The sequence below is a fragment of the Streptomyces thermospinosisporus genome (assembly GCF_039526425.1).
GTDB classification, from domain to species: domain Bacteria; phylum Actinomycetota; class Actinomycetes; order Streptomycetales; family Streptomycetaceae; genus Streptomyces; species Streptomyces thermocarboxydovorans.
Genome location: NZ_BAAAIZ010000010.1, coordinates 68238 through 125908, shown reverse-complemented (window position 1 = coordinate 125908; position 57671 = coordinate 68238). Strand labels below are relative to the sequence as shown.

Below are 57671 nucleotides of genomic sequence, written 5' to 3'. Positions count from 1 at the left end.
ACGTCCTTGTCGTCGCTCGGGTCGCGCGGGATCAGCAGCAGCCGCAGCTTCTCGGTGAGCTCCTCGCGCTGCTGCTCCAGCTCCTTGACCTCGGCGGCGAAGTCCGGGTCGTCGGCGGCCAGTTCGCGTGCGGCCTCGATGTCGTCGCCCGTCTGCTTCCAGGAGCGGTACGTGGCGACGATCGGGGTGAGTTCGGCGTAGCGCTTGTTCAGCCTGCGCGCGCCTGCCTGGTCGGCGTGGACCGACGGGTCGGCGAGCTTCTTCTCCAGGTCGGCGTGCTCGGCGACGAGTTCCTCGACGGCCTCGAACATCTTGGGCTCCTGCGGTGACGGGGGTGAAGGGCGGGCGACCAAAAACGCCGGTCCCGGGCGCACCCCCGTGGGGCGCGACCGTGGACCGGCGAATTGGGGCTCGCTACTTCTTGGAGCCGGCGGCCTTGCCGAAGCGGGCCTCGAAGCGGGCCACACGGCCACCGGTGTCGAGGATCTTCTGCTTGCCCGTGTAGAACGGGTGGCACTCGGAGCAGACCTCGGCCCGGATGGTGCCGGACTCGATGGTGCTGCGGGTGGTGAACGACGCGCCGCAGGTGCAGCTGACCTGCGTCTCGACGTACGCGGGGTGGATGTCGCGCTTCAAGGTGTCTCCTAGGTTTCGGGAGGGCGCCGGGTCGCCGCCGCGGGATGCGGGGGCGTGAACCGGAGCCGACGTACCAGTCTGCCAGGACTGGGCCCATCCCCCAAAACCGGGGGCTGCCTCCATCTATTCCGCGGGGTCCGTGCCCCCGCTGCCCAGGCTGTCCGTCGCGGGCGGCGCGGGCGCCGGGGGCCCGTCACGGGGCGCTGACCACATCCTTCGCCTCACCGGTGGCCGACTCCTCGGTGGCCTTTCCGGGGATCGGCTTGTCCCGCTTCAGGGCCTTCCACACCAGATCGGCCTTCTGCTTCTGCAGCAGGACCCGGTTGGGATTGTCCGGGTCGTAGGCGACCGGCATGGTGACCATCTGCATGGTGCCGGAGCTGATGCCCTTCATGCCGTTCGCGAAGGACATCAGGGAGTTGACCGAGCCCAGGCCGGAGTCGGTGGTGACGGTCCTGGTGGCGGTGTCGGCGAGGTCGTAGAGCTTCTTCGGGTTGGTGAACAGGCCGATCTCCCGGACCTGCTCGACCAGCGCCTTGATGAAGGCCTGCTGGAGCTGGATGCGGCCGAGGTCGGAGCCGTCGCCGACGCCGTGGCGGGTGCGGACCAGGCCGAGGGCCTGCTCGCCGTCGAGCCGGTGGGTGCCGGCCGGCAGGTTCAGGTGGCTCTCGGGGTCCTTGATGTCCTTGCTGGTGGTGACCTCGACCCCGCCGAGCTCGTCGATGAGCTTCTGGAAGCCGGCGAAGTCGACCTCCAGGTAGTGGTCCATGCGCAGGTCGGTCAGCTTCTCGACGGTCTTCACGGCGCAGGCGGCGCCGCCGGTGGCGTAGGCGGAGTTGAACATGGCGCTGCGCGCACCGGGGTACTTGTTGCCGTCGGCGTCGGTGCACTCGGGGCGCTCGATCAGGGTGTCGCGCGGGATGGAGACGACGCCGGCCTTCTTGTGGCCCTCGTAGACGTGCACGATCATCGCGGTGTCGGAGCGGGCGGTGCCGTCGTCCGTGCCGCCGCCGAGCCCCTTGTTGCTGCCGGAGCGGGTGTCGGAGCCGAGGACCAGGATGTTCTCCGAGCCGTTGTCGATCTTCTCGGGCCGGTCGGTGCCGAGCGCCTGGTCGATGTCGACGCTGTTGATGTTGCCGTTGAGCTTGAAGTAGACGTAGCCGATGCCGGTGCCGCCCAGCACCACGATGCCGGCGGCGGTCCAGGCCATCACCTTCACGCCCGAGGGCCGCTTGCCGCGCGGCTTGCGGCGGCGCCCCCTCCCCCTGTGGCGGGCGGCCTGCGTGCCGGACTCTCCCGCCGCGGCGGGGCCCGGTGTGCTCTCGGCAGACATGTGCTCCTCAGCTCTCGTCCGGTCGGATACCCCCTGCGCTCGATGCCAGACTTGGCCGGTTCAGGACCTGTACGGCACCTATCGTCGCGCTGTTCGGGTCAGACGGGGAAACCCGGCACAGGGTTGCACGTCGCTCTGTGCCCCTCCGGAGCCCAGCCGAGCGCGCAGCAGGCGCCCTGCGAGCGGCGAGGCCCCCGCTCACCTGCGCTTTCGGCGGCGCACGCAGCGCGACTCGATCCGTCCGCCCCGAATGAGCCATGTGGCGAAGGTCTCGCCACGGACGACGAAGGCGTCGGACGGCGCGCGAGAGTCTCGCCGCGGCAAGCGAGGCCTCGCCACGGACGCCGGGCGCCTCACGCGCGAGCGCGTGAAGCCTCGCCGCAGACACCCGGAGCCTCACGCAGACCCCGCGCTGCGTCGCGCGCACAGCGCTGGCTCCGGCCCGGGCGCCGGGGTCTCCCGCAGGCAGGCGATCTCACCGCCGGCTCCGGGCACCTCACACAGACATCGAAGCCTGGCCACAGACGCCCGGGCGCCTCACGCGAACCTCGATGTCCCGCGCACGTACCACGTCGGCCCCAGCCCGGACGCCGGGGTCTCCCTGAGACAGCGAAGACCCCGCCGCGGACACCAGCACCTCACACGGACCCCGGCGCCTCGCGCGTACAGCGAAGGCCTCACCCGGACAAGCGAGAGGGCCGCCCCTCGCTGGAAGGGCGGCCCTCACTTGCTGAACGGTCAGTCGACCGGGTGGTCAGTCGCCGTTGCCGGGGGTCGGGGTGTTCTTCTGGATCTGCATCAGGAACTCGACGTTCGACTTGGTCTGCTTCATCTTGTCGAGCAGCAGCTCGATCGCCTGCTGCTGGTCGAGCGCGTGCAGCACCCGGCGCAGCTTCCAGACGATGCCCAGCTCCTCGGCACCGAGCAGGATCTCCTCCTTGCGGGTGCCGGACGCGTCGACGTCCACCGCGGGGAAGATGCGCTTGTCGGCGAGCTTCCGGTCGAGCTTGAGCTCCATGTTGCCGGTGCCCTTGAACTCCTCGAAGATCACCTCGTCCATGCGGGACCCGGTGTCGACGAGCGCCGTCGCCAGGATGGTGAGCGAGCCACCGTCCTCGATGTTGCGCGCGGCACCGAAGAAGCGCTTCGGCGGGTACAGGGCGGTGGAGTCCACACCACCGGAGAGGATGCGGCCCGAGGCGGGCGCGGCCAGGTTGTAGGCACGGCCCAGACGGGTGATGGAGTCGAGCAGCACGACCACGTCGTGGCCCAGCTCCACCAGCCGCTTGGCGCGCTCGATGGCCAGCTCGGCGACCGTGGTGTGGTCCTCGGCCGGGCGGTCGAAGGTCGAGGAGATGACCTCGCCCTTGACCGACCGCTGCATGTCGGTGACCTCTTCCGGACGCTCGTCGACCAGGACGACCATCAGGTGGCACTCGGGGTTGTTGTGCGTGATCGCGTTGGCGATCGCCTGCATGATCATGGTCTTGCCGGTCTTCGGCGGGGCCACGATCAGACCGCGCTGGCCCTTGCCGATCGGCGACACGAGGTCGATGATCCGCGTGGTCAGCACGCCCGGGTCGGTCTCCAGGCGGAGCCGGTCCTGCGGGTACAGCGGGGTGAGCTTGTTGAACTCCGGGCGGCCGCGGCCGTGTTCGGGGGCCATGCCGTTGACGGAGTCCAGGCGGACCAGCGCGTTGAACTTCTCGCGCCGCTCGCCTTCCTTGGGCTGGCGCACGGCGCCGGTGATGTGGTCGCCCTTGCGCAGGCCGTTCTTGCGGACCTGGGCGAGGGAGACGTACACGTCGTTCGGACCGGGCAGATAGCCGGAGGTCCGGATGAAGGCGTAGTTGTCGAGGATGTCCAGGATGCCCGCGACGGGGATCAGGACGTCGTCCTCGGAGATCTGCGGCTCGGCGGCGTCGTCGCGGCCACGGCGTCCACGGCGGTCGCGGTAGCGTCCGCGCCGGCCGCGCCGGCCGCCGCCCTCCTCCTCGTAGCCGTCGTCCTGACGGCCGCCGCCCTGCTGGCTCTGCTGACGGCCCTGGCCGCCCTGCTGGTCGTCGCCCTTGTTGCGGCGGTCGCGGTCCCGGCCGCGGTTGCGGTCGCGGTCGCGGCGGCGGCCATCGCCGCCCTCGCCGTCGGACTTGGCGTCGCCCTGGGCCGGCTGCTGGCCCTGCTGACCCTGCTGTCCTTGCTGCTGACCCTGCTGCTGGGCGGGCGTCTCGGCCTTCTGCTCGGTCTTGGCCTCGGCCGTGATCGTCTCGGCGGCGGCCGGGGCGCCCGCCTCGGCGGTGGCCCTGCCGCGGCGGCGCTCGGCGGGGGCCTCGGCCGGGGCCTCGGCGCCGGCGGACTGCTCGGCGGAGGCCTTCGGGGAGGGCTGGCCCGGGATCTCGATCTGCTGCTGGGCCGCCGCCTGTTCGGCGGAAGCGGCCTCGGCCTTGGTGTCCGCCTTCTTCTCGGCGGTCTCACCCGTGCGGGCCTTGGAGGTGGCGCGGCGCTTGGGCTTGGTCTCGGCCGGCGCGTCGGTCTTCGCGGGGGCGCCGCCCGCGGCCTGCGCCTCCTTGATGACCTCGATCAGCTGGCTCTTGCGCATGCGCGCGGTGCCCCTGATGCCGAGGCCGGATGCGACCTGCTGCAGCTCGGCCAGCACCATGCCCTCGAGGCCGGTACCGCGCCGCCGCCGGGAGCCGGCACCGGATGCAGGCGCGGAGGCGTCCGTGGCGGGCGCTGCAGCGGTCTCGTCGACACGTGCGCCCATCAGATCGGTGGTGTCGCTCACGAAGGGTCCTTCCCTGGAGCGGACGTCGGCCTGTCTGGCTCGGCGACCGGTTGTGCTGTCCGGCTTCGGTCCTTGCTGTGTGGACCGTGCCGGGGCGGTGGTCCGCCTAAGCGGCGGAAGAGATATCTGGTGATGGCGCTACCTCGAGCCGTGGCACCCAGTGTCACGTGGCGTGGTCGCACCGGTTCCGGAGCGTGCCCGGCGGGCCGTTCAGTGTCCGCGTACGGCGTCATGCCCACAGGGGAGGCAGTGAACGATGCAGAGAACACAGTGCGGCTTGGGGGGCTCCCGGAAGAATGTCTGTCCCGGACGGGGACACGAGGCACCTCGCCATGGTGGGGTCGGGTGCAGACTTGAGGTTAACACTACCGGATCCAACAAACATTCCCCCTCTCGAATTCCGGCAACCGTGTCAGGTGGCGAGCGGTAGCACGCTCGCTCCCTGCAGGTCCAGGCTGAGCCGGTTGGCCGCCCAGTCGCTGCCGGCCAGTGCTTCGACCTTGTCGGCGGTGTCCGCGTCGGCCAGCGCCATGACCGTGGGTCCGGCGCCGGAGATCACCGCGGGGATGCCGTCCCCCCGCAGTCGCTCGACCAGGGCGGCGCTCTCCGGCATGGCGGGGGCGCGGTACTCCTGGTGGAGGCGGTCCTCGGTGGCGGGCAGCAGCAGCTCGGGGCGCCGGGTGAGGGCCTCGACGAGCAGGGCCGCACGGCCCGCGTTGGCGGCCGCGTCGACGTGCGGCACGGTGCGCGGCAGCAGTCCGCGCGCGGTTTCGGTGAGTACCGGCTTTCCGGGGACGAAAACCACCGGAACGATGGAATCGGCCGGGTCCATCCTGATGGCGCGGGCCGCGCCGCCGTCCATCCAGGACAGGGTGAATCCGCCGAGCAGACAGGCCGCGACGTTGTCGGGGTGGCCCTCGATCTCGGTGGCGAGCTCGAGCAGCGCGGTGTCGTCGAGCCGTGCCTCGGCGCCTATGGTGACGGCGCGGGCGGCGACGATCCCGGCGCAGATGGCGGCCGAGGAGGAGCCGAGGCCCCGGCCGTGCGGGATGCGGTTGGCGCAGACGATCTCCAGGCCGCGCGGCTGGCCTCCGAGCAGGTCGAAGGCGGTGCGCAGGGAGCGTACGAGCAGATGGCTCTCGTCGCGCGGGAGGGTGTCGCTGCCCTCACCGGCGATGTCGATGTGCAGCCCGGAGTCGGCCACCCGGACGACCACGTCGTCGTACAAGCCCAGCGCGAGGCCGAGGGCGTCGAAGCCCGGGCCGAGGTTGGCGCTGGTGGCGGGGACGCGCACCCGGACGGCGGCGGCGCGGAACGCGGGACCGGCCATCTCTCGATGACTCTCCTTGAGCTGCGTGACTGTCGTGACGGTCGAATGGCATGCGAGGGACATTCGATGACGTACCCGGACCCGCTGGGGCCGCGTTTCGGATCCCTGCTGACGACGCGGAGACGACGCGGTGCCGCGGCATATGCGGCGGGCGGGTTCGGTACAGCCTATCGAAGGAAGGTTCAGTGGCGACATAGGGCGCACAGGAGGCGCACGATGCGTGTCGTAAGCCCCCTGTGCACCCTCTGAGGAGAACTTCCCCAGGTAAGCGCCGTCTTACGCCGGATCTGCCGACGCTTGTTCCCCGCCGTGCGGGGAGCCGTACTAGACCAGCCCGAGCCGCTCGGCCGCCGTGGCGGCGTCGACCGGGACGGTGACCGGCTGCGGGGCGCCGGCGACGGCCCAGTCGGGGTCCTTCAGGCCGTTGCCGGTGACGGTGCAGACGATGCGCTGGCCCGGGTCGACCTTGCCCTGCTCGGCGGCCTTCAGCAGACCGGCGACCGAGGCGGCGGAGGCGGGCTCCACGAAGACGCCCTCCTGCGCGGCCAACAGCCGGTAGGCCCGCAGGATCTCACGGTCCGTCACCTCGTCGATCAGACCGCCCGACTCGTCGCGCGCGGCGAGCGCGTACTGCCAGGAGGCGGGGTTGCCGATGCGAATGGCGGTGGCGATGGTCGAGGGGTCCTTGACGATCTCGCCGCGCACGATCGGCGCCGAACCGGAGGCCTGGAAGCCCCACATGCGCGGGGTGCGGGTGGCCGGGCCGTCGGCGGCGTACTCGCGGTACCCCTTCCAGTAGGCGGTGATGTTGCCCGCGTTGCCCACCGGCAGGACGTGGATGTCGGGGGCGTCGCCCAGCATGTCCACGATCTCGAAGGAGGCGGTCTTCTGCCCCTCGATACGCACCGGATTGACCGAATTGACCAGCGCCACGGGGTAGTTCTCGCTCAGCGCGCGGGCCAGCGTGAGGCAGTCGTCGAAGTTGCCGTCGACCTGGAGGATCTTCGCCCCGTGCACCAGGGCCTGGCCCATCTTGCCGAGGGCGATCTTGCCCTGCGGCACCAGCACCGCGGACACCATCTGGGCGCGCACCGCGTACGCGGCGGCGCTCGCCGAGGTGTTGCCGGTGGAGGCGCAGATGACGGCCTTCGCGCCCTCCTCCTTGGCCTTGGAGATGGCCATGGTCATGCCGCGGTCCTTGAAGGACCCGGTCGGGTTCGCGCCCTCGACCTTGAGGTGGACCTCGCAGCCGGTGCGCTCGGAGAGCACCTGCGCGGGCACGAGCGGCGTGCCGCCCTCGCGGAGCGTGACGACCGGCGTGGTGTCGGATACCGGCAGCCGGTCCCGGTACTCCTCGATGATTCCGCGCCACTGGTGGGTCATTGCTGGCTACTCTCCTTCAACCCGCATGATGCTGGCGACACCGCGCACGGTGTCGAGCTTGCGCAGCGCCTCGACGGTGCCGCCGAGGGCCGCGTCGGACGCACGGTGGGTGACGACGACGAGGGAGGCCTCCCCGTCCTTGCCCTGCTGGCGCACCGTGTCGATCGAGACACCGTGCTCCGCGAACACGGTCGCGACCTGGGCGAGCACGCCCGGTTTGTCGGCCACGTCCAGGCTGATGTGGTACCGCGTGACGACCTCGCCCATCGGCGAGACGGGCAGCGCGGCGTAGGCGGACTCGCCCGGTCCGGTCGCCCCGGCGAGCCGGTTGCGGCACACCGCGACGAGGTCGCCGAGCACCGCGGAGGCGGTGGGCGCACCGCCCGCGCCGGGGCCGTAGAACATCAGCTGCCCGGAGGCGTCGGACTCGACGAAGACGGCGTTGTACGCGCCGCGCACCGAGGCCAGCGGGTGGCTGAGCGGGATCATCGCGGGGTGCACGCGCGCGGTGACCGAGGCGCCGTCCTCGGCACGCTCGCAGATGGCGAGCAGCTTGATGGTGCAGCCCATCTCCTTCGCGGACGCGAAGTCGGCGGTGGTCACCTCGGTCATGCCCTCGCGGTAGACGTCGTCGAGCCGCACCCGGGTGTGGAAGGCGATCCCGGCGAGGATGGCGGCCTTGGCGGCGGCGTCGAAGCCCTCGACGTCGGCGGTGGGGTCGGCCTCGGCGTAGCCCAGCGCGGTGGCCTCGTCGAGGGCCTCCTGGTAGCCGGCCCCGGTGGTGTCCATCTTGTCGAGGATGAAGTTCGTCGTGCCGTTGACGATGCCGAGGACGCGGTTGACCTTGTCGCCGGCGAGGGACTCGCGCAGCGGCCGGATCAGCGGGATGGCACCGGCGACGGCGGCCTCGTAGTAGAGGTCCCGGCCGTGCGCCTCGGCCGCGGCGTGCAGCGCGGCACCGTCCTGGGCGAGCAGGGCCTTGTTGGCGGAGACGACGGAGGCGCCGTGCTCGAAGGCGGTGGTGATCAGGGTGCGGGCGGGCTCGATCCCGCCGATGACCTCGACGACGACGTCCAGGTCGCCGCGTTTGACCAGCGCGGTGGCGTCGGTGGTGATCAGCTCCGCGGGGATGCCCTCGCGCACCTTGTCGGGCCGCCGTACGGCCACCCCGGCGAGCTCCACCGGGGCGCCGATGCGGGCGGCGAGGTCGTCGGCGTGCGTCGTCATGATGCGCGCCACCTCTGAGCCGACCACTCCACAGCCCAGCAGCGCCACCTTCAGCGGACGCGTACGCATCATCCGACCTCGTTTCCTGATTACCGTCTCGGTTGCACCAGTCTCACTCACCGGACGGGACTTTCTGCCCTTCGTCCGGATCGTGAGACATGTATTTCATTTTCACAGCCTCGAAGACCGCAGATCTTTTACCAAGATCCTTCATCCCGGCCCTCGCCGACCCTGTTCTCTTTTCCGGCCGCTCTGTCTTCCGGCCGCTACCCGACGTCCAGCCGGAGAAGATCCTCCTCCGTCTCCCGCCGGACGATCACGCGCGCCTCGCCGTCCTTCACCGCGACGACGGGCGGACGCAGCACATGGTTGTAGTTGCTGGCCATCGACCGGCAGTACGCCCCCGTCGCCGGTACGGCGATGAGGTCGCCCGGCGCCAGGTCGGCCGGCAGGAAGGCGTCCCGCACCACGATGTCACCGCTCTCGCAGTGCTTGCCGACCACCCGGCTGAGCATCGGCCCCGCGTCGGAGGTGCGGGAGGCCAGCGCCACGCTGTACTCGGCGTCGTACAGCGCGGTGCGGATGTTGTCCGACATGCCGCCGTCGACCGACACATACGTGCGCAGCCCGTCCAGCGGCTTGATCGTTCCGACCTCGTACAGCGTGAACGCGGTCGGCCCGACGACGGCCCGCCCCGGCTCCACCGAGATCCGGGGGGTGCGCAGCTTCGCGGCCTCACACTCACGGGTGACGATCTCGGTGAGCGCCTTGGCGATCTCGTGCGGCTCACGGGGGTCGTCGTCGCTGGTGTACGCGATGCCGAGCCCGCCGCCGAGGTCGATCTCGGGCAGCTCGACCCCGTGCTCGTCCCGGATGTCCTTCAGCAGCCCCACGACCCGGTGGGCGGCCACCTCGAAGCCGGACATGTCGAAGATCTGCGACCCGATGTGGCTGTGGATCCCGATCAGCTCAAGACCGTCCAGCTGCAGCGCCCGCCGCACCGCCTCGGAGGCCTGCCCGTCCGCCAGCGGAATGCCGAACTTCTGGTCCTCGTGCGCGGTCGCGATGAACTCGTGGGTGTGCGCCTCCACGCCGACCGTGACCCGGATCTGCACCCGCTGCCGCTTGCCCAGCGACTGCGCGATGTGCGCCACCCGCGCGATCTCCAGGAACGAGTCGAGCACGATCCGCCCCACACCGGCACGAATCGCCCGCTCGATCTCCTCCGCTGACTTGTTGTTGCCGTGGAAGGCGATCCGCTCGGCGGGCATCCCGGCCGACAGCGCGGTGGTCAGCTCACCGCCCGAGCAGACGTCGAGATTGAGCCCCTCCTCGTTCAGCCACCGCACCACGGCGCGGGACAGGAACGCCTTCCCGGCGTAGAACACATCGGCGTCGCTGCCGAAGGCGGTGCGCCAGGCCCGCGCCCGGGCCCGGAAGTCGGTCTCGTCGAGGATGTAGGCCGGGGTGCCGAACTCCTCGGCCAGCCGCTTGACGTCGATCCCGCCGACGGTGAGGACACCGCCCTCGTTGCGGGTGACGGTCTGCGCCCACACCTTCGCGTCGAGGGCGTTCAGGTCGGCGGGGGGCGCGAGGTAGTGCCCCTCGGGGAGGACGTCGGCGTGACGGGGCCCGGCGGGGTGTGCGGAACGGCTCATGACGGGTCTTGGGCTTCCTAGAGATGGTCGGGTGCGTCGATGCCGAGCAGGGACAGGCCGCCGGCCAGCACCGTCCCGGCGGCTTCGGCGAGGGCCAGCCGGGCACGGTGGGCGGCCGAGGGTTTCTCCGCACCGAGGGGCAGGACGGTGGGCAGCAGCGGCCGCAGGGCATCGGCGACGGTGACGAGATGCCGGGCGAGTCGGTCGGGCGCACGCCGGTCGGCGGCGGCCCGCAGTATGCGGGGGTGGTCGCCGAGGACGGCGAGCAGCTCCGGTGCCGCCGGCTCCGTCACCGGCCCCGGCTCGGGCCGGAACCCCAGGTCGGCGGCGTTGCGCAGCAGGGCCCGGGTACGGGCGTGCGCGTAGCGGACACGGAAGAGGGGGTTGCCCTCGCGCTGGCTCAGATGCTCGGCGGTGAGCCGGGGACGGTCGTGCGGCGCCGGGTACAGCAGCGCCCAGCGGCCGGCATCCCGGCCGAGGGGGGAGGGGTCGCCGGGGGCGGGGACGGGACGGATGGGGAGGGTGTGGGTGTGGGTGTGGGCGGCAGCGGCAGTGGCCGATTCATTGCCCTCTTCGGTGCTTTCGAGGCGAAGGCCGAGCACGTCTACCCACTCGGGTGACTCGGGCGACTCGGGCGACTCGGGCCGAAGGTCACTGCTTCCGTTCCCGCTCTCGCCCTCGCACTGGACCCGGACGGCAGCGCCCTGGGATCGCAGAATCCGGGCCAGGACGTCGACGTAGGTGAGGGCGCGGACCTCGTCCGGCGCCCTGAGCCGGAAGACCTGCCCCGCGAGGGCGTCGCTGTGCCCGTAGCGGACACCGGCACGCAGGATCTCTTCGACCAGGGTGGCCGGGGCGGTGTCCGGCAGGCTGATGTTGAGGAACCCGGGCCCGGTGACGACGACGTCGGCGACGGCCCCGGTGCGCAGCAGATGCGACCGCAGTACTTCCGCCACCCGCAGCGGCGGCTGTCCGGCAGGCTTGGCCAGCTGGAGGGCGATGCTGGTCGCGTAGTCCCCGCACCCTCCCGGCCCCGGCGGCCCGACCTGAGCACGCTCGGGAACGGCCACCCTCAGTTCCCCCTCGTCGACAGCACAGCGCACCGCGCGCAGCACGGTGCGGGAGAGCTCGACGGGGGTCACGGGACAAGCGTAGGCGAGGAGGGGGGTGGGTATGCGAGCCGGTTTGGGCCGGGTCCCGAGATGTGGACGGTCTCAGCGCCGGAGGATGCGGACTCTCTGGTGTGCCGGGTATGCGACGTAGACGTGACGTAGTCGTATGGGGGACGTTCTTACGCCCCGGAGTGCCCGGCGGCCGTCTCGCTCTCCCCGACGACCTCACCGTCACCCACGACGGGGATGCGCGGCCCCCTCCCGATCCGGGCGGCATCCCGCCCCGGCGCCGGCCGCCCGCTCAGCAGCTGCCGCACGAGACGCACCAGCTCACCGGGCTCGAACGGCTTGGGCAGGAAGGCGTCGACCCCCACATCGAGCCCGTTCTCCACCTCGTGCCGGCTGCAGGCACTGATGATGGCGAGCGGGAGATGGCGGGTGAGCGGATCTTCCCTCAGCCGGGCGGCGGTGCGGAGCCCGTCGAGTCTCGGCATGACCACGTCGAGGGTCACGGCATCGGGCCGTACCCGATGCACCACTTCAAGACACTCGGCACCGTCGGCCGCGGTCACGACCTCGATGCCCTCCAGCTCGAGGTTGACCCTGATCAACTGCCGGATGACCTTGTTGTCGTCCACAACAAGCACCCGGCCCGATGCGCCTGGCACAACTCGAGAGTAGGTCCGCACCGGCCACCGCGTCCGGGTTTTCCCGACTTCCACCCCGCACGAGCGACACGGCGCCCACGAGGTGGACCCGGGCAGGGCTTCTGGTGGGAAACCGGTTCATGAGCACCCCCCGGGAACTGGTAGTGTTCTACCCGTCGCCGCGATCACCGCGACCGACACGCCCCCGTAGCTCAGGGGATAGAGCAACGGCCTCCGGAGCCGTGTGCGCAGGTTCGAATCCTGCCGGGGGCACTCGCCGGTCAGAAAGTTGAAACGAGACCTGACCAGGGTGGATGCCGAATCGAGAGAGCGGGACCCAGTCTCACTGGGTCCCGCTCTCTGTCGTTCCTCATCAGTTATCACGCATGAGGGGCGAGTGAGACCTACTCGAACGATCTTCCGCCTCGCACTCAGCCCTCCGCCAAGCTGACGTCATGCTGTTATGTCTTCCTACGGCGCGCAGAGCCCTCCTTTCCTGGGTCAGGCAGGCCGTTTTATCCGCGAACGGAGGCTTCTGCACCTACTGCGGATCTATCGGCATCAGGGCTGAGGTCATCGACCATGTCGTACCCTTTGAGCAAGGCGGCGCTGACGACATGACGAACCTCGTGCCCTCGTGCCGCTCCTGCAACGCGAGCAAGAGGGACTCAAGAGGGACTTCGAGCGCATGGATGTGGCCCTGCGCAACCTCACTCCCTCGCAACGGGAAGAGGTCCTGACAGCGCTGGAAACCTTGATCGCCACGCACCGCGACTGATCAAAGATCCAATTGCTCAGGGAGATGCATCCCGCCCCAAGGCTCTTTCTCTTTCGACGCCGGGGTCTTCCCGGACGTAGCGGAGGATGGTGGCGCGGGTGTCACCGATCGTGTGGTCGCTGGCCGGGCCGTCGAGCATCTGCCACGCGCTGGAAGAGTCCTGGGAACTTCCAGGCCCGGCCCTGTCCGCCTCGCAGCCCAGCACGACGACATCACCACCCTTCGACACAGCTTGACGCCACCCCGGCGGCTCAGTCCGCAACTTCCTCGATAGCGTGGAGTTGAGACCCGTGATGAGGAGGGCACGTGCGATTCGCGCTGGACGCACTGTTCACAGACGTGCCCGCGGAGCAGGTTGATGAAGCTCGTGACTTCTACAAGTCGAGGGCGGCGGGCCGTGGCCCCAGTTCGCTGGAGGAGCTGAAGGAAGCCCGAGCGAAGAGGTCTGCTCCTCCTGCCGCCGATCCGCCTGCCCTCGAAGAGACGATCGAAGCCGCGGCAGCGCGCGTCCCTGTCAGGATCTTCACTCCTGTCGACGGACCGCCGCGGGGCGTCTACCTGGACATACACGGCGGCGGCTTCTATATGGACTCCGCAGCGCGAGGAGACAAACGCAACCGCGAGCTCGCAGACGCCCTGCAGCTCGCCGTTGTCAGCGTCGACTACCGGCTGGCCCCTGAGCACCCCTGGCCCGCGGCACCCGACGACTGTGAAGCAGCGGCGCTCTGGCTCGTCGAAGAAGCCGATGCCCGCTTCGGAACGTCCCGACTCGCGATCGGCGGGAGCTCCGCGGGAGCCACACTCGCCCTGGCGACCCTGCTCCGGCTGAGAGACAAAGGTGCCGTTGGCCGATTCACCGGCGCTGCACTCCAGTTCGGCACCTACGACTTGAGCGCACGAACCCCGGCCGGTCGCCGCATCGCCGACGAATACTTCATCCAGGCGTACGTCGGCCATGTGGAAGACCGCACTATTCCCGATATCTCTCCCATCTACGGCGTTCTTCGCGGGCTTCCCCCAATGCTGCTGATCGTCGGAAGCACAGACGTGTTACTGGAAGACAACCTGGCACTGGCAGGTCGGTTGGCAGCAGCCGGCAATGACGTTGAGCTCCGGGTCTACCCCGACTCACCCCACGGCTTCACGGGCCACCCCACGGCAATGGCCAGGACGGCGCTCAGCGGCGCCGAGTCCTGGCTGCGCGACCGGATTACCCAATCGTAGAACTGGCCGCGATCCTCGAAGGATCCCAGTCCCAGAGGTCGATTACGTGACACGGCCTCGCGCATCCCGCCGACGTGGGCGGGGCTGTGGCATCAGGGCACCGTCTGCTCGGCGAGCTACGCGGCTCTGGATCTCCGGGTCGTCCCAACCGTCGTAGACCGGACGGGACTTGCCTGCAGGGGCCACCGGTCTCAGGCCAGGCGCCAGGCCTGGCGGTGGCGGGCGATGTGGTAGACCTGCTCGACCTGTTCGGGGGTCAGCACTCCCGACAGCGGGGCCAGTGAGGCGACTTGCCGTTCCTGGTACACCCGGACGCCGAGCTGGGTCGCGACCACCTTCAGGTCGGTGACGCCGGCGAAGACCAGGACCGGCTCCACCGGTACCGGAAAGGCGCAGTAGTGCCCGAGCACCCGGCTCACCCGGTCGGCCTCGGCGCGGCTCTTGCGTGCGTAGGGCCGCGGTTTTCCGTGATCGACCTTCACGGCGTCGTTGCCGACCCAAACGGACCTCTTGGGGTGGTACTTGGTGTTGATGCTGAAGACTCCGCCGGGTCCGATCAGCAGGTGATCGATGTCCACGTCGTTGGCCAGCGGTATGGAGTGCAGGACGCGCCAGCCGTGACGGGCTAATCGGTCCAGTTCTGCTCCGACGCGTTTCTCCCCCGTCAGCCCCTTCTCCCAGGATTCCCACTCGGTCGGCCGGCGCAGGAGCCGGGCGAGGGTTCGCTTGAGCCATCCCGCGCCCGACTGGACGAGCCGGTCCCGGAGGGCGGCTCCAGGAGGGTTGTCGGCCAGGTCGTCGTCCGGGGTCAGTGGGGGCAGCTCGGGGGGCGCTTCGGACTCCGGTGTTCCGGGGACACGGGGATACCGCGGGCGGGCCGTGTCGTGGCTGTTCGACCAGTGGGGGGTCAGAGCGGCGATCACGTCGTCGCTGTGTTCGGCCCGCAGGATTGTGATCTTTCCCGTCGTGAGGTCCGCCCAGCCGACGGCGGTGCCGCCGGGGAGGCTCGCGTACAAGCGGTCGTGCCCGTACCGCCTCCAGCGTGTGACCTTGAGCTCCATGAGACCCCCTCGGCTCCGCATCGGTCAGGTCGCATGGCACCAGCAGGAGGGAGGCGGCCACAAGACCGACCGCAAGCGGGCCAGAAGACCGGCCGCAAGACCGGGGTGCAAAACCGGGGTGCGTGCGGACCGGATGCCTGTGCAGGGCAGCAGCAGGCCTGTGCTGAGCCCTCCGCTTTGCAAGGCGGTTGACCGGTCGGCGGACCATCGACTTCTCGGCGTGCAGTGGGTGTGAGCTGGGTCTCGTCCGGGGCGGCCGGTGGGGCGAGTTGAGGGCTGCGCGGCGTGACCAGTTCCACAGGGGTGGGTGTCGGGGTGGTAACTCGGGTGCCTGGCAGGCGGGTTGGCGGGTTGACCGGTTCGGAAGCGAACCGACAGTGCGGGGCAAAACGGACATGTATGTCATTCAACTGTGGCCGGTTCCGGGTTCGTGCACTTCACTCTTAACGGTCCTCAAGTACGACAGTTCGGACCAACGAAAGCATCTGTACTCATGCCCCACTCTTCCGGCATACGCGAAGTCCCCATGAACCCGCACTCGGTGACGGCTGCCGAGGTCGTGCCCGGTGATCTGGTCGCCCTGTCGGGCGGCGACGTGGCGGCGGACCGGTGGTACGTCGTGACGCACACGCTGCCCGAGGGTCCTGAGGTGATCCGGGTCACGCTGCGGCCGCCGCTCGGTGGGCCGGAGCGGGAGGAACTGCTGCGCCGTGAGCAGCAGGTGAGCGTCGCCGGGCGGCGGGTGGATCCCTCCGCGGTGCCGGAGGTGACGTCGCCCACACTCGACGACGTCGAGTTCCGGGACGGGGACAGGGTGACGTCCCTGCGCGCCGTGGACCCGTCGGCGCGGGAGGTGACGTATGTGCGGCGCTGGGGGACCTGGCTGCGGGAGGACGAGAAGGCCGGTGACGGCGAGAGCAGCGGCTTCTCCGACGCCGAGGTGCGGCGGTGGGCCGCCGAGGCCGACGAGGCCGGGCTTGTCGTACGGCATGAGCCGCGGCCGCTGAGCGAGGCGCGGGCCGCCGGGGCCCGCCGGGTCGTGGTGACCGGGCTCGGTGCGATGACGCCGCTCGGTGCCGGGACCAGCGAGCTGTGGCAGGGGCTGCTCGAAGGGCGGCACGGCATACGGGAGCTGGAGGACGAGGAGTTCGAGGGGCTGCCGGTGCGGGTCGCCGGGACCGTTCCGGTGGATCCGGCGCGGCTGCTGCCGCGGGCGGTGGCCCGGCGGATGAACCGGGCCGCCCAGTTCGCGGTGCTGGCCGCGCGGGAGGCCTGGGCGGACGCCGGGTTCGCCGAGGGCGGCACCCGGGAGAGCGGGCTGGATCCGGAACGGGTCGGGGTGAGCCTCGGCGCCATTCTCGGGGACGCGTCCGTGCTGGTGGGCGGGGACCGGAAGCTGCGGGACAAGGGCCCGCGGAGTGTGTCGCCGCTCACCACGCCGATGACCGTGCCGTCGCAGGCCGCGTCGCAGGTGTCGCTGGATCTGCACATCACGGGTGAGGCGCGGACCGTGACCAGCGCGTGTGCTTCCGGTACGGAGGCGATCGGGCAGGCGGTGGACCGGATCCGGTTCGGGCGGGTGGACGTCGTCCTGGCGGGCGGTGCCGAGGCCGTGGTGACGCCGGCGATCATGGCGTCGTTCGCGGCGATGCGGGCCCTGGCCGGGGGTGATCCCGCCGAGGGCTCGCCGTCGCGGCCCTTCGACCGGGACCGGAACGGCTTCGTCAACGGCGAGGGCGCGGGGGTGCTGGTGCTGGAGTCCGAGGAGCACGCGCGGGCGCGCGGGGCGCGGATCTACTGCGAGGCGGCCGGCTGGGGGCTGTCCGCCGACGCCCACCATGTGGCGGCGCCCGACCCGTCCGGCGAGGGCATCGCGCTGGCGCTGCGGCGGGCCGTACGGGACGCGGGGGGCCACCTCGGGGACGTGGTCCATGTGAACGCGCACGCCACGGCCACGGTCGACGGCGACCTCGCGGAGGCGCGGGCGCTGCGGAACGTCCTGGGCGCCCGGAACGTGCCGGTCAGCGCGCTCAAGGGGCACCTGGGGCATCTGCAGGGCGCGGCGGGCGGTGTCGAGGCGGTCGCCGCGGCGCTCACGCTGCACCACGGTGTGATGCCGCCCACGGTGGGCTGCGCCGAGCTCGACGAGGAGATCGAGCTGGACGTGGTGCGAGGCGCCCCGCGCGTGCTGCCCGCGGAGGGTGACCTGGTGCTGAGCAATTCGTTCGGCTTCGGCGGTCACAACGCGGTGCTGGCGCTGCGGCGGGCGGCCTGAGACGAGTTCCTGGAAACGTGGTTCTGGCGCTGCGGCGCGCGGCCTGGGACGAGCTCCGGGATCTGCTCACCGCCGGCATCGGGTCCGGGTTCGGGTGCGGGGCCGGGACTCTCACTGGGGCGTCCGCAGTGGATCCGCGGTGCCTGTAGGGGGGCGGGCGCCCGCGAGGGCGCCTACAGGGGCATCGGGTCCACGTCGCAGTTCGCCGGTCTGCTGTCCCGGGCCGCCGCCAGGGCGGGGTGGTCCGGGCCGAGGACGCGTGCGTAGCGGGCGAGGGTGTCCGTGTGCAGGGTGTCCGCCTCCTCGTCGCGGCCCAGCATGCGCAGGCCGAGGCTGAGGTTGACGGCGGTCGCCAGCGTCGCCGGGTGGTCCTCGCCGAGGCGGGTGCGGGCCCGCTCCAGCGTGCGGGTGCTCAGCTCGACCGAGGCCCGGACCTCCCCCAGCTCGTAGAGGTCGGCGGCGAGGTTGCTGGCGCAGGCGAGGACGTTGGGGTGTTCCGGGCCGAGCTTGTCCCGCAGCTGGTCGAGGATCTGCTCGTTGAGCCGGCGGGCGTCCTCGACGCGGCCGAGCAGCCGCAGGGCGACCGCGTGGTTGATGCGGGCGCCGAGGGTGTGCGGGTGACCGGGGCCGTAGAGGCGGGCGTAGCCTTCGCAGCCCTCCTCGCTCAGTTCCAGCGCGTGCCGGAAGTCGCCGCTGTAGCGGACGTCGATGGCGTGGGTGAGCAGGGCGGCGAGGGTCTCCGGGTAGTTGTCGCCGTAGCGGATGCGGTACTGCTTCAGGGCGCGGCCGGAGAGTTCCATGGCCCGGGCGTGGCGGCCCATGCGGCGCTCGGCCTGGGCCAGGCCGAGCTGGCTGCCGATGGTGCTGGGGTTGGTCGCGCCGAAGTGGTACTCGTAGCGGCGCGAGACGTCCTGCTGCACGTTGTAGGCCTCGGTGTACTGGCCGGCCTGCCGCAGGTCCATGGCGATCCCGGCGAGGGTGTGCAGGGTGGACAGCGCGTTCTCGCCCAGTTCCTCGACCTTGCGGCGGTGGGTGTCCTGGTCCAGTTCCAGGGCCTGCCGGAAGTCGCCGGTGAGCCGCAGGTTGAGGGCGACGCGGTGGGCGAAGATCAGGGTGGAGACGTCGTTGGGGCCGAAGATGCGCCGGCTCGCCTCGAAGGTCTCGCCGTCGAGTTCGGAGGCGCCGGTGAAGTCGCCCCGCATGCGCAGGTCCCAGGCGAGCATCGAGGTGATCTCGAGGGTGTTCTCGTCCTCGGTGCCCAGGGTCTCGGTCATGGCGGCGCGGGTGCGCTGGTCGAGTTCGTACGCCCGGTGGTGGTGGCCCAGGGCGCGCAGGTTGTCGCCGTAGAGCTTGGCGGCGCGCAGGGCGTGCTCGTTGTTCTCGCCGTCGGCGTCCCGCCAGGTCTCGTAGGCCTCGCGGGCGAGGTCGCCGGAGCCCTCGTAGTCACCCCAGTAGAACATGTACTCGATCTCGTTGAGGACGAGTTGGCGGACCCAGCGGTCGCCCGAGGTGACGGCTCTGCTGCTGAGGACGTGCGGGAGCAGTTCGCCGTAGCGCTGCCACTGTTCCGGGGACGAGGGGTCGGTGGGGTCGCCGTGCGCCAGGAGGCGGTGGGCGGCGGCGCGCATCCGGACCTTCAGCTCGTCCGGCATCTGGTTGATCAGGACGCGCTGGACCAGCCGGTGCAGCTGGATGGTGTTGGTGCTGTGGTTGATGCGGGCGAGGGCGTAGCGGTTGATGTCGCGGACGGCGCGGCCGAGGCGTATGGGGTCGCTGAGCGCGTAGGCCAGTTCGGGCGGGACGGGGGCGTCGCGGACGCCGGTCAGCAGCGGGCGGGAGATCGGTTCGGGGGCGAAGAAGGCGCAGACCTGGAGCAGTTGGAGGGCGGCGGGGTGGTCGCGCTGGAGCCGTTCCAGGGACAGGTTCCAGGCGGCGGCGACGGAGAGCGGGTAGTCGGGGGGCGGGTCGCCTGCCATGAGTTCCATGGCGTGCTGCTCGAACAGCCGGAGATACTCGTCGGCCGGCATTCCGGTCTCGGCGAGCCAGGTGGCGGCCTGCTCGACGCCGAGGGGGAGGTCGCCGAGGGTCTCGGCGATCCGGTCGGCGGAGGCGTCGTCGAGGTCGGGCAGGCGCAGCTGGAGCAGTGCGCGGCTCTCCTCCCGGGTGAAGACGTCGACCTCCAGCGGGCGTGCGGCGCTGGCCCACTGGCCGTTGCGGGAGGTGACCAGGATGCGGCCCGGTCCGTCGGCCGGGAAGAAGTCCCGTACGACGTCGGGGGTTTCGGCGTTGTCGAAGACCAGCAGCCAGTTCTTGTCCGGCTCTCCGATGCGCAGTGCCTCGATGACGGCGGGGACGGCGGTGGCGGCCTCGCCGCTGCTGATGTCGAGTTCGAGGCGTCCGGCGAGTTCGACCAGGGACTGGCGGATCTGCTGGGGCTGCTCGGCGGGGATCCACCAGACGATCTGGTACTCGTGCATGTGCCGGTAGACGTACTCGACGGCGAGCTGTGTCTTGCCGACGCCGCCCATGCCCTGGAGGGCCTCGGGGATGACGGCCGTGGTGCCTTCCTGGAGCCGCTGGTGGAGTTCCTCCAGCAGCCTTCTGCGGCCGGTGAAGGCCCGGTTGCGGGGCGGTACGTTCCCCCAGACCGGCGGTGGCTTGCGCGCTTTCTCCCTGTGCGCAGCGGGTAAGGGCTGCGGGTCGCCCACGGACACGTTCCCTCCCATCCGGGGTGTGTGCACGACACGCTCACCCACGGGTGCGGGGGTGAGGTGCGGACGATCACGTTGTTCCGGTTGTTCCCGGACCTCGGGGGGCCGAACACCTGGCGGGGCGGCACCGTGCCACAGCCGCGCCCGCAGACCGGATGCGGCGAGTGCGTAGCGCCCGCCGAGTGCGGTGAGGGCGGGCAGCACGGGAACCAGCCAGGGCCGCACCCGCTCCACCGGCAGATGGGCGGCCCGGCCGGGGTCCCTGACGACGGCCCGCACCTGACGCAGATCGGCGGCCAGCGGCTCGGGCACCGCCCCGGCGAAGTGGCCGAGCACCGTCTCGATGGCCCGTGCGGTCTCGTCCCGGGTGCCCTCGGCGAGGAGTTCACCGCGCACGCCGTCCACGAATTCCAGCTCGATCCGCGCGGGGTCCGGCAGCGCGGGGGCCGGCGCGACGTACCGCAGCAGGCCGCTGTGCAGCAGTTCCGCGAGGTGCCAGGTGCGGGCCTCGGGGAGCAGGGTGCGGCGTACGAGCTCCAGGATCCGCAGGTTGAGCGGTACGGCGGCGCACAGCTGGGCGAGGTGACGGGTGGTCGGGCTGAGCCGTGCGCGGGCGCGCCGCACCAGCTCCGTCGCGGGCGGGGGGCGGGGCGGGGTGTGCTGCCGTCGCGAGTCGGTGAGGACGTCGGTGAGGACCGTCGGAGCGGTCGGGCCGGTGGGGTGGCTCGGGGCAGTCGGGGCGGTCGGGGCGGTCGGGGCGTCGAGGGAGGCGGTGACGATCCGTGCCTCGTACGCCTCCGGCTCCGCGTGGGCGACGAAACGGCCCCACCGGTGCAGCGCCTGCCCCGTCAGCTCCAGCACCGGGACGGGCAGGGCGCGCGGGTCGGCGAAGTCCACGTCGCCCTGCCACACGAGGGCGAAGTCGTCGGGGCGCCAGGACCAGCGGCCGTTGGCGGCGAAGGGGCCCGGGCTGGTCAGCGCGGCCTTGTGCGGAGGGACGGGGCCCCGGGACCACAGGTGTTCGGGGAGGACGTTCACCACGGCGACGGAGGCACGTTTCGCCCAGCGGGCGAGCCGGTGCCGGGCGGTCCCGTCGGCCCAGCGGTCGCCGTGCAGATCGGTGAGGACGAGGACGACATGCCGGCCGGGGGCGTCGGGCAGCCGGGGCGCCCCGTCGCCGCCCACCGTCCGTCCGGTGCGCTCGCCGAGGTCGGCCGGGGCGGACCGGCCGGTGCGCTGTCCGGCCTCCGCGTCCGCCGCCCGGTCGTCCCGGCCGGTGCGCCGCGCGGGCGGCCAGCGGTACACCCGTACGTCGCGGAACGCCCGGGAGCGGGCGAGCGCTCCGGCGAACCGCTCGGCCGTGCCGGACCACAGGGCCATCGAGCGCCCGGCGTCGACCACCAGCGACACGATCGCACGCCGCTCACCGCCCGTCCGTCCCCGCACGAGCCGCGCGGCCGGCCCGTTGTCCCCCGCGCCCCGCCCGCGGCGGCGCATCGGGCGCAGGGCCTGTGCCCAGGACACGGCGTCATCGGGGCCAGGACCGGCGGTCGTCGGGCGGACCGGGATGCCGTGGGCCGCCCGCGGCTGCGGGCCGTCACCCGCGCCGGACGGTGGGGGACCGTCGGCGGGGCCGTTGGCAGGGCGGGGCTCCGGGCCAGGGGAGGTCATACCGGGTCCGCTGAGTCGAGAGGGCGCCACAAGGCGTGCAGCAGGCGGTTCAGGGAGGCCTCGTCGGGGCCGGACGGGGCGGTGCGCAGGTACTCGGAGTCGAGGAGCTGGTCGGTGGCCAGGGCGCCGCCGGCCAGGGAGCGGCCGAGGAAGTCACGGATGAGGGTGAGGCGCTCCGCGCCGTCGCCGGTGGCGAAGCGGGCGGCCAGGGAGCCGGCGAGGCGTTCGGCACTCGGGGCCGGCATCTCCAGGCACAGGCAGTGCCTCAGGAGGTCGGCGGGCAGGGCGCGTTCCCCGCCGCAGGTGATGACGACGAAGGGGAAGGCGCGGCATCGGATCCTGCCGTGATGCACGGTGTACGTGCCGTCCGGGTCGTCGGTGTGCACCACCACGTCCGGCTCCCGGGACCGTATCCGGGACAGCTCGGGGATGCGGAACTCTCCGTCGGCAATGATGCCCGTCAGCCCGTCGAGCAGGTCGAGGTCGGCCTTGTCCAGGTCGTCGATGAGCAGCACCCGGGGTGCCTCGCGCGGGATCAGCGCCGTGCCCAGGGGCCCGAGCTGGAAGAAGTCGCCGAGGCCGCCGGCCGTGTCGGTGTCCGTGCCCCGGGAGGCGCCGCGTATCGCGGCGTCCTGTAAGCGGCCGACGGCGTCGTAGTCGTAGAGGCCGTCGGCCAGGGTGGTGCTGCCGGTGATCCGCCAGTGCAGGACCCGGCCGAGTCCCAGCTCGCGGCTGACGCGGTACGCCAGGCTGGACCTGCCGCTGCCCAGCGGCCCGGTGACGATCAGCGGCCGGCGCAGGAACAGCGCGGCGTTGACCATGTCGGCCTCCTGGACGGAGACCCGCCGCATCGTCATGTCGCCCGCCCCGAGGCGCCGGAGCGTGGCGGCCTCGTCCCGCGGCGGTGGTCCGGGGACGACCGGGCCTCCGTCGAAGTCGCGCCAGGGGGGCGGCGGGGGGAGCCGGTCGGTGACGGGCGCCGCCGGGGCCGGCCCGGCCGAGCCCCGGTAGAGCCACCAGGAGTGGCTCGCGTGCTGCGGCTCGGGGGCCGTGGCGCGCCGCGCCGTGCGCCCGGACTCGCCGTTGCCCTCCACAGCCACCCCCTTCGTCTGCCCGTCGTCCTGCCCGGCCCGTCGTCACCTGTCGTCCTGCCCGGCCCGTGCGTCATGTCCCGGTGCGGGTGTCCCCGTACGTCTCGGCTGCCTTGCCCGACAGGACCGGTTCCGGGAACTCGGGGAGCCGGTTCGGGTCGTCCCACAGCACGGCGAGGCCGGGCCGGGGGCCGTCCGCGCTCCCCTCATGGTCCTGGGTCTCCGGCAGGGACCGCAACCGCACCATCCGGTCGAGGAGTTGACCACAGGGGCCGTCCAGCGTGGCCTCCACGGCGGTGCGGACCCGTTCGCCGAGCGGTCCGTTGTGGTTCCACACCAGCACGGGCAGTCCGGCGTGCAGGGCGACGTAGAGCTCCTCACGGCCCCGGGGCCGGTCCGGCGGTGCGCCCAGGGTCATCAGGACGACGTCCGGGCTCTGTTTCAGGCGCGGGTAGTTCTCCCGCACGTCGCCGACGCAGCGGTAGGCGTGCGGGGCCGCGGTGCCGGCGGCGAGCGCGTCCCAGCGTTCGTTCCAGACGCGGTGCAGCTGCAGCGCCTCGGTCCGCTCCAGGCTGCGGACGACGACCGGGTAGTCCTGCCAGAACGGGGGGCCGCCGGGGTCGCCGTCCCACAGCGGCTCGTCGCCGAACGCCAGGTTCCGGCACCACTGCTCGACCGGTTCGTTCAGCAGCGACAGCGGCAGGACGAACTCCAGCACGATGCCGCCGCGGTGCCGGCACAGGCGGGCCTCCTCGCGGTCCACAAGGGCGGCGACATGGCGGCGCAGCCGGTCACGGGGCACGGAGGAGTCGTCCCGCCGGCGCGGCTCCCAGGTGTCGCCGGTGCTGGTCCAGCAGGTGACGTCGACCCGGTCCGGTGTGCTGACCGAGGGGCAGAGCCGGATCAGTACGTAGGCCGCGTGCTCGCCGCCGGCCGCCGTCAGCGGGCCGTCGTCCGCGCCGGCGCGCTCGAGCATGCGGCGGGCGAGGGCCGGGTCGCCGGTGGCGTCCCGGACCTGGCGTGCGACCCAGTCGCGGACCGGTTCGCCGCGCTCCGGGGACAGCACGGACGCCAGTGCGGTCAGGAACCGCACGGCCGGCGGTACGCCGTCGGCGGGCCAGTTGGTGTGCGCGAGCAGCTGGTGGGCCTCCCAGGCGGTGTTGACGCCGGGCGGCAGCGGCCCGAAGTGCGGTCCGGCGGCGGCCCGGTAGACCTCGTCCAGCTCGGGCACCGTGGTGCGGTCGAGGCCGGCGAGCAGGCCGCGCAGCGCCTGTTCGGCGGCCTCCTCGAAGACGGGCAGGGCCACGGTGTGGGCGAGCGAGGCGGCGTGCCGGGACGGCAGGTCGTAGTCGGCCAGGTACTGCACGGCCTCGGTGAGGGCACGCCAGCCGCGGGGCACGGCGGCGAAGGCCCGCACCATGGCGATGACATGGATCTTCTTCTCGGGCGACTCGGGCACGGACACCCGTTCCCGCAGCCGCTCCATGGCCTCGATGACGCAGAGCCGCCGGTTGCCGATCTCGTCGAGCACCGACACCTTCATCAACGCGTCCGCCAGGCGTGCGGCCGATTCCGGATCGTGCACCGCCCCCGGCACGGCGTCAGGCGTCGTCACGCAGCCGGTGCGGCCAGGTCTGTCCGGCCTGTCGGATGAAACGCTGCACGTCGCTGGTATCCCCCTCCATGACCCGGACGGCCGCGACCAGGGCCGCCGGCCCCTCCTCGAACTCGTCGCAGCGGCGGACGAGATGGAGGAGCTGAAGCCGCGGACGACTCTGCCGTGGAACCCCCCGGGCGATCCGGCCGGGCAGGAGGGACAGCAATGCCGCTCCCCCGTCCGACGCTATCGACTCCATTGCCAGCAAGTTTTCCACCAAAGGCCACAACTCGCCCTGCGCTGAGGGTTGTTGGCCGTAGTTGTATCCAGAAGGAAAATTCCCGGACAGCAGTTCACCAAAACGGGTCGCCTCCAACACGTCGAACGGGACCATCCGCGCGCCCCCGGCCGGATCCGGGGATGCGGGAAGCGCGGGGGCGATCACACCGACCGCCTGCGCGCGTTCCGCGTCCCAGACGCCGGCCCCCGTGAACTGCCCTTCCGGCCAGGTGCCTTTGCGCACTTCCAGCCGCCGGGCCCCGGCCTGCCATGCGCCGGTGACCCGCGCGTGGAGGCTCAGCCCCGAGCCCGCCCCGTCGTGCCCGAACGCCGTCACTGCCACTCCGTCGCGCTGTCCGCAGCGCCCGAGCGGAGCGGGTACGGCATCGGCGGGGCGCTCCAAGTGCAGTACGGCGAGGGGGTGCAGGGGACTGATCTCCTCGGCCCTCGCGGGCACCCGCCGCACCTCACCGCTCCCCCGGAACTCCGCCAGCACGAACCCGGCGGCCGGGACGCGATCGAGAACGGCGGCGCAGGTCAGCAGCGTGCGTTCGGCGACCAGGACCGCGGCCAGGGCGTATGGGCTGCCCGTCGGACCGAGGAGGCGCGCCTGCCAGGAGGGGGCGGCAGCGGGGCCGGAGACGTCGCCGGGAGGCGCTGCCACGCAACTCCTCCCCTGTATGCGCGAGTTGGGCACAACCGTGTGCGGCAGGGTAGGGCAGGCGCCGGGGCGGCGCCAGACCGGCAAGGAAGGAGAGCGAGGGCGGCGCAGGTCCGTCAGGGGCGGGGAGCGAGGGCGGCGCAGGTCCGTCAGGGGCGGGGAGCGAGGGCGGCGCAGGTCCGTCAGGGGCGGGGAGCGAGGGCGGCGCAGGTCTGTCAGAGGGCAGGTCCGTCAGGGGCGGGGAGCGAGGGCGGCGCAGGTCTGTCAGAGGGCAGGTCCGTCAGGGGCGGGGAGCGAGGGCGGCGCAGGTCTGTCAGAGGCCGGAAGGCGGCTCGCCGGCGACCGCCGGGATCCGGCCGATCCAGTCGCTCAGGGTGCGGATGGCGGGCGGAGCTCCCTCGCCGTCGCGGGCGAGGGTGCGGTGGACGGAGCGGACCAGCTCGGGGCGGCGCAGCACCGCGTGTGCGGCGGCCGGCGCGCCGGTTGCCGCGAAGGCGAGGCCGAGGCCCGCCCAGGCCGACGGGGAGTGGGGGTCGCGGGCGAGGACGCGGGCGTACCCGTGCTCGGCGCGCTCGGCGTCCCCCTCGCACAGCGCGATGTCCGGAGCGGTCAGCTCGGGGTCGCGTCCGGCGGCGTAGCTCTCGCCGTGGGCGTGCGCGGCGACGGCGCCGGGTCCGGTGAGGGCGGCGCGCCGGAGTTCGCCCCTGGGGTCGGGCGGCCCGTAGCGGGGGTCGGTGCGCACCTCGGAGGGGACCTCGGGGAGGGTGTGCGGGTCGGTGCCGTCCCGCCAGGCGCGGGCCAGCAGGCGTACGCCCTCGGCGTCCGGGACGGTGTGCCGGGCCCGCCAGACCGCCTGCAGGTCGGCGGTCTCCTGCCGGGCGAGGGCCTCCGCGTCCGCGGGGACCGGTTCCTCCGCCCAGGCGGCGGCCTGCTCGGTCATGGCGGCCACGAACCGCCGCCCCAGAGGGGTCAGCGGGGCACGGGACTCGAGGGTGCGCAGGGCCTGGGTGATGGCCTCGCGCCACAGGGCGAACTCGAAGTGAGCCAGGCGGGCGGCCGTGCCGTCGAGCGCATGGCGTTCGACGCGCCAGAAGTCGGCGACGCCCGCGAAGGAGTAGGCGCCGTGCAGCAGTCCGGAGGCGGGCCGGGGGTCACCGCGCCACGGCGCGTACAGCAGTTCCTGACGCCCGGAGTCCGGCGCCGCGTCTCCGTCCCCGCTCCCGTTCCTGTCCCCGTCCCCCGGGGCCTCCTCGCAGAGCGGCAGTTGGTGCAGCAGGCCGTTGAGCACCGAGTGGCGTGCCTCGTGCACCAGCGTCGCGGCGAGGTCGCCGGTGTCCTGGTGCAGCGACATCAGCGCGCTGCCGAAGGCCTCGTTGTAGGAGGCGCTGGTCGGGCGGTACCGGGGGGCCTCGGGGAGCGGCACCAGGACGCGCAGGGCGGTGGCCCGCAGCGCCGCGGCGTGCGGGTGCCGGCGGCGGAGGGCGGCGTCGGCGTCCTGGAGCATCGTCCGCCAGCGGCCTGCCTCGGCCGGGGTGAGCGGCGTGACCGGCTGAGGGGCGGTGCGGAAGTCGCGGTAGGGGTCGCTGTCGTCGAGGACCAGGGTGCCGTCGGCGGCACGGTGCAGCGGCTGCCAGCCGGCCTCCGCGAGCGCGAGGTCGGCGGGGAGGGGGAAGGTCCGGTCCGCCACCGTCAGCCGGGCGGGTCCGGACGCGGGGATCCGCAGGACGGCCACCGGGTGCCCTCCGGGGCCGTCGGCCGGGTGTGCGGGCAGGTTCATCCGGCCCAGGGTCGGCAGGGATACGGCGTCGCCGAACACGGGCAGGTCGATGTCGGTGGGGCAGCCGGCGCGCAGGGCCGCCGCCGCGGCGAGGGCGTGAAGATAGCCGAGCTCCTGCCAGAGGGCAGGGGCGTCTGCGTCGGCGTCGTTGCCGTCCTTGCCGTCCTTGCCGTCCTTGCCGTCCTTGCCGTCGTTGCCGTCCTTGCCGTCCTTGCCGTCCTTGCCGGCGTTGGCGGCGTTGGCGGCGTTGCCGTCCTTGTCGGCGTTGGCGGCGTTGCCGTCCTTGCCGGCGTTGCGGGCATTGCCGGCGTTGCGGGCATTGCCGGCGTTGGCGGCCTTCGGGACGCGCAGGCGGTCGAGCACCCGGACCGCCCATATCCCGAGGCCGGGGTGGTCGAGGAGGTCGGCCACCACGTCCGGGTGGTCCCGCTCGACCCGCATCAGGAGGTCCAGCGGTGTGGTGAGGGGGGAGAGCGGCGGGGCCTTGTCTGCGCCTGCGGCCCGGGCGGCCTCGACGACGGCGCGCAGCATCAGCATGCGGCGGCCGCGTTCCACCGCCCGCATCCGTCCGGCGGTCGCCGGGGACATGCGGCCGGCGGCGAGGTCGTCCAGATCCGACAGCGGGACGCGATGCCGCGTCGTGGCGGTCATCGGCGGCGGCCTCAGTGCCGGTCGGGGGCGCAGTCGACGGCGAGATAGGGACTGCCGGCGCCGCCGCTCGCGCTCTGCGCGGCGGTCCTCTCGCCCAGATGCCGTACGAGGGAGGACAGGGCGTCCGTGACCGAGTCGTCGCGGAGGGCCATCACCTCCCGCAGACCGCAGCGGCTGAGATCGATGACATCGGTCTCGATCTCGGTCGCGGACGTCGTCACTGACTGCTCCTTAGCGCTTCGTGCTCCCCGGGTGTCCGCACCCTGATGCTCCCCCTGATACCAGAGTGCCGGGGGCGACAACGTACCGTAATCGATGCCCACTTCGTGGAGGCGGGGCCGATCTCGTGCCGTGTCACGCCGACCGTTTCCCGGAAGCGGTCTTCTTCGTCGCCGACGTCTTCTTGGCCGTCGGCTTCTTCGCGGTGCTCTTCGTGCCGCTGCCCTTTGCGGATGCGCTCTTTGCGGCGGTCTTCTTGGTGCTCGTCGACTTGCGGGAGGAGGACGCCGTCTTCTTGGCCGGGGTCTTCTTGGCGGTGGACTTCTTGGGGGAGGTGCGGGAGGTCTTGCGCTGCGGGAGGGGCTTGACCTCGGCCTCCTCCGCGGATTCGCCGCGGGACTCGCGGGCCGCGCGGACGCTGTTCTCCAGGGCGGCCATCAGGTCCAGGACCTTGCCGCCGCGCTCGGGCTCGGGCAGCTCCGGCGGGGTCTCGCCGGCGGCCTTGGCGGCGATGACCTCCTCCAGGGCCTCGCGGTACTCGTCGTGCAGGTCCTCCAGGTCGACCTCGCCGAGGGTCTCCATCAGGGCGTCCGCGAGGTCGAGCTCCTTGTCGCGGACGGTCACGTCGGTGTCGGGGGCGACGCCCTCGGGTGCGCGCACCTCGTCCGGCCAGAGCAGTCCGTGCATCGCGATGGCGTCGCCGACCACCCGCAGCATGCCCAGCCGCTCGCGGCCGCGCAGCGCGAACTTCGCGATGGCAACTTTGTTGCTGCGCTTGAGGGCCTCGCGCAGCAGGGTGTACGGCTTGGCGGCCGGTGCTCCGCTCGCCGCCAGGTAGTACGCGGAGTCCATCTGCAGCGGGTCGATCCGGTCGCTGGGCACGAAGGCGACGATCTCGATGGTCCTGGCGGTCGGGATCGGCAGATGGGCCAGGTCCTCGTCGGTGATCGGGATGATCGTGCCGTCCGCGTCCTCGTAGCCCTTGCCGATCTCCTGGTTGCTGACCTCGCGGTTTTCCAGTTCGCAGAATTTGCGGTACCGGATCCGGCCGCCGTCCTCGATGTGGATCTGGCGGAAGGAGATCGAGTGGCTCTCGGTGGCGTTCACCAGCTTGATCGGGATGCTGACCAGGCCGAACGAGATCGCGCCGTTCCAGATGGACCTCACGTGCGACACCTTCCCGACCGTTTGTCATGTTTTGCGTGAGATTCTCATCGTATGGCGCCTATCACTGAGGTGGAGGGGCGGCGGCTCCCGCTCAGCAATCTGGAGAAGGTGCTGTATCCCGCCACCGGGTTCACCAAGGCGGAGGTACTGCACTACTACGCGACCGTGGCGGAGGTGCTGCTGCCGCATCTGCGGGACCGCGCGGTGTCGTTCCTGCGCTATCCGGACGGGCCCGGTGGGCAGGTGTTCTTCACCAAGAACGTGCCGCCGGGTACGCCCGACTGGGTCACCACCGCCGAGGTGCCCAGGTCGGAGGGGCCGTCGCGGATGGTCCTGGTGCAGGACCTGCCGAGCCTGATGTGGGCGGCGAACCTGGTGACCGAGTTCCACACCCATCAGTGGCTGGTCCAGAACCCCGGGGAGGCGGACCGGATCGTCTTCGACCTGGACCCCGGGCCGCCCGCGACGATCGTCCACTGCTGCGAGGTCGCGCTGTGGCTGCGGGACCGGCTCGCCGCGGACGGGATCGAGGCGTACGCGAAGACCTCCGGCTCGAAGGGGCTGCATCTGCTGGCGGCGGTGCGGGGCGCCTCGCCCGAGCGGGTGTCGGACTACGCAAAGGGGCTGGCGGTGGAGGCGGAGAAGGCGATGCCCCGGCTGGTGCTGCACCGGATGACGCGCAGCCTGCGGCCGGGGAAGGTCTTCGTCGACTGGAGCCAGAACGCCGCCCGGAAGACCACGGCCGCCCCGTACACCCTGCGCGCCCGGGCGGAACCGCTGGTGTCGGCACCGGTGACCTGGGAGGAGGTCGAGGAGTGCCGGTCACCGGACGGGCTGTCGTTCACCGCGCCCGACCTGGGGCCGCGCCTGACGGACTACGGCGATCTGCTGGCGCCGCTGCTGGATCCGGACCACGCGGGGACGCTGCCGTGAACGAGGGCACCCACGCCCAGTGCCCAGCCCGCGCCCGGTGCCTCCTCACACCCGCGTCCACGTGTTCCGGTCGCGGGCCATCGCGTACAGGGCCTCCACATCGGCCGGCTTGAGGACGCCGCCCTGCCGGGCCAGCCCCGGCACATCCGCGTCCGTCAGCACCCGCACCTCGCGCGGCGCCGCCGCGACGTCCACCCTGGAGGCACCCGCCAGGACCAGCACCGGGCGCACCTCGGCGGTCAGGGCGTGGCAGGCGCGGTCGGCGCAGGCTCGGACGAGCCGGAGCAGCGGTTCCGGCCTGCGGTGGCCCAGCGTGACGTGGGGGTCGGTGACCGTCACCCGCTGCTTGTGGGCGTAGCGGCTGTGGACGGCGTACAGGCCGCCGGGGCCGATCAGCAGGTGGTGGATGCGGTCGCCGCCGGGCAGCGGGACGGAGTGCAGGGTGCGCCAGCCGGCGCCGTCCATGCGGTCCAGTGCCTCGCCCACCGTCTGCTCCGCGGTGAGCCCCCTGCGGCGCGGGTCGGGGCGCAGCAGCCGGGCGGGGTCCGGATCGCGGTCGAGGGCGATCAGCAGGGCCTCGCCGGGGCGGTTGGGTGCGAGGTCGTCGTCGGGGTGCAGGGACAGTCGCGCCAGCTCGACGGGGGTGGGGACGGGGGGCGGGCCGACGGAGACGGGGCCGGTGAGGTAGGGGCCCAGCGCCTGCAGCACGTCCTCCTCGTGGTCCTGGCGGAGCAGGTTGACGCGGGCCGCCTCGCGGTCGTACCAGGCGAGGCTCCTGCCGTCCGGGTGGCGGACGTAGAACCGTTCGCGGCCGGCCTGCCGGGTCGGTATGACGCGCAGTCCATTCATGCACCATCACCCCAGTCCATGGGAACAGGCGGGGTGCTGCAGGGGCAAGAACCCGGCTACCTTGGGTAGGAGTTGGGGATCGTGGGGAGGCGCCCGTTGCGAACCCGCCGAGAGCGACCCGACGTACCGGCTCCGGACCGTCCGTGGGACGAGATCGTGCCCGGTCTGTGGATGGGTGGACACGAGTTCACAGGCCGTTCCGGACGGCTGCAGCTCGCGGTGGTCCGGCGTGAGTTCGATCTGGTGCAGACACTGCTGCGGCTGCCGGGGTACGGGCCGGACCAGGGAGTCGAGCACCAGGTGTGGCCGATCCCGGACGGGCCGCTGGACGGTACGCAGCTGGCCGGGGTGATCCGGCTGGCGGAGGCGGTGTGCGAGGCGCTGGAGCGCGGCCGTACGGTCCTGGTGCGCTGCTACCACGGGTACAACCGTTCGGGTCTGGTTGTGGCGCATGCGCTGATGCGCGGGGGCGAGTCCGCGGACGCCGCGATCCGCCTGATCCGCGCCCGCCGCTCGCCGTGGGCCCTGCACAACGACCTGTTCGTCGACTATCTGCGCACGGGCCTGCCCACGGTGCGGCAGCTGGAGGAGCTGGCCGAATAGGCACCGCCGGTCCGGATCTCCTCGGCGGCGTCACCCTGGACGCGGGGGCGGCGGCCGCGCGAATAGGGTGTGCGCAGCCGAAAGCGGTTCAAGAACGTCTCATCAGGAGTCCCGTGCCCGTCAGCCGCCGCATGCGCGCCCTTCGCCGTGCCGCCGTCGTCGCGACGGTGCTGGCGGCGGCCGTGGGCTGCGGCGACAGCGGCGGGCTGCGGGCGGCGGGCGAGACACCGACCGCGATCAGTCCGGCGCGGCTGTGGCCCGAGCTGACGCCGGCGTCGAGCCCGGCGTACGAGCTGGGCGAGGTGGACACCGAGGTGGTCAAGGGCGTCGCCGTGCCCGGTGACGACATCCGCAAGGTGGATCCGGTCGCGGTGGTGCGGGCCGAGATCGCCGCGCACCCGGAGGAGTACGAGGGCGCGAAGGCGCCGTACCGGGACACTGCCGGGGCGATGGGCAAGTGCGGTGAGGGCGAGAGTGGACGCCGGCGCCCCGGGTGCCCGGTGCTGAAGCCCTACTACCGGGACCTGACGGGTGACGGGCGGGCCGATCTCACGCTGGGCGTGCGGCTGATGCCGGAGGATCTGACCGGCGTGCGCGTCTACACGGTGCACAAGCACCGGCTGGTGCAGGTCATGGCGTACGACGACGCCCTGAGCGGGGTCGAGCTGGCCGGGCGTTCGGTGATCATCCGCTCGCCGTCGGAGGTCGCCGGGTACGAGTACCGGCTGCAGTGGACCTGGGACCCGCGGCAGCGGGCGATGCTGCTGACGCACGACGAGATGCTCCCGACCGGCCGCAAGCGGCCCTCGCAGCAGCACTCGCCGGGCGCCGGCCCCACGTCCGGGCCCGCGCCCTCGCGGTCGCCGTCCGCGCAGTCGTCGCAGTCCGCGCAGTCGTCGCAGTCCGCGCAGTCGTCGCAGTCCGCGCAGTCGTCGCCGGCGGGCGTCCCGTGAGGCTCGGGCTGCCCCGCTGGACCGGGCCGCTCGCGGTGCGGGCCGCCGTGTTCATCACCGTGATGTGCTGTGCGCTCGCCGCGCTGCTCGGTGTGCTGGTGCACGTCCAGGTGACCGATCAGACCGTCGGCCAGGCGCGGGACACCGCGCTGCGGCGGCTGACCGAGGCGACCCGCGCCTACGAGGCGGGGGACGCGCCGCGCGGCGGAGCCGCGGTGGACCCGCCGGGACTGCCGGCCGAGCTGCGCGAGCTGGCCGTCTCCGGCCGGCGCGGCACGATGCTGGCACGCCACCAGGGCCGGCCGACGATGTGGGCGGCCGGACCGGTGGACGGCAGGAGGGCGCTGGCCGTGCGGGTCGACTACGCGCAGGGCGAGCGGACCATCGACGGACTCGACCAGGCGATCGTGGCCTCCTCGGCGCTGGCGATCGGGGCCACGCTGCTCGTCGGCGCCTTCGCGGTGACCCGGGTGACCCGGCGGCTGCACGCCACCGCGCGGGTGGCCCGGCGGATCAGCGCGGGCGACCTCGACGCGCGGGTGAACGACCCGCGCGCCCGGGACCGGACGCGCCCGCAGGACGAGGTGGCCGCGGTGGCCGCGGCGCTGGACTCCATGGCGGCCTCGCTGCAGGGGAAGCTGCTCGCCGAGCAGCGGTTCACCGCGGACGTGGCGCACGAGCTGCGCACGCCGCTGACCGGGCTGCACGCGGCGGCCGAGCTGCTGCCTCCGGGGCGGCCGACCGAGCTGGTGCGCGACCGGGTGGCGGCGCTGCGCACGCTCACCGAGGACCTGCTGGAGATCTCCCGGCTGGACGCCCGGCGCGAGCGGCTGGATCTGGACACCGTGCAGCTCGGGGCGCTGGCCCGGCGCGTGGTGCGCGCCTCGGGGACCGACACGGAGGTCGAGGTCGTACGGGACGCCACCGTGGAGACCGACCGGCGCCGGCTGGAGCGGGTGCTGGGCAATCTGGTGGCCAACGCCCACCGGCACGGGCGGACGCCGGTGACACTCACGGTGGACGGGCCGGTGGTCACCGTGCGGGACCACGGGGACGGCTTCCCGGAGTACCTGCTGGCGCACGGGCCTCAGCGGTTCCGCACGGAGAGCGGGAAGAAGGGGCACGGGCTCGGGCTGACCATCGCACTGGGCCAGGCGGAGGTGCTCGGCGCCCGGCTGGACTTCGCGAACGCGCCCGACGGCGGTGCCGTGACCACGCTGACACTCCCTCAGAGCGGGGACGCAACCGCCAACGGTGTGGTCTGACGGGTTCTCCGATGGCGCAGTAAGGCGGGCGGTACCGCTGCAGGCGCTCCTAGTGTGACGACATGTGGCGACAAGTCACCTTCGACACGTTCGTCCCTCATATGGAGGTACTGCCATGTCCCTGCGCTCTCCCCGTCGACTGCCCATAGCGCTCGCCGCCGGCGCGCTGGCCGTCGCGGCCGCCATCACCCCCGCCGTCGCCAGTGACGGCGGAGACGACGGTGGTGGCGGCAACGCCAACAGCAACAGCAGCAGCAACAACAACCACTGGAGCCAGCAGCAGAGCGGCGACACCGGCGGCAACCAGCAGAGCGGGAACCAGCAGGGGGGCAATCAGCAGCAAGGGGGCAATCAGCAGGGCGGCCAGCAGCAGTCCGGCCAACAGCAGGGCGGGAACCAACAGCAGGGCGGCTACCAGCAAGGCTCGAACCACCAGCAGGGCGCCGGCAACCAGCAGACCGGCCAGCAGCAGGGTGGCTACCAGCAAGGCGGTAACCAGCAGAGCGGCCAGCAGCAGGGCAGCACACAGCAACAGGGCGGCTACCAGCAGGGCTCGAACCAGCAGCAGTCCGGCAACCAGCAGGGCTCGCACCACCAGCAGTCCGGCAACCAGCAAGGCTCCAACCACCAGCAGTCCGGCAACCAGCAAGGCTCCAACCACCAGAGCGGCGGGGGCGGCTGGGGCCAGCAGAGCGGCGGCAACGGCAACGTCCAGAACGGCGGCGGTGGCGGCGACTGGAGCAACCAGTCCAACCAGTCCGGCGCTGGCGGCAACGGCGACTGGGGCAACCAGTCCAACCAGTCCGGCGGCGGTGGCGGCAACGGCGACTGGGGCAACCAGTCGAACCAGTCCGGCGGCCACCACGACGACCAGGGCGAGTTCAAGGGCCGCGTCACCGCGGACCGGCTGGCGCTGCGCACCGCCCCGACCCGGGGTTCGCAGGTCATCCGCTACGTCCACCGGGGCGAGGTGGTCTCCATCTTCTGCAAGGCCCCCGGCGACCGGGTGGACGGCAACCCGCTGTGGTACCTGCTCACCGACGGCACCTGGGCCTGGGGTGCGGCCCGCTACATCGAGAACATCGGGCCGGCGCCACGCTGGTGCTGACCGGCAAAGCTCGCAACTCACGGCACTTGGGTAGGTTCCGGACATGAGCAAGGCCGGAATCACCCTGGCGGCGGCGGAGACGTCCGCGCCCCCCGTCCGTCTCCCCCGGCGCCGTGGCATCGAACTGGCCCTGATCCTCCTGGCCGTCCTGCTGTCGGTCTACGGCTACTGCGCCGTCGGACTCGCCAGGAACGGCTCCGTCCCGCCCGGCGCCGCCGGCTACGGCGCCGGGCTCGGCGTGCTCGCGCTGGTCGCCCATCTGGCGGTGCGGTTCCGCGCCCCGTGGGCCGACCCGCTGCTGCTGCCCATCGCCGTGCTGCTCAACGGACTGGGCCTGGTGCTGATCTACCGGCTGGACCTGGAGACGCCGCACGACCGGGCGGCCCCCACCCAGCTGGTGTGGTCCACGCTGGGCGTGGCGCTGTTCATCGTGGTGATCCTGGTGCTGCGCGACCACCGGGTGCTGCAGCGCTGCACCCGGCTGTGCGTGGCCGCCGCGCTGATCCTGCTCACCGTGCCGATCCTCTTCCCGGCGGTGAACGGGGCCCGCATCTGGATCAGGGTGGCCGGCTTCTCCATCCAGCCGGGCGAGTTCGCGAAGGTGCTGCTCGCGGTGTTCTTCGCCGCGTACCTGGCCGACAACCGCAAGGCGCTGACGTACTCCGGCCGCCGCGTCTGGCGGCTGCAGCTGCCCACCGGCCGGGTGCTGGGCCCGATTCTCGCCGTCTGGCTGGTGAGCGTGGGCGTGCTCGCGCTGGAGCGGGACCTCGGCACCTCGCTGCTGTTCTTCGGCCTGTTCGTGGTGCTGCTGTACGTCGCCACCGGCAAAGCGGGCTGGATCGCCGTCGGTCTGCTGCTGGCCTCGCTGGGGGCGGTGGCGGTGGGCCGGCTCGAGCCGCATGTGCACGGCCGGATCGAGACCTGGCTGCACCCGTTCTCCTCCATCGAGGCCGGCGAGGGACCGAACCAGCTAGCCCAGTCGCTGTTCGCCTTCGCGGAGGGCGGGCTGCTCGGCACCGGCCTGGGCCTCGGGCACTCGGTGCTCATCGGATTCGCCGTCAAGTCGGACTTCATCCTGGCCACCGCCGGTGAGGAGCTCGGTCTGGCCGGGCTGTCCGCGATCTTCCTGCTCTACGGGCTGCTGGTGGACCGCGGCTACCGGACGGGCCTGGCGCTGCGGGATCCGTTCGGGCAGCTGCTGGCGGTGGGGCTCTCCTCGATCGTGGCGCTGCAGGTGTTCGTGATCGCGGGCGGGGTGACCGGGCTGATCCCGCTGACCGGGATGGCGATGCCGTTCCTGGCGCAGGGCGGCTCTTCGGTGGTCACCAACTGGGCGATCGTGGCCCTGCTGGTCCGGCTGAGCCATTCCGCGCGCCGCCGGGCGGACGGAGGTGGGCGCCGGTGACCCGGTACATCCGGCACGCGGCCGCGTTCTGCGCCCTGCTGCTGGTGGCGCTGCTGGTGAACGCCGCGCGGGTGCAGCTCCTGCTGGCCGAGACCTACCGGGACAACCCGGCCAACCGCCGCGACACCATCGCCCGCTACCACCAGCCGCGCGGCGACATCCTGGTCGCCGGCCGCCCGGTCACCGGCTCCCGGGACACCGCGGAGCATCTGCGCTACGAACGGACCTACCGCGACGGGCCGTTGTACGCGCCGGTGACCGGCTTCGCCTCGCAGGAGTACGGCACGACGCTGCTGGAGCACACCGAGGACGCCCTGCTGTCCGGCACGGACCCGGTGCTGGCGCCGCTGCCGCTGTGGAACGAGTTCACCCGCTCCCGCAACGCGGGCGGCGACGTGGAGACCACGATCCACCCGGCGGCGCAGCGGGCGGCGTACGAGGGGCTGCGCTCCCGCAAGGGCGCGGTGGCCGCGGTGGAGCCCGCCACGGGGCGGATCCTGGCCCTGGTGTCCCTGCCCTCCTACGACCCGGAACTGCTGTCGGGCAACGGGGAGACGGCGCGGACCGCCTGGCAGCGGCTGAACGCCGACCCGGACAAGCCGCTGCTGAACCGGGCGGTGCGGCAGACGTATCCGCCGGGCTCGACGTTCAAGGTGATCACCGCGGCGGCGGCGCTGGAGGCGGGGGTGGCCGGCGACCTGGACGAGCCGACCGACTCGCCCGACCCGTATGTGCTGCCGGGGACCACGACCCGGCTGACCAACGGGGCGCGGGGCTGCGAGGACGCCTCGCTGCGGGAGGCCTTCACCCTCTCCTGCAACACGGTTTTCGCCAAGCTGGGGGTGAGGACGGGGCTGAAGGACATGGCGTCGACGGCGCACGCCTTCGGCTTCAACGACGAGGATCTGCGCATCCCGTTCCCGGTGGCCCGCAGCACCTTCGACACCACGGTGGACCGGGCGCAGCTGGCGCTGGCCTCGATCGGGCAGTACAACACGCGGGCGACACCGCTGCAGATGGCGATGGTGGCGGCGGCGGTGGCGAGCGGCGGGCAGGTGCGCGAGCCGTATCTGGTGGAGCGCACCACCCGGGCGAGCGGCGGCACGGTCTCCTCGGGCGGCTCCCGCCCCGTCCGGCGGGCGATGCAGCCGGGCACGGCGATGCGGCTGCAGCAGCTGATGCGGGGCGTGGTGGAGAAGGGCACCGGGGAACGGGCCGCGATCCCCGGCGCCGTGGTCGGCGGCAAGACCGGCACCGCCCAGCACGGCCTGGGCAACTCCGGTACGCCGTACGCCTGGTTCGTGGGCTGGGCGCAGGACCGCAGCGACATCCAGCCGAGGGTGGCGGTGGCGGTGGTGGTCGAGGACGCGGCGGCCAACCGCCGGGAGATCAGCGGCGGCGGCACGGCGGCCCCGATCGCCCGGTCCGTGATGGAGGCGGTGCTCGAGCCCTGAGACGTACCGGGCCGCGGCACGCCAGGAGCGACCCAGGAGCGGGCGCTGCCCTAGCTGCTGCCCGCCTCGATCGCCGCCTCGACCTCCGCGACCCGCTCCCGTTCCTCCGCCGCGAAGCGCTCCGCGTCCAGCTTCTCGGCGATCTCCTCGTCCTGGCGCATCAGCTGGTCCAGGCTTGCGTCGCCCATCTCCAGCACGCCCATGTCGACATACGCCTGCTGCAGGCGTCTGCCCCACAGGCCGATGTCCCGGACGCAGGGCACGATGCGGCTGAACAGCAGTCTGCGGAACAGGGCGAGGAACTCCGAGCGCTCGCTGTACTCCTCCGCCTCGGCCTTCGGCACGCCGAAGTTCTCCAGCACCTCGACGCCGCGCAGCCGGTCCCGCATCAGGTAGCAGCCCTCGATGACGAACTCCTCGCGCTCGCGCAGTTCGGCGTCGGTGAGCTGCTTGTAGTAGTCGCGCAGGGCCATCCGGCCGAAGGCGACATGGCGGGCCTCGTCCTGCATCACGTAGGCGAGGATCTGCTGCGGCAGCGGCTTGTCGGTGGTGTCCCGGATCATGCCGAAGGCGGCCAGCGCCAGGCCCTCGATCAGCACCTGCATGCCGAGGTAGGGCATGTCCCAGCGGGAGTCCCGCAGGGTGTCGCCGAGCAGGGACTGGAGGTTGTCGTTGATCGGGTAGAGCAGCCCGATCTTCTCGTGCAGGAAGCGGCCGTAGATCTCGGCGTGCCGGGCCTCGTCCATCACCTGGGTCGCCGAGTAGAACTTGGCGTCCAGGTCCGGCACCGACTCCACGATCCGGGCGGCGCAGACCATGGCGCCCTGCTCTCCGTGCAGGAACTGGCTGAACTGCCAGGAGGCGTAGTGCCGGCGCAGCTCGCCCCGGTCCCGGTCGCTGAGCTTGTCCCAGTGTCTGGTGCCGTACAGGCTCATGGACTCGTCGGGGGTGCCGAGCGGGTCGTACGGATCGACCTCCAGGTCCCAGTCGATCCGCTTCTGGCCGTCCCACTGCTTGTCCTTGCCCTTCTGGTAGAGGGCGAGCAGCCGTTCCCGGCCGTCGTCGTACTCCCAGCTGAAGCGGGCCGCGCCGGTGGCGGGCACCTGCCAGTGGGAATCACCCGGTTCGGTGGCGTAGCGGTCGAAGGTGGGCATGTCTCGCAGGCTCACACGGAGTAGACGCGGGGTCAACAAGTACTGCGCGAGGGATTGACGGGCTTGCTGACGGGCAGTCTCATAAGACCGAGTCAGACAGGACGGGTGAGTCACGCCGGGCACCCGCCGATCCGGTACGACGAGGTGGGACAGTCATGACGACCCTCACGGACGCCGACGCGCTCGACGGCATGCGCGACGCACTCGGACTGCTCAAGGACCGGGAGCAGGTGGCCCAGCGGCTGCTGGAGGCGTCCGCCCGGCACTCCTTCGACCCGGACAAGGAGCTGGACTGGGACGCGCCCTTCGAGGAGGGCAAGTGGTTCTGGCCGCCGGAGCTGGTCTCGCTGTACGGCACGCCGCTGTGGAAGCGGATGAGCGAGGAGCAGCGCATCCTGCTCTCCCAGCACGAGGCGGCGGCGCTGGCCTCGCTCGGCATCTGGTTCGAGCTGATCCTGATGCAGCTGCTGGTGCGGCACATCTACGACAAGGCGGCCACCAGCGCGCATGTGCGGTACGCGCTCACCGAGATCGAGGACGAGTGCCGGCACTCGAAGATGTTCGCCCGGGTGATCAGCCGCGGTGACACGCCCTGGTACCCGGTGAGCCGGATCCACCACAACCTGGGCCGCCTGTTCAAGACGATCTCCACCACGCCCGGTTCCTTCACCGCCACGCTGCTCGGCGAGGAGGTGCTGGACTGGATGCAGCGGCTCACCTTCCCCGACGAGCGGGTCCAGCCGCTGATCAGGGGCGTCACCCGCATCCATGTGGTGGAGGAGTCCCGCCACGTCCGCTACGCCCGCGAGGAGCTGCGCCGGCAGATGGTGACCGCCCCCAGGTGGTCCCAGGAGTTCACCCGGCTCACCTCCGGCGAGTTCGCCCGCGTCTTCTCCGTCGCCTTCGTCAACCCCGAGGTCTACACGAACGTGGGCCTGGACAAGCGCGAGGCCATGGCGCAGGTCAAGGCGAGCGCCCACCGCCGCGAGGTGATGCAGACGGGCGCGAAGCGCCTGACGGACTTCCTGGACGACATCGGCGTACTGCGCGGAGTGGGCCGGCGGCTGTGGAAGTCGTCGGGCCTGCTGGCCTAGGGACCTTCCGTCCGCCGGTCAGCTGGTCCGCCGGTCTGCCGGCCTGCCGGGCCCGGGCGCGCACGGGACTCCCGGGCTCAGGCGCGCACGGGACTCCCGGGCCCGGGCGCGCACGGGACTCCCGGGCTCAGGCGCGCACGGGACTCCCGGGCCCGGGCGCGCACGGGACTCCCGGGCTCAGGCGCGTACGGGTAGCCCGGGCGCGGGAGGCCACCGCACGGCCCCCGCCAGGCGCGACCGGACCGGCCTGCGGCGATTACCCTGCAACCCATGACCGCCGCCCCCGCCTACCGGCGACTCAGCGTCGAGGAGCGCCGCAGCCAGCTGCTGACCGCCGCGCTGGACCTCTTCGCGCACCACCCACCGGAGGAGATCTCCCTCGACGACGTGGCCGAGGCGGCCGGAGTGTCCCGCCCCCTGGTCTACCGCTACTTCCCCGGCGGAAAGCAGCAGCTCTACGAGGCCGCGCTGCGCTCCGCCGCCGACGAGCTGCAGCACTGCTTCGACGAGCCGCACGAGGGCCCCCTGCTCCCCCGCCTCTCCCGCGCCCTCGACCGCTATCTCGCCTTCGTCGACGAGCACGACACCGGCTTCAGCGCCCTGCTGCAGGGCGGCAGCGTCGTCGAGACCTCCCGGACGACGGCGATCGTCGACGGGGTGCGCCGGGCCGCCGCCGACAACATCCTCAGCCACCTGGAGGTGCCCGACCCCGGCCCCCGGCTGCGCATGACCATCCGCATGTGGATCACCGCGGTGGAGGCGGCCTCGCTGATCTGGCTGGACGAGGGCAAGCAGCCGCCCGCGGACGAGCTGCGGGACTGGCTGGTGGAGCAGTTCGTGGCCGCGCTGGAAGTCACGGCCCGGCGCGACGCCCAGACGGAGGCCCTGTTCCGGGTGCTGGCCGCGGACCTCTGAGCGCGGGGCGGGACACTGGTGGCGTGAAGAGCGAAGACACCCCCTTCGAGGGCGGGCCCATGGACGGCCGTGTCCTGCCCGTCCTGCTGGGCATCACCGGGCACCCGCCCAAGACGTACCGCATTCCCGTGCCGGCGCCGGACGGCGGACCGCCCACGGTGCTGGTGTATGTGCGGACGCCGCGCGGGGGCGGCGGGCGGACGGGCCTGAGCCGGGGGTGGAAGTACGTCTACGCCCCGGAGGGCGCCCCGTCCCGCCGCCCGAGGTGGCCGTGGTCGCGGCCCTCGGCACCGCGGGAGGCCGCTGATCCAGACGCCACGCCGAAGGGCAAGCCGGACGACGCGGACGGGTGACCCGGTTGCGCCGAACCGCGCACACTCGGCGAGCGGGGTACGACAAGCCGTCTGATGCTCGCGATGCGGAGCGGAGGGGCCGTCCCGCATCGGAGGTGACGTCGTGTCAGGAGTGCTTCTGCGTCTGGTGTGTTCGGCAGCGGTGGCGGCCGGGACCGTGCTCGCGCCGATGCCGGCGGCGGCCGCCCCGGCGCCTCCGGCGTCCGGAGAGCGCAGCGCGGCACGGCTGCTGACGGAGCTTCAGCGGCTGTACCGGGAGGCGGAGAAGGCCACCGAGGCGTACAACGCCACCGAGGAACGGCTGAGGAAGCAGCGCGCCCTGGCCAAGCGGCTTCAGGGCGCCCTGGCCCGCACCCGGCACTCCCTGCACGACAGCCGCAGCACCGCCGGACGGCTGGCCCGGCAGCAGTACCAGAGCCGCAGCGACCTCTCCCCCTATCTGCGGCTGCTGCTCGCCCGGGACGCGCGGGGAGTCCTCGACCAGGGGCAGGTGATCGGGCAGCTGGCCCGGCAGCGGGCGCGGACGGTGGGCCGGCTGACCGGCGATGCGCAGAAGGCCACCGAGCTGGCGCGCAAGGCCCGCAAGGCGCTCGACGCGCAGCGCGCCCTCGCCGAGCGGCGCCGCAAGGAGCGCGACGAGGTGCGCGGGCGGCTGCGCGAGGTGGAGGAGCTGATCGCCTCGCTCAGCCCCGAGGAGGTGGCCGCGCTGGACGAGCTGGAGCGCGCCGAGGCGGACGCGGAGCAGCAGAGGCTGGTCACCTCCGGCGTCCTGCCCGCCATGGGTGCGGTCTCGGCGCCCACCGCGGCCGGTGCACGGGCGGTGAACTACGCCGTGCGGCAGGTGGGCAAGCCGTACGAGTGGGGGGCGCAGGGCCCGGCGGCCTACGACTGCTCCGGGCTGACCTCGGGGGCCTGGGACGCGGCCGGTACACCCGTTCCCCGGACCAGCCAGGAGCAGTGGGCCCGGCTGAAGCGGATCCCGCTGAAGCAGCTGCGCCCCGGCGACCTGGTGGTGTACTTCCCGGACGCCACCCATGTCGCGCTCTACCTCGGCGACGGCAAGGTGATCCAGGCGCCCCGGCCGGGCGCGCGGATCAAGGTCTCCCCCGTCGCCGGCCCCGGCCCCGTCCTGGGCGCCGTACGCCCCGACCCGTCCGGGAAGCCCCTGCGGCACTACGAGCCGCCGGAGCTTCCCGAGGGGGCCACGCTCGGTCCGGACACGGGCCCGTCTTACGCGCCGGCGGCCTCCGCGACCTCCTTGAGGTAGGCCTCGGTCTTCTCCGGCTCGTAGAAGAAGTTCTCGAAGTCCGACGGGTCGTTGAAGGCGGTGGCGAAGCGGTCGGCGACCGGCTGGAGCTGGCCGGCGGCACCGATCAGGTTCAGCACGTGCTCCGGCGGCGGGGCCAGCATGGCGTTGGTCCACTTGGTGACGTGGCGGGCCGTCTCCCAGTAGCGGTCGAAGGTCCGCTGCATCCACTCCTCGTCGAACGGCTTGTCGCCGTGCTCGAGGATCGACGCCAGGTAGGCGGCGGCGCACTTGGACGCCGAGTTGGAGCCCTGGCCGGTGATCGGGTCGTTGGCGACGACCACGTCGGCGACGCCCAGGACCAGGCCGCCGCTGGGGAGCCGGCCGATGGGCTTGCGCACGGTCGGCGCGTAACGGCCGGCCAGGGTGCCGTTCGCGTCGGTCAGTTCGACCTTGGTGGCCCGCGCGTACTCCCAGGGGAGGTACTTCTCCATGAGTTCCAGGGTCAGGGAGAGGTGCTCCGAGGGGTCCTTGACGTCCTTGAAGACGTCCAGCGGGCCGCCGGGTATGCCCTCCCAGAACAGGATGTCGGCGCGGCCCGAGGTGGTGAACGTCGGCATGATGAACATCTCACCGACGCCGGGCACCAGGTTGCAGCGGACCGCCTCGGTGTCCGGGTGCTCCGGGCGCGGGCCCAGGCCGTGCACATAGGCGACGGCGAGGGCGCGCTGCGGCTCGCTGTAGGGGGAGCGCTCCGGGTCGCGGGCGAACATCTGCACCAGCTCGCCCTTGCCCGCCGCAACCAGCACCAGGTCGTAGGTGCGGGAGAAGTAGTCGAGGTCGCCGACCGCCGCGCCGTGGATGACGAGCTGGCCGCCGCGCTGGGCGAAGGTCTCCATCCAGCCGGCCATCTTCACCCGCTGGTCGACCGACTGCGCGTAGCCGTCGGCGAGCCTGCCGAGCCAGTCGATCGCCCGCTGGGTCGGACCGGGCTCCCACGAGCCGGGTGCCGCCACCGAGACGCCGAGACCCTGGATCTTCGGGGCCTGGGACTCCCAGAAGTTCAGCTGCAGGTCACGCTCGTGCTGGAGGGCGGTGTGGAACATGCACTGCGTCGACATCACCCTGCCGGTACGGATCTCGTCCGCGGTCCGGTTGGACATCAGGGTGACCTCGTATCCGTGGGACTGGAGGCCGAGGGCGAGCTGGAGTCCGGACTGCCCGGCTCCGACGACGAGTATCTTCCGCATAAGTTGGGATGCCTCCTACTCGGGGGTTTCGTCGAGCGCGTGGCCCACGAGGGACAGAAGGGTCTCGATGACCGAGATCCGGCGGCGCGCGTCCATGATCATGACAGGTATGTGCGCGGGGATCGTGAGCGCCTCCCGCACGTCCTCCGGTTCGTACAGCTCGCTGCCGTCGAAGTGGTTCACCGCGACGACATACGGCAGTCCGCAGCTCTCGAAGTAGTCGAGCGCCGGGAAGCAGTCCTTCAGACGCCGGGTGTCGGCCATGACGACGGCGCCTATCGCACCGCGCACGATGTCGTCCCACATGAACCAGAAGCGCTGCTGGCCCGGGGTGCCGAAAAGGTACAGCACCAGGTCGTCGTCGAGCGTGATGCGGCCGAAGTCCATGGCCACGGTGGTGGTGCGCTTGTCCGGCGTGCCGGTGAGGTCGTCGGTCTCCTCGCTCGCCTCGGTCATCAGCGCCTCGGTCTGCAGCGGCGTGATCTCCGAGACCGAACTGACCAGCGTGGTCTTGCCGACGCCGAAACCGCCCGCCACCACGATCTTGGTCGCGATGGGTGCGCGGGTGCGGTCCCCCTGCCAGGGCTGCATCGGCTCCTCGGGCGCGGTGACGAGCGGGGAGTCGGAGACGCCTCGCGTGGCGTCGGAGACGTCAGAGACGGCGGAGTCCACTGAGCACCCTTTCCAGCAGAGCGCGGTCCGGACGGCCCGTGCCGTGGCCCGTACCGGTGCCGTACACACGGATCTTTCCCTGGTCCGCGAGGTCGCTGAGCAGCACGCGGACCACGCCGAGCGGCATCTTCAGCAGCGCGGCGATCTCGGCCACCGTACGCATCCGGCGGCACAGTTCGACGATGGCCCGCATCTCCGGCATGATCGCCGCCAGCGAACCGCTCGTCAGTTCCCGCCGCTCGTCGGCGGCGTCCAGGGCGGCCGTGCCGCCGCCGGCCGTCGCCGCGGCGGTGGCGCCCACGAAAGTCTCGACGAGCAGCACGTGCCCGAAGCGGGTGCGGCCGCCGGTGAGCGAGTACGGGCGCACCCGGGCGGGTTTGCGGTCGGCACCCCGCATGGGGAGGTGCTTCCTGGACGTGCTGCTCATCGGGGACTCCCGGTGGACTCGTTCTCCAGGGACTTGCGCAGTTCGCTGCGGAGTTCGGGGGTGAGCACATGGCCGGCCCGGCCGACGAACAGGGCCATGTGGTACGCCACGACGCTCATGTCGCACTCCGCGGAACCGTGCACACCGAGCAGTGAGCCGTCGCTGATCGACATCACGAACAGGCTGCCCTCGTCCATGGCGACCATGGTGTGCTTCACGGGCCCGTAGTCCATCAGCCGGGCGGCGCCCACGGTGAGGCTGCCGATGCCGGAGACGACGGTGGCCAGGTCGGCGGCGGAGCCGCGGGGGCCGGTGCGCTGCCGGGTGCGGGCCTCGCGGGCCTCGGCGACGTGCGCGGAGTCGGAGGAGAGGAGCAGCAGGCCGTCCGAGGAGACCACCGCGACGGAGAGGATGCCGGGCACCTCCTCGACCAGGTTGCTCAGCAGCCAGTGCAGATTGCGGGCCTCACTGCTCAGTCCGAAGGTACTGGGCGCAGTCAACTGCTTGCCTCCTCGACGGTGCCCCCCGTTGCTTCCTCGGATGTGCCAGAAGTGGATGTGGTCTGGTCCGGCCGCAGATGACGTCCGGTGTTCTCCGCGATCTCCGCCTCGACGTCCCGGCGTCCGGCCTCCGCGCCGCGCCGGAAGCCGCCGAGCCGCCGGCGCAGCGCCTCCGCGTCCACACCGCCGGTGCGCGGCCGCGGCACGGAGACGGGCGCGGTGATCTTCGGCGTCCGCTTGGGCAGGCCCTTGGCGGTCACGGCCTCCTCCTCGCCGGAGCCGTCGGGCACCCGGGCGTGCTCGTCCTCGGGGCCGTCGGAGACGGGCCGCTTGGGCAGCCCGGAGCGCGTCGCCTGGTCGGATGCGCCGGTGCCGGGCACCGGGCGCGTCGGGAGTTCCGCGCGCGCCGGCTGCTCGTCCCCGCTGCGCTCGGACAGCGGCTGGGCGGGCTCGTCGGGCCGGGCCTGCTGCTCGGTACGCGGAGTGTCGCCGGGAGCGCTCCAGGCACCGGTGGCGGACGCGGTGCCGTCGCCGGGCGTCCGCTCGCCGGAGGGCTCGGCGGACGCACCGGGGAGGGTCCAGTCGCCGGTGCCGGTGCGGGTGGCGGCGGCAGGGGCGGCCTCCTCGGCGGTCGCTGCACGCTCCTCTTCCTGCGCTTCCGGCTGCTCGGGCGCATCGGCGGGCCGGTCCGTCAGGGGCAGCAGCAGCTCCATGGTGGTCTCGGCGGGCTGCACGGGCGCATCCGCCGAGGGCTCCGCGGCGCGTTCGCCCGCCTCGCTCCGGGCGGCGCTCTGCGCGCGCTCACCGCCGGCGCGTCCGCCGTGCTCGCCGGCCGCGTCGGAACGGGGCTCGGTGTCGATGTCCCCGCGGTCCTCGCCGTCGGCGTTCCGGCCGTGCTCCGCGGAGCGGTCGTCGTCGCCGGGCTTCCCGAGCCGGTCCCGGTCCGCATCCGTGGGCCGGAGTAGTTCGAACTCCCCACCGGGCTGCGGGGACTCGGCGCTCCGGGCGGACCCGGTAGCGGACTTCTCGACGTCCTCCGCAGGCTTCGCCGCTTCGTCGTCCTCCACGGACGACGCCTCCTGGGCCTCCGCGGACCGGCCGTCTCCGGGCTCCGCGCCGGACTCCGCGCCGGGCTTCCCGGTCACTCCGGTGTCCGAGGGCCCCTCGTCCGTCTTCCCGCCCGTCGCCTGCTGCGCCGCCGGCTCCGCGGTCCCCGCCGCCGGCTCCGTGGCGTCCTCGGCCTCCTGCTGCCGCTCCTCCGCCTCCCGGCGGCGCACCGCCTTCTCGGCCAGGGCGACCATGCGGTCGCCCTGCTCGGTGCGGCCGTGCAGGACGTTGGAGTTGGCCTCGGCGCCGGCGCCGGGGAGGTGGACGCCGTGGTGGGCGCCCTTGACGGGGGCGGAGCTGGGGACCGCCGCCTTGTCGTCGGCCAGCAACGCCTTGGGGAGGACCACGACCGCGGCCACGCCGCCCTGCTTCTGCGCCCGCAGCTGGACCCGCACCCCGTGGCGCTGGGCGAGCCGGGCCACCACGTACAGGCCGAGGCCGAGGCCGTCCTCGCCCTCCGCGTCGTAGCCGGCCTCCGGGTCGAAGTCGGAAAGGCGGGCGTTGAGCCGCTCCAGCCGCTCGGCGGTCATGCCGATGCCCTCGTCCTGGACGGAGAGCATGACCTCGCCGTTCTCCAGCAGCCAGCCGGAGACCTCGACGGGCAGGTCCGGCGGGGAGAAGGAGGTGGCGTTCTCGAGGAGTTCGGCGAGCAGGTGGGACAGGTCGTCCGCGGCGAACCCGACGATGTGCGCATGCGGCGGCAGGGCCGCGATCCGGACCCGCTCGTAGCGTTCGATCTCGCTCACGGCGGCCCGTGCCACGTCCACCAGCGGGACCGGGCCCGCCGTCTGCTGGCCGTGCTCGGCGCCGGCGAGGACCAGCAGGTTCTCGCTGTGGCGGCGCATCACCGTGGCGAAGTGGTCGAGCTTGAACAGGGTGGAGAGGCGGTCCGGGTCCTGCTCGCGCTCCTCCAGGCCCTCGATGACGCTCAGCTGACGCTCCACCAGGCCGAGGGTGCGCAGCGCCAGGTTGACGAAGGTGCCGCCGATGGCCGCACGGTGCCGCTCCAGCCTGGCGGTGGCGTCGGCGAGTTCGGCCCGCAGCTCCTCTCGGGCGTCGGCCATCTTCTGCCGCTGGCCCACCAGGTGCTTGCGGTCGGCCTCCAGCGTGGCGATCCGCTCGGCGAGCTGGGCGGCGTGCGCGTGCAGCGCGTTCACGGAGCGGACGACCTGCGCGAACTCGTCGTTGCGGCCGGTGAAGGCGACCGGCTCCTGGCTGGCCGGGTCCTCGGCCTCGGCGAGGCGCGCGGTGCCGCGCCGCAGCACCGACAGCGGGCGGGTCAGGGTGCGGGCCATGGCCGTGGCGATGCCGACGGCCAGCAGCATCAGCGCGCCGAGGATCGCCACGCGGATCTCCAGCGCGGTGACGTCGTCGTCCCTGAGCTGCGCGAGTTCCCTGCTGCGCTGCTCGTACAGCGCGGACTCCACGCCGCGCATCATGTCGATGCGCGCGGTGAGGGCGGCGCGCAGCTTCTTGGGGTCGGTGCCGAGTTCGGACTCGGAGAGCGCCGGCTGGTCGGTGAGCCGGGCCAGGTACTTCTCGGCGGAGTTGACCTCGGGCCCGGTCACGGTGGAGTCGTAGGAGGTGCGCGCGGACTTGGGCGCGGTCTCCCGGAAGTCGGCGAGTGCGGCGTCCGAGCGCAGCCGGGCCTGGACGGCGGCGGCGGTGAGCGCGTCGCGGCGCTTGGTGTCGGCGGAGCCGGCGCCGGTGGACGTGGTGGGCAGTCCGGTGACCGGGTCGATCACGGTCGTGGTGCTGCGCGGCACGCTGAGCGCGGCCAGCAGCAGGCCGCGGGCGGCGGCGGCCTGCTGGACGGCGGAGTCCAGCTCGGCGAGCGCGTGGGCGCCGGAGCCGGCGCGGGGCGGGGTCTTCTCCGCGAGCCGCTCCGCGAGCCGGTGCAGTTCGTTGATCGCGGTCGAGTAGGCCTGGTGGGCCTCGAGCGCGCTGCTCTTGCCGGTCAGCGCGGCCCGCCGGACGGCGGCGATGGCGTCGAGGTCGTCGCGCAGTTCGTCGGTGGTGTCGCTGTCCGCGCGCAGTTCGTCGACCTGCCGGTCGACGCGGGCGCTGTGCTGTTCGGACGGCGCCTTGGACCGGGGGCGGCCGGCGGCGATGAAGGAGGTGACCTCGTCCCGCTCGTCGGCGAGGGAGTGGGCGAGGGTGAGGGCGTTCTGGGTCTGCTCGGAGAGCGTCACCAGCTCCTGGGCGTCGCCGAGTTGCCCGGAGGCGGTGAGCAGCGAGGGGGTGCCCGCACCGGCGATCGCGGCGGCCACCACGGCCACGGCGACGATGAGCCGGTTACGTACATGTGTGGGGCGGCCCCTGCCGACGGTGGGCTTCTGCTCCGTGCCCCCGGTGGGGGTCGTCTGCTTGCCTGTGCCACGAGGCCGCGTCTTCTGCACCGGTGCTCGCATTCCTGACTCGTGTACCCGTGGGCCCGGGTGACGCTCCGTCAACGGGCGCGGACGCCTGCCCCGAGCCGTCGACCGTGTTCGGGCCGCGAGGCGCCCCATCGCTCCCCGACCCTTGCAGTGCCAGTGGGCAGTGGATGCGCATCACCTGACCCGCCACTCGAAGGAGTGAACATCGGACGTGAGTTGGGGGGCAAGTTCCGCTGTCCGATGCAGCGGCCTTGCGCGGAACGCCGGTTGGACGTCCGGGCCGGGCGGTGGCAGGATTCGCCGTCACACCTTCCCGGAGCACAGCATTCCGCCCCAAAGTGGGCGGCTGACCTGCACGAGAGCGAGGATTCGGCGGACGTTGCCAGCCTCTTGCGACCCTTGTGAAGGGGTCGTGCAGACTGGCCGGATGCGTACGGAGCTTGTTTCGGAACCCGGTGACCCGGATCGCCCCAACGAGGACTTCGCGAGCGTCGGACTTCCGGCCTCGGGACAGGGCGGTGCGCTCGTCGTCCTGGACGGGGTGACGCCGCCGAGGACCGGGACGGGCTGTCTGCATTCGGTCCCCTGGTTCACGGCCCGGCTGGGCGGGGCACTGACGGAACTGACCGTTTCGCTCCCGGATGTTCCCCTGACCGAGGTGCTGGCCGAAGCCATTTCCAGGACGGCCGAGAGCCACGCCGGCAGTTGTGACCTTTCTCACCCTCGTACGCCCCAGGCCACGGTCGTGCTGGCCCGCTGGTCACCGGCCTCGGTGGACTATCTCGTCCTGTCCGACTCGGTGCTGCTGGCCGAGTCGCCGGCGGGCGCGGTCACCCCGCTGCTCGACGAGCGGCTGTCCCTGCTGCCCCGCTCGGCGCTGGCCACGGACGCCCTGGTGGACGCCACGGTGCGTAACAAGGAGGGCGGCTTCTTCACGGCCGCGGCGGACCCGTCGGTGGCGGCGCGCGCGGTCACCGGTTCGCTGCCGCGCGGGCAGGTACGTGCCCTGCTCGCCCTGACGGACGGCGCCGCCCGCTGGGTGGAGCGCTTTGCGCAGGGCGACTGGTCCGACTGCCTGGCCCTGGTCCGCAAGGAGGGCCCACAGGCCCTGGTGGACCGGGTGCGCGACCTGGAACGGAACGGGGCCGAGGGCACCGTCCCCGGCCGCGGCAAGCGCCACGACGACGCGACGGCGGTGTTCGTGGAGCTGTGAGGCGGCCGGGCTTCGGCTACTTCTCCATGCTCCGGTTCAGCTCCCCCAGCAGCCGCGCCAGCTCGGCCACCTCCTGCGGGTCCCAGTCCGCCAGCCGTCCGGCGTAGCGCGCGCGGCGCGCCTCGCGGACCCTGCGGACCCGGTCCTGACCCTCCTGGGTGAGCGCGACCAGCCAGGCGCGGCCGTCGGCCGGATCGGGCTCGCGGGCGACGAGCCCCAGCTCCTCCAGTGCGCGCAGCTGACGCGACATGGTGGCCTTGCCGACGCCGATGTAGGCGGCGAGCTCGGTGGCCCGCTGCCGGCCGCATTCATCCAACCGGACGAGCAGCCCGTACGCGGAGGACTCCAGATCCGGGTGGACCTCCCTGGCCATCTCCCCCTGGTTGGCCCGGGCGCGCCGCAACAGGACGGTCAACTCCCGTTCCAGCGCGAGGAACCCGGGCTGGTCCGCGCCGCTTCCGGGCGCCGGGGACGCGGCGCGCCCCGCGCTGCCGTTTCCGTCTTCCTGCACGTCAGCCCCTGCCTAGGTTTCCCGCTCGTGAAAGTTTTCGCCAAGTGGCGACATCGATGCTGCCCGGTAAGTATTTCGCAGGCGTAGACCAACGGCAGCGCCCGGACCCCCTTCCCGCTGCACGGTCTGCGTGCGCAGCTTTCCCTTCACCAGGCGCGGACGCGGCATGCCCGCCGCACGGGCGGCGGCTGACACGTGTCAGCGCCTGGCTCCCCCCACCGACGGAGGTGCTTCATGCCCGAACGCATATCCGGACTGCCCGGGTTACGGGCGTTCACGGCCGTGGTCGCGGCCCTGCTCGCCGTCCTCTCCCTGCCCCACCTGGCCGCCGCGGCCGAGTCCCCGCCCGCCGTCCCGCCCCGCGGCTCCGCCTACATGGGCATGGGCGTGGTGCCCCACGACGGCCGGGGCGGCCTGCCCGTCGAGCGCGCGGCGCAGGCCGAGGGCGTGGACGTCTCCAGCCACCAGGGCAATGTGGCCTGGCCGACCCTGTGGAGCAGCGGCGTCCGCTGGGCCTACGCCAAGGCCACGGAGGGGACGTACTACCGGAATCCCTACTACTCGCAGCAGTACGGCGGTTCGTACGACGCCGGGATGATCCGCGGCGCGTACCACTTCGCCACGCCCGACACCTCCAGCGGCGCCACCCAGGCGAACTACTTCGTCGACCACGGCGGCGGCTGGTCCGCCGACAGCCGTACCCTGCCGGGCGCGCTGGACATGGAGTGGAACCCGTACGGGGACGACTGCTACGGCAAGTCGACCAGCTCGATGGTGAGCTGGATCCGTGACTTCATGAACCAGTACCGGGCCCGCACCGGCCGCAACCCGGTGCTCTACACCTCGACCAGCTGGTGGAAGCAGTGCACCGGCAACTACTCCGGCTTCGCCTCCACCACTCCGCTGTGGATCGCCCGGTACGCCTCCACCGCGGGCGAGCTGCCGGCGGGCTGGAGCCACTACACGATGTGGCAGTACACCTCGACCGGTCCCACGGTCGGCGACCACGACCGCTTCAACGGCAGCCTCGACCAGCTGCGGAGGCTGGCCCTGGGCACCTGAGCGGCGGCGGCACGGCACACCCGCCCCCGTCGTCCGGCCGGCGGATGCACGGCACAGCAAGGTGAAGGCCCGGGCCTCCCTCACGGGACCCGGGCCTCCCCTCATCCGGTCACCTCCGTCACGCGGCGACCGGAACCTCGGGCGCCGTGCCGTTGGTGGCCGGCGACAGCGCCAGTTCGAGGACCTGGCGGACGTCGGTGACGGTGCGGACGTCGAGCTTGTCCAGCACCTCCTCGGGCACGTCGTCCAGGTCGGGCTCGTTGCGCTTGGGGATGATCACGGTCTTGATGCCCGCCCGGTGGGCGGCGAGCAGCTTCTGCTTCACCCCGCCGATGGGCAGCACTCGCCCGGTCAGCGAGACCTCGCCGGTCATCGCCACGTCGGTGCGGACCAGCCGGCCCGACAGCAGCGAGGCGAGGGCCGTTGTCATGGTGATGCCGGCGCTGGGGCCGTCCTTGGGGACCGCGCCCGCCGGGAAGTGGATGTGCACGCCCCGGTCCTTCAGGTCGCCGACCGGCAGCTCCAGCTCGGCGCCGTGGCTGCGCAGGAAGCTCAGCGCGATCTGCGCGGACTCCTTCATCACGTCGCCCAGCTGCCCGGTCAGCGTCACCCCGGCCGCGCCCGTCTCCGGGTCGGCCAGCGACGCCTCCACGTAGAGCACGTCGCCGCCGGCGCCGGTCACCGCGAGCCCGGTGGCGACACCGGGGACAGAGGTGCGGCGCTCGGCCGGGTCCTGGGCGGACTCGGGCACGTGGTGCGGGCGGCCGATCAGCGGACGCAGGTCGGCCTCGGTGATGGTGAACGGCAGCTCCCGCTCGCCCAGCTCGACCTGGGCGGCCACCTTGCGCAGCAGCCGTGCGATGGAGCGCTCCAGGTTGCGCACGCCGGCCTCGCGCGTGTACTCACCGGCGAGCCTGCGCAGCGCGCCGTCCTCGATGGTGACCTCGTCCTGGGCGAGTCCCGCGCGCTCCAGCTGCCGCGGGAGCAGGTGCTCGCGGGCGATGACGATCTTCTCGTCCTCGGTGTAGCCGTCCAGGCGGACGATCTCCATGCGGTCGGCCAGCGCCTCCGGGATGGCCTCCAGGACGTTGGCGGTGGCCAGGAAGACCACGTCGGACAGGTCGAGCTCGACCTCCAGGTAGTGGTCGCGGAAGGTGTGGTTCTGCGCCGGGTCGAGCACCTCGAGCAGGGCGGCGGCCGGGTCGCCCCGGAAGTCCGAGCCCACCTTGTCGATCTCGTCGAGCAGCACCACCGGGTTCATCGACCCGGCCTCCTTGATGGCCCGCACGATCCGGCCGGGCATCGCGCCCACGTAGGTGCGCCGGTGTCCGCGGATCTCGGCCTCGTCGCGGACGCCGCCGAGGGCGACGCGCACGAACTTGCGGCCCATCGCGTGGGCGACGGACTCGCCGAGCGAGGTCTTGCCGACGCCGGGCGGCCCGACCAGGGCGAGCACGGCCCCGCCGCGCCGCCCGCCGACCACACCGAGGCCCCGCTCGCCACGCCGCTTGCGCACCGCCAGGTACTCGATGATCCGTTCCTTGACGTCCTCCAGGCCGGAGTGCTCGGCGTCCAGCACCTCCTGGGCGGCCCGGATGTCGTAGGAGTCCTCGGTGCGCTCGTTCCACGGCATCTCGAGGACGGTGTCGAGCCAGGTGCGGATCCAGGAGCCCTCGGGGGACTGGTCGGAGGCGCGCTCCAGCTTGTCGACCTCCTTGAGCGCGGCCTCGCGCACCTTCTCCGGCAGGTCGGCGGCCTCGACGCGGGCACGGTAGTCGTCGGACTCGTCGCCCTCCGCCTCGCCGTTGAGCTCGCGCAGCTCCTTGCGCACGGCTTCCAGCTGGCGGCGCAGCAGGAACTCGCGCTGCTGCTTGTCGACGCCCTCCTGGACGTCCTTGGCGATGGACTCGGCCACGTCCTGCTCGGCGAGGTGGTCGCGCAGCTGCTGAGTGGCCAGCTTCAGCCGGGCCACCGGGTCGGTGGTCTCCAGCAGCGCCACCTTCTGCTCGGTGGTCAGGAACGGCGAGTAGCCGGAGTTGTCGGCGAGCGTGGAGACGTCGTCGATCGCCTGGACCCGGTCGACCACCTGCCAGGCGCCGCGCTTGCGCAGCCAGGAGGTGGCGAGGGCCTTGTACTCCTTGACCAGCTCGGTGACCTGGCCGGGCAGCGGGTCGGGCACGTGCTCCTCGATCGGGGTGCCCTCCACCCACAGCGCCGCCCCGGGCCCGGTGGTGCCCGCGCCGATCCTGATACGGGTCCGGGCGCGGATGAGGGCGCCGGGGTCGCCGTCGGCGAGCCTGCCGACCTGCTCGACGGTGCCCAGGACGCCGGTGCCGGCGTAGGTGCCGTCGATGCGGGGGACCAGGAGCACCTTCGGTTTGCCCGGCTCGTTCCGGGCTGCGGCCTGCGCAGCCTCCACAGCCGCGCGCACCTCGGAGTCGCTCAGGTCCAGCGGGACCACCATCCCGGGCAGCACGACCTCGTCGTCGAGCGGCAGCACGGGCAGGGCGAGCGGTGTGGACTCAGCAGCCATGATCGTCCCTTCGGCAGTCAAGTTGAGCTACACCGGCTCAATGCTCGTGAGCCCCAGAATGTTCCCCAAGGTTTGTTCGCTCACAGCGATCATCCGGGCGAGGAGGTGATCCCCCGTACGGGCGATCACCCGTACGGGGGAAACGGTCGCCCCGGGCGGCATGCGGGGCCTGCCAAGATGAACGGATGTCCACCCCGTACGACATTCCCGATGCGCCCGAAGTCCTGGACCGCCGCGAGGGGCCGTACGGCGAGGTCGTGCTGCGCAGGCACGGCGGCCTGCTGCAGATCATCGCCAACGGCTGCTTCCTGATGGACACCTCCGACGGCCGCTCGGAGCGGCGGCTGGTCGACGCGGCCCTGGCCGAGCTGGACGCCGCCGACCGGCGCGCCGGGGAGGAGCCGCGCCCGGCTCCGCACGTCCTGATCGGCGGGCTGGGCGTCGGCTTCTCGCTCGCACACGCCGCCGCGGACCGCCGCTGGGGACGGATCACCGTGGTGGAGCGGGAACCGGCGGTCATCGACTGGCACCGCACCGGCCCGCTCGGCACGCTCTCCGCCGAGGCGCTCGCCGACCCGCGCACCGAGATCGTCGAGGCGGACCTGATCACCTACGTCCATGAGACATACGCCACGTTCGACGCCCTGTGTCTCGACATCGACAACGGCCCCGACTGGACGGTCACCGAGGACAACGAGGGGCTCTACTCGCCGGCCGGACTGGCGGCCTGCGCACGGGCGTTGAGGCCGCGGGGCGTGCTCGCCGTGTGGTCGGCGCAGCCCTCCGCGGATTTCGAAGAAACCTTGTGGAATGCCGGGTTCCGTCAGGTGCGTACCGAAGAGATCCCCGTTGCCCGGGGCGTTCCGGACGTCGTGCACCTCGGCGTACGCCCTGGATAGCTAAGGCGCCGCGACTCCCCGTACGCTGCTGCACTGACGCAGATCATTCAAGCGTCAAGCGCAGTCCTGCGCTGATCACGGATCACCCCACGGATTCCGGAAAGCACACCTCAGGGGCGGGCGATGGAGCAGACACACACCTCCCACAACGGCACGGCGGCGACCACACCCGGCGCGCAGCGGCGGATCCTGGTGGTCGAGGACGACGCGACGATCGTGGACGCCATCGCGACCCGCCTGCGCGCCGAGGGATTCCTGGTGCAGACGGCGGGCGACGGCCCGTCCGCGGTGGACACCGCGGAGGCATGGCAGCCCGACCTGCTGATCCTCGACGTCATGCTGCCGGGCTTCGACGGCCTGGAAGTCTGCCGGCGGGTGCAGGCGCAGCGGCCGGTGCCGGTGCTGATGCTCACCGCGCGCGACGACGAGACCGACATGCTGGTGGGCCTCGGCGTCGGCGCCGACGACTACATGACGAAGCCGTTCTCCATGCGCGAGCTGGCGGCGCGCGTGCACGTACTGCTGCGCCGCATGGAGCGGGCCGCGCTGGCGGCCACCACGCCGCGCAGCGGCATCCTGCGCCTCGGCGAGCTGGAGATCGACCACGCACAGCGCCGGGTGCGCGTGCGCAGCGAGGACGTCCACCTGACGCCCACCGAGTTCGACCTCCTGGTCTGCCTGGCCAACACCCCGCGCGCGGTGCTCTCCCGCGAGCAGCTGCTGGCCGAGGTGTGGGACTGGGCGGACGCCTCCGGCACCCGGACCGTCGACAGCCACATCAAGGCGCTGCGCCGGAAGATCGGCGCCGAGCGCATCCGCACCGTGCACGGCGTGGGCTACGCCCTGGAGACGCCGACGCCATGAGCGACGGGCCGGCCGCGCGCAGAGGTGGCGGGGCGCCCAGATCCCGGGCCGGGGTCAGCCCGTTCTCGATCAAGACCAAGCTGGCCGCCCTGGTGGTCGTCTCGGTGCTGATCACCACCGGTCTGTCCATGATCGCGGTGCACACCAAGACCGAGCTGCGGTTCATCATGGTCTTCTCCATGATCGCCACGCTGCTGATCACCCAGTTCGTGGCGCACTCGCTCACCGCGCCGCTGGACGACATGAACGCGGTGGCCCGCTCGATCTCGCAGGGCGACTACACCCGCCGCGTCCAGGTGAACCGCAAGGACGAGCTGGGCGACCTGGCGCAGACGATCAACGTCATGGCCGACGAGCTGGAGGCCCAGGACCGGCGCCGCAAGGAACTCGTGGCCAATGTCTCGCACGAGCTGCGCACCCCGATCGCGGGCCTGCGCGCGGTGCTGGAGAACATCGTCGACGGGGTCACCGAGGCCGACCCGGAGACCATGCGCACGGCGCTGAAGCAGTCCGAGCGCCTCGGCCGCCTGGTGGAGACCCTGCTGGACCTGTCCCGCCTGGACAACGGCGTGGTCCCGCTCAAGCAGCGGCGCTTCGAGGTGTGGCCGTACCTGTCGGGCGTGCTCAAGGAGGCCAACCTGGTCGCCTCCGCCCGCGCCGGCATCGCCAGCGGCTCGGGCAGCCACACCCGCACCGACGTCCATCTGCACCTCGACGTCTCGCCCCCGGAGCTCACCGCGCACGCCGACCCCGAGCGCATCCACCAGGTGGTCGCCAACCTCATCGACAACGCCGTCAAGCACAGCCCGCCGCACGGCCGGGTGACGGTGAAGGCGCGGCGCGGCCCGCAGCCGGAGTCGCTGGAGCTGGAGGTCCTCGACGAGGGGCCGGGCATCCCGCGCGCCGAGTGGCACCGCGTCTTCGAGCGCTTCAACCGCGGCAGCGTCAACCGGCCGCACGGCCCGGGCAGCGACGGCGGCACCGGTCTGGGCCTGGCGATCGCCCGCTGGGCCGTCGATCTGCACGGCGGCAAGATCGGCGTGGCCGAATCGGAGCGCGGTTGCCGAATCCTTGTCACTCTTCCGGGCAGCCCGCCTCAGCAAAGTTGACGTAAAGTTCGAACCGGAGCCTCAAGATCCACAGGCGTTCGCGCTGGCGGACACGTGTGATCAGCCACGGACCCGCGCGCGCCGCGCGACGGGCCTCGGCCGACGCATCCCTGATACGGCCGGAAGAAGCAAAACCTCGCTTGTTTCCCGCCATTTCCCGCGCCGAAACACGCTGATCAATGTGACTTGCACGACGTTGAACGGGCCCGGCCTGACCTTCTCGCGCCTGGGGGCGTAGCCTTTATTTCCGCTGTCCATCACCTTGTGAAGCGGAAGAGGGCGGTTGCCGCCGTGTCGCCACAGTCCCCCAGTAACTCGAGCATCTCGACCGACACCGACCAAGCGGGCAAGAACCCCGCGGCCGCGTTCGGTGCGAACGAGTGGCTCGTCGACGAGATCTATCAGCAGTACCTCCAGGACCCGAACTCGGTGGACCGAGCCTGGTGGGACTTCTTCGCCGACTACAAGCCAGGGGCGCCCTCCGCCTCGGCTCCGGCGGGTACCGCGGCCACGGGGGCCGCGGGCACCTCCCCCACCGCTCAGC

The 57671-nt window shown here is 72.3% G+C and carries 47 protein-coding genes, 1 tRNA gene and 2 pseudogenes (1 of these 50 only partly in view); 22 read left to right on the top strand and 28 right to left on the bottom strand.

Going from position 1 to position 57671, the window contains the following annotated elements:
* The 10 genes from prfA to ABD207_RS05445 form a co-directional block, all read right to left on the bottom strand.
* Positions 1-311, bottom strand: the start of a protein-coding gene (gene prfA / locus ABD207_RS05490; RefSeq protein ID WP_344000751.1) for a peptide chain release factor 1. 757 nt of this gene lie to the left of the window's left edge; 311 of the gene's 1068 nt are visible here — the first part of the coding sequence; its start codon is at positions 309-311; the stop codon falls past the left edge of the window.
* A gap of 103 nt (positions 312-414) precedes the next feature.
* The gene (gene rpmE / locus ABD207_RS05485; protein ID WP_030740744.1) at positions 415-636 is read right to left on the bottom strand and encodes a 50S ribosomal protein L31; all 222 of its coding nucleotides are present in this window, start codon (positions 634-636) and stop codon (positions 415-417) included.
* Between the two features lie 193 nt (positions 637-829).
* On the bottom strand, positions 830-1969 hold the full coding sequence (locus tag ABD207_RS05480) for an LCP family protein (protein WP_344010458.1): 1140 nt from the start codon (positions 1967-1969) through the stop codon (positions 830-832).
* A gap of 754 nt (positions 1970-2723) precedes the next feature.
* Positions 2724-4751, bottom strand: a complete 2028-nt coding sequence (rho, locus tag ABD207_RS05475; protein ID WP_344010456.1) for a transcription termination factor Rho — start codon at positions 4749-4751, stop codon at positions 2724-2726.
* Between the two features lie 412 nt (positions 4752-5163).
* A complete protein-coding gene (thrB, locus tag ABD207_RS05470) occupies positions 5164-6081 on the bottom strand; it encodes a homoserine kinase (RefSeq protein WP_167997671.1) in 918 nt (305 codons plus the stop codon).
* A 324-nt stretch (positions 6082-6405) separates the two neighbouring features.
* Complete coding sequence (gene thrC, locus ABD207_RS05465; RefSeq protein ID WP_344010455.1) at positions 6406-7464, bottom strand: threonine synthase; 1059 nt, start codon at positions 7462-7464, stop codon at positions 6406-6408.
* A 6-nt stretch (positions 7465-7470) separates the two neighbouring features.
* Positions 7471-8763 (bottom strand): homoserine dehydrogenase, encoded by a 1293-nt coding sequence (locus tag ABD207_RS05460; protein WP_344010453.1) that lies wholly within the window; start codon positions 8761-8763, stop codon positions 7471-7473.
* A gap of 194 nt (positions 8764-8957) precedes the next feature.
* On the bottom strand, positions 8958-10349 hold the full coding sequence (lysA, locus tag ABD207_RS05455; RefSeq protein ID WP_344010452.1) for a diaminopimelate decarboxylase: 1392 nt from the start codon (positions 10347-10349) through the stop codon (positions 8958-8960).
* 17 nt (positions 10350-10366) lie between these two features.
* Entirely contained in the window at positions 10367-11491 is a 1125-nt protein-coding gene (gene nrtL, locus ABD207_RS05450) for an ArgS-related anticodon-binding protein NrtL (protein ID WP_344010450.1), read from the bottom strand.
* A gap of 149 nt (positions 11492-11640) precedes the next feature.
* Positions 11641-12129 carry a response regulator gene (locus ABD207_RS05445; protein ID WP_344010449.1) on the bottom strand — a complete coding sequence of 163 codons (489 nt, stop codon included), beginning with the start codon at positions 12127-12129 and terminating at the stop codon, positions 11641-11643.
* Between the two features lie 180 nt (positions 12130-12309).
* Between ABD207_RS05445 and ABD207_RS05440 the strand changes: the two genes are divergently transcribed.
* The 4 genes and pseudogenes from ABD207_RS05440 (at position 12310) to ABD207_RS05430 (ending at position 14110) form a co-directional block, all read left to right on the top strand.
* Positions 12310-12381: transfer RNA gene (locus ABD207_RS05440), tRNA-Arg, on the top strand.
* A gap of 182 nt (positions 12382-12563) precedes the next feature.
* Positions 12564-12716, top strand: a pseudogene (locus ABD207_RS32090) (HNH endonuclease); the annotation flags it as partial.
* A gap of 29 nt (positions 12717-12745) precedes the next feature.
* Positions 12746-12886, top strand: coding sequence for a hypothetical protein (locus tag ABD207_RS05435; RefSeq protein WP_344010447.1), 141 nt, complete (start codon positions 12746-12748; stop codon positions 12884-12886).
* A gap of 306 nt (positions 12887-13192) precedes the next feature.
* On the top strand, positions 13193-14110 hold the full coding sequence (locus tag ABD207_RS05430; protein ID WP_344010445.1) for an alpha/beta hydrolase: 918 nt from the start codon (positions 13193-13195) through the stop codon (positions 14108-14110).
* Between the two features lie 191 nt (positions 14111-14301).
* Here the strand turns inward: ABD207_RS05430 and ABD207_RS05425 are convergent, their stop codons facing one another.
* Complete coding sequence (locus tag ABD207_RS05425) at positions 14302-15171, bottom strand: nuclease-related domain-containing protein (RefSeq protein WP_344010443.1); 870 nt, start codon at positions 15169-15171, stop codon at positions 14302-14304.
* Positions 15172-15664: 493 nt separating this feature from the next.
* Here ABD207_RS05425 and ABD207_RS05420 point away from each other — a divergent pair, with 493 nt between their 5' ends.
* Positions 15665-17446, top strand: a complete 1782-nt coding sequence (locus tag ABD207_RS05420) for a beta-ketoacyl-[acyl-carrier-protein] synthase family protein (protein WP_344010441.1) — start codon at positions 15665-15667, stop codon at positions 17444-17446.
* Between the two features lie 173 nt (positions 17447-17619).
* On the opposite strand, the gene fxsT is transcribed toward ABD207_RS05420, so the two are convergent.
* The 8 genes and pseudogenes from fxsT to ku all read right to left on the bottom strand — a co-directional run bounded on the left by fxsT (position 17620) and on the right by ku (position 29270).
* Positions 17620-20469: an FxSxx-COOH system tetratricopeptide repeat protein gene (gene fxsT / locus ABD207_RS05415; RefSeq protein ID WP_344010546.1), complete on the bottom strand. Its 2850-nt coding sequence runs from the start codon at positions 20467-20469 to the stop codon at positions 17620-17622.
* 57 nt (positions 20470-20526) lie between these two features.
* Positions 20527-21870: pseudogene (locus tag ABD207_RS05410) on the bottom strand (SAV_2336 N-terminal domain-related protein); the annotation flags it as partial.
* A complete protein-coding gene (locus ABD207_RS05405) occupies positions 21825-22922 on the bottom strand; it encodes a MoxR family ATPase (protein WP_344010439.1) in 1098 nt (365 codons plus the stop codon). The gene ABD207_RS05405 and the pseudogene ABD207_RS05410, both read right to left, overlap by 46 nt.
* 70 nt (positions 22923-22992) lie before the next feature.
* Complete coding sequence (locus ABD207_RS05400; protein WP_344010437.1) at positions 22993-24534, bottom strand: VMAP-C domain-containing protein; 1542 nt, start codon at positions 24532-24534, stop codon at positions 22993-22995.
* Positions 24521-25459 carry an effector-associated domain 2-containing protein gene (locus tag ABD207_RS05395; RefSeq protein WP_344010436.1) on the bottom strand — a complete coding sequence of 313 codons (939 nt, stop codon included), beginning with the start codon at positions 25457-25459 and terminating at the stop codon, positions 24521-24523. The genes ABD207_RS05400 and ABD207_RS05395 overlap by 14 nt, the downstream gene beginning before the upstream one ends.
* Before the next feature lie 310 nt (positions 25460-25769).
* Positions 25770-27884 (bottom strand): aKG-HExxH-type peptide beta-hydroxylase, encoded by a 2115-nt coding sequence (locus ABD207_RS05390; protein ID WP_344010435.1) that lies wholly within the window; start codon positions 27882-27884, stop codon positions 25770-25772.
* Between the two features lie 11 nt (positions 27885-27895).
* The gene (locus ABD207_RS05385) at positions 27896-28105 is read right to left on the bottom strand and encodes a hypothetical protein (protein ID WP_344010434.1); all 210 of its coding nucleotides are present in this window, start codon (positions 28103-28105) and stop codon (positions 27896-27898) included.
* 133 nt (positions 28106-28238) lie between these two features.
* Positions 28239-29270 (bottom strand): non-homologous end joining protein Ku, encoded by a 1032-nt coding sequence (gene ku, locus ABD207_RS05380; protein ID WP_486388832.1) that lies wholly within the window; start codon positions 29268-29270, stop codon positions 28239-28241.
* Between the two features lie 51 nt (positions 29271-29321).
* Here ku and ligD point away from each other — a divergent pair, with 51 nt between their 5' ends.
* Positions 29322-30203, top strand: a complete 882-nt coding sequence (gene ligD, locus ABD207_RS05375; protein ID WP_344010431.1) for a non-homologous end-joining DNA ligase — start codon at positions 29322-29324, stop codon at positions 30201-30203.
* 45 nt (positions 30204-30248) lie between these two features.
* On the opposite strand, the gene ABD207_RS05370 is transcribed toward ligD, so the two are convergent.
* Positions 30249-31052, bottom strand: a complete 804-nt coding sequence (locus ABD207_RS05370) for a nuclease-related domain-containing protein (protein WP_344010429.1) — start codon at positions 31050-31052, stop codon at positions 30249-30251.
* 96 nt (positions 31053-31148) lie between these two features.
* Between ABD207_RS05370 and ABD207_RS05365 the strand changes: the two genes are divergently transcribed.
* From ABD207_RS05365 to ABD207_RS05340, 6 genes are all read left to right on the top strand, one after another.
* Positions 31149-31655 (top strand): protein-tyrosine phosphatase family protein, encoded by a 507-nt coding sequence (locus ABD207_RS05365; protein ID WP_344010427.1) that lies wholly within the window; start codon positions 31149-31151, stop codon positions 31653-31655.
* 113 nt (positions 31656-31768) lie between these two features.
* Positions 31769-32608, top strand: coding sequence for a hypothetical protein (locus tag ABD207_RS05360; protein WP_425580627.1), 840 nt, complete (start codon positions 31769-31771; stop codon positions 32606-32608).
* Positions 32605-33873 (top strand): ATP-binding protein, encoded by a 1269-nt coding sequence (locus ABD207_RS05355; RefSeq protein WP_344010425.1) that lies wholly within the window; start codon positions 32605-32607, stop codon positions 33871-33873. The genes ABD207_RS05360 and ABD207_RS05355 overlap by 4 nt, the downstream gene beginning before the upstream one ends.
* Before the next feature lie 115 nt (positions 33874-33988).
* Positions 33989-34981, top strand: coding sequence for an SH3 domain-containing protein (locus ABD207_RS05350; protein ID WP_344010424.1), 993 nt, complete (start codon positions 33989-33991; stop codon positions 34979-34981).
* A 43-nt stretch (positions 34982-35024) separates the two neighbouring features.
* Positions 35025-36386, top strand: a complete 1362-nt coding sequence (locus ABD207_RS05345; RefSeq protein ID WP_344010423.1) for an FtsW/RodA/SpoVE family cell cycle protein — start codon at positions 35025-35027, stop codon at positions 36384-36386.
* A complete protein-coding gene (locus ABD207_RS05340; RefSeq protein ID WP_344010421.1) occupies positions 36383-37840 on the top strand; it encodes a penicillin-binding transpeptidase domain-containing protein in 1458 nt (485 codons plus the stop codon). The genes ABD207_RS05345 and ABD207_RS05340 overlap by 4 nt, the downstream gene beginning before the upstream one ends.
* Positions 37841-37890: 50 nt before the next feature.
* Here the strand turns inward: ABD207_RS05340 and ABD207_RS05335 are convergent, their stop codons facing one another.
* The gene (locus ABD207_RS05335) at positions 37891-38994 is read right to left on the bottom strand and encodes a ferritin-like domain-containing protein (protein ID WP_344010420.1); all 1104 of its coding nucleotides are present in this window, start codon (positions 38992-38994) and stop codon (positions 37891-37893) included.
* Positions 38995-39149: 155 nt separating this feature from the next.
* Here ABD207_RS05335 and ABD207_RS05330 point away from each other — a divergent pair, with 155 nt between their 5' ends.
* From ABD207_RS05330 to ABD207_RS05315, 4 genes are all read left to right on the top strand, one after another.
* Positions 39150-40088 carry an AurF N-oxygenase family protein gene (locus ABD207_RS05330; RefSeq protein ID WP_344010418.1) on the top strand — a complete coding sequence of 313 codons (939 nt, stop codon included), beginning with the start codon at positions 39150-39152 and terminating at the stop codon, positions 40086-40088.
* 270 nt (positions 40089-40358) lie between these two features.
* Positions 40359-41003 carry a TetR/AcrR family transcriptional regulator gene (locus ABD207_RS05325; protein ID WP_344010417.1) on the top strand — a complete coding sequence of 215 codons (645 nt, stop codon included), beginning with the start codon at positions 40359-40361 and terminating at the stop codon, positions 41001-41003.
* Positions 41004-41026: 23 nt separating this feature from the next.
* Positions 41027-41356 carry a hypothetical protein gene (locus tag ABD207_RS05320; RefSeq protein ID WP_344010416.1) on the top strand — a complete coding sequence of 110 codons (330 nt, stop codon included), beginning with the start codon at positions 41027-41029 and terminating at the stop codon, positions 41354-41356.
* Between the two features lie 103 nt (positions 41357-41459).
* Complete coding sequence (locus ABD207_RS05315; protein WP_344010414.1) at positions 41460-42623, top strand: C40 family peptidase; 1164 nt, start codon at positions 41460-41462, stop codon at positions 42621-42623.
* Here the strand turns inward: ABD207_RS05315 and ABD207_RS05310 are convergent.
* The 5 genes from ABD207_RS05310 to ABD207_RS05290 are packed head-to-tail and all read right to left on the bottom strand — an operon-like array spanning position 42587 to position 48957.
* Positions 42587-43852, bottom strand: coding sequence for a styrene monooxygenase/indole monooxygenase family protein (locus tag ABD207_RS05310; protein ID WP_344010412.1), 1266 nt, complete (start codon positions 43850-43852; stop codon positions 42587-42589). The two genes, ABD207_RS05315 and ABD207_RS05310, sit on opposite strands and share 37 nt — an antisense overlap.
* Positions 43853-43867: 15 nt before the next feature.
* On the bottom strand, positions 43868-44524 hold the full coding sequence (locus ABD207_RS05305) for a GTP-binding protein (RefSeq protein ID WP_344000023.1): 657 nt from the start codon (positions 44522-44524) through the stop codon (positions 43868-43870).
* Positions 44505-44951: a DUF742 domain-containing protein gene (locus ABD207_RS05300; protein ID WP_344000021.1), complete on the bottom strand. Its 447-nt coding sequence runs from the start codon at positions 44949-44951 to the stop codon at positions 44505-44507. Before ABD207_RS05300 ends, ABD207_RS05305 begins: the two co-directional genes overlap by 20 nt.
* On the bottom strand, positions 44948-45451 hold the full coding sequence (locus tag ABD207_RS05295; protein WP_344010410.1) for a roadblock/LC7 domain-containing protein: 504 nt from the start codon (positions 45449-45451) through the stop codon (positions 44948-44950). The genes ABD207_RS05300 and ABD207_RS05295 overlap by 4 nt, the downstream gene beginning before the upstream one ends.
* Entirely contained in the window at positions 45448-48957 is a 3510-nt protein-coding gene (locus tag ABD207_RS05290; protein ID WP_425580626.1) for a sensor histidine kinase, read from the bottom strand. The genes ABD207_RS05295 and ABD207_RS05290 overlap by 4 nt, the downstream gene beginning before the upstream one ends.
* A gap of 406 nt (positions 48958-49363) precedes the next feature.
* Between ABD207_RS05290 and ABD207_RS05285 the strand changes: the two genes are divergently transcribed.
* Entirely contained in the window at positions 49364-50149 is a 786-nt protein-coding gene (locus ABD207_RS05285) for a hypothetical protein (RefSeq protein ID WP_344010407.1), read from the top strand.
* A gap of 16 nt (positions 50150-50165) precedes the next feature.
* Here ABD207_RS05285 and ABD207_RS05280 read toward each other — a convergent pair whose 3' ends face one another.
* The gene (locus ABD207_RS05280; RefSeq protein WP_344010405.1) at positions 50166-50660 is read right to left on the bottom strand and encodes a MarR family winged helix-turn-helix transcriptional regulator; all 495 of its coding nucleotides are present in this window, start codon (positions 50658-50660) and stop codon (positions 50166-50168) included.
* A 234-nt stretch (positions 50661-50894) separates the two neighbouring features.
* Here ABD207_RS05280 and ABD207_RS05275 point away from each other — a divergent pair, with 234 nt between their 5' ends.
* Positions 50895-51722 carry a lysozyme gene (locus ABD207_RS05275; protein WP_344010403.1) on the top strand — a complete coding sequence of 276 codons (828 nt, stop codon included), beginning with the start codon at positions 50895-50897 and terminating at the stop codon, positions 51720-51722.
* A 118-nt stretch (positions 51723-51840) separates the two neighbouring features.
* On the opposite strand, the gene lon is transcribed toward ABD207_RS05275, so the two are convergent.
* Positions 51841-54255, bottom strand: coding sequence for an endopeptidase La (gene lon, locus ABD207_RS05270; RefSeq protein WP_344010401.1), 2415 nt, complete (start codon positions 54253-54255; stop codon positions 51841-51843).
* Between the two features lie 185 nt (positions 54256-54440).
* On the opposite strand from lon, the gene ABD207_RS05265 reads away from it, so the two are divergent.
* The 4 genes from ABD207_RS05265 to ABD207_RS05250 all read left to right on the top strand — a co-directional run.
* Positions 54441-55154 (top strand): spermine/spermidine synthase domain-containing protein, encoded by a 714-nt coding sequence (locus ABD207_RS05265; RefSeq protein ID WP_344010400.1) that lies wholly within the window; start codon positions 54441-54443, stop codon positions 55152-55154.
* A 123-nt stretch (positions 55155-55277) separates the two neighbouring features.
* Positions 55278-56018, top strand: coding sequence for a response regulator transcription factor (locus tag ABD207_RS05260; RefSeq protein ID WP_167998418.1), 741 nt, complete (start codon positions 55278-55280; stop codon positions 56016-56018).
* Positions 56015-57127, top strand: coding sequence for a HAMP domain-containing sensor histidine kinase (locus ABD207_RS05255; protein WP_344010399.1), 1113 nt, complete (start codon positions 56015-56017; stop codon positions 57125-57127). The genes ABD207_RS05260 and ABD207_RS05255 overlap by 4 nt, the downstream gene beginning before the upstream one ends.
* Before the next feature lie 291 nt (positions 57128-57418).
* A partial coding sequence (locus ABD207_RS05250; protein WP_344010397.1) for a 2-oxoglutarate dehydrogenase E1 subunit family protein occupies positions 57419-57671 on the top strand: 253 nt, incomplete at its 3' end.

Bases quoted from the DNA above. Each gene is read 5' to 3' on its own strand.
- ABD207_RS05480 (WP_344010458.1), bottom strand. From the start codon at position 1,969: ATGTCTGCCGAGAGCACACCGGGCCCCGCCGCGGCGGGAGAGTCCGGC.
- thrB (WP_167997671.1), bottom strand. From the start codon at position 6,081: ATGGCCGGTCCCGCGTTCCGCGCCGCCGCCGTCCGGGTGCGCGTCCCC.
- thrC (WP_344010455.1), bottom strand. From the start codon at position 7,464: ATGACCCACCAGTGGCGCGGAATCATCGAGGAGTACCGGGACCGGCTG.
- ABD207_RS05460 (WP_344010453.1), bottom strand. From the start codon at position 8,763: ATGATGCGTACGCGTCCGCTGAAGGTGGCGCTGCTGGGCTGTGGAGTG.
- lysA (WP_344010452.1), bottom strand. From the start codon at position 10,349: ATGAGCCGTTCCGCACACCCCGCCGGGCCCCGTCACGCCGACGTCCTC.
- ABD207_RS05425 (WP_344010443.1), bottom strand. From the start codon at position 15,171: ATGGAGCTCAAGGTCACACGCTGGAGGCGGTACGGGCACGACCGCTTG.
- ABD207_RS05420 (WP_344010441.1), top strand. From the start codon at position 15,665: ATGCCCCACTCTTCCGGCATACGCGAAGTCCCCATGAACCCGCACTCG.
- ABD207_RS05390 (WP_344010435.1), bottom strand. From the start codon at position 27,884: ATGACCGCCACGACGCGGCATCGCGTCCCGCTGTCGGATCTGGACGAC.
- ligD (WP_344010431.1), top strand. From the start codon at position 29,322: ATGGCGCCTATCACTGAGGTGGAGGGGCGGCGGCTCCCGCTCAGCAAT.
- ABD207_RS05370 (WP_344010429.1), bottom strand. From the start codon at position 31,052: ATGAATGGACTGCGCGTCATACCGACCCGGCAGGCCGGCCGCGAACGG.
- ABD207_RS05350 (WP_344010424.1), top strand. From the start codon at position 33,989: ATGTCCCTGCGCTCTCCCCGTCGACTGCCCATAGCGCTCGCCGCCGGC.
- ABD207_RS05345 (WP_344010423.1), top strand. From the start codon at position 35,025: ATGAGCAAGGCCGGAATCACCCTGGCGGCGGCGGAGACGTCCGCGCCC.
- ABD207_RS05335 (WP_344010420.1), bottom strand. From the start codon at position 38,994: ATGCCCACCTTCGACCGCTACGCCACCGAACCGGGTGATTCCCACTGG.
- ABD207_RS05330 (WP_344010418.1), top strand. From the start codon at position 39,150: ATGACGACCCTCACGGACGCCGACGCGCTCGACGGCATGCGCGACGCA.
- ABD207_RS05325 (WP_344010417.1), top strand. From the start codon at position 40,359: ATGACCGCCGCCCCCGCCTACCGGCGACTCAGCGTCGAGGAGCGCCGC.
- ABD207_RS05310 (WP_344010412.1), bottom strand. From the start codon at position 43,852: ATGCGGAAGATACTCGTCGTCGGAGCCGGGCAGTCCGGACTCCAGCTC.
- ABD207_RS05300 (WP_344000021.1), bottom strand. From the start codon at position 44,951: ATGAGCAGCACGTCCAGGAAGCACCTCCCCATGCGGGGTGCCGACCGC.
- ABD207_RS05285 (WP_344010407.1), top strand. From the start codon at position 49,364: ATGCGTACGGAGCTTGTTTCGGAACCCGGTGACCCGGATCGCCCCAAC.
- ABD207_RS05275 (WP_344010403.1), top strand. From the start codon at position 50,895: ATGCCCGAACGCATATCCGGACTGCCCGGGTTACGGGCGTTCACGGCC.
- lon (WP_344010401.1), bottom strand. From the start codon at position 54,255: ATGGCTGCTGAGTCCACACCGCTCGCCCTGCCCGTGCTGCCGCTCGAC.
- ABD207_RS05265 (WP_344010400.1), top strand. From the start codon at position 54,441: ATGTCCACCCCGTACGACATTCCCGATGCGCCCGAAGTCCTGGACCGC.
- ABD207_RS05260 (WP_167998418.1), top strand. From the start codon at position 55,278: ATGGAGCAGACACACACCTCCCACAACGGCACGGCGGCGACCACACCC.
- ABD207_RS05255 (WP_344010399.1), top strand. From the start codon at position 56,015: ATGAGCGACGGGCCGGCCGCGCGCAGAGGTGGCGGGGCGCCCAGATCC.